Genomic DNA, 57671 nt, shown 5'->3' on the forward strand with positions numbered 1-57671 from the left:
AACTTTACACTGTTCAAATATTAAAAACAAAATAATAAAAAGATAAAACAATGGACAAAAAAACCCTTTACATCGACATGGATGGCGTGCTGGTTGACTTCCAGAGCGGAATTGATCAGTTATCACTTGAAACACAAAAAGAATTCGAAAACAGACTTGATGAAGTACCAGGGATTTTTGATCTGATGAAACCCATGCCAGGTGCCATCGAAGCTTATGAGCGGTTATGTGAAAAATTCGACACCTACATCCTGAGCACTGCGCCCTGGGAAAACCCATCGGCATGGAGCGACAAACTGCTGTGGGTACAAAAACATCTCGGGAAAGTTGCTTACAAGCGGTTGATCCTGTCGCACCACAAAAACCTGCTCAAAGGCCATTTCATCATTGATGATAACACCAGACGGGGAGTAGACAAATTTCAGGGCGAGCATATTTGCTTCGCCACCGCTAAGTTCCCCGACTGGAAAACGGTGGTAGATTATCTGGAAACAAAGCTTGAAAAGGAGGAAAAACTCAAAGCAGTACCTGTTGGGCCGGATACGGCAATCCTGTTTTCGATCCTGCATTCCATCAATGGCATCGAAGCGCTGTATCAAATCTGGCAGCAGGACATCTACCGCGCCAACAGCGTCATTTTTCTGAACGAGGATGTTGACGGCATGAGCCAGGAAGCAATTGAAGAGATGGTGAAAAAGGATACCGTTTATGTAAAAGGATCGGGCACCAGTTTCGCAAAAAGCGATAGCGGCTATACATTCTTTAATTTCAATTTTCAGGATGTTGAGGATGATTTCTCCTTTGACAATGAAGCAGCCCGAAAAGAATCTGACAAAGCTCATAAAAGAGCTGATAGATGGAGAGAAGAGATTGCAAAAAGAGATGAAGGATATAAAAAGCAGCGTCCGGTATAGGCACAATCAAAGTAACTATTTAGATGGTAAAATCTAACTCCACATCACCATGACCCCATCCCCAACCCTTCTCCGCCAGTTGGCGGAAATGGAGGCCCGCCGCACAAGCCGCATCAGCGGCCAGTGCGTTGGCATTCTCTCCGTCGGCTGACGGAGGAGTTAGAGGGGGTCTCAGGAAGCTACCCTTTTGGTAAGAGCCAATAAGAAGCACCCGAAATAGAAACAATCAAAACAACATTTTCATTTAAAAAAACTTTAACAAAATGGCAGTTCACGCAAAAGACCTGATCAATATCATTGTTAGTCCTACCTCTGACATCATTACCATCATCATCGACTATGGTAAATTGAAGCAGAAACTACAAAATCCCGAAAGCCATACGTGGTATTTCAATCAGGGCCTCGAATCTCACCAGGCAAAACTAAGTGACCTAAAAAAGAAATTTGAAAGCTTTCGGAGTGATTTTAACGACTTCGATTTAGACGAATTAATCAGCAAGTTAAACGAAGTCAAAACCGAAAAAAGCGAGATTCCGAGAAGAATGGGTCTGATTCAACAAATTCATCTGGCATCAGTGCTATCAAGAATGAAATATCTGGAATCCCTGATAGAGATGAAAAGCAGGATAAGTGAGATGATGCCCATCGATTATTACATCGAAAACGGTGACGCTCTTTTGACAATAACCGGCTGGGAAGCTGAGAAATGAAAACGAGCAAACCCATAATTTCAGTAGCTTTGTGGAAAACATGCGCCATGCAAGCATTTCGATAAAAAGGAAGTGATAAAATCAGTGTAGAACCTGTTGGCAATAATTGTAAATCATCAAATAAAACTCCAAAAAAATGCTCAAAACAAAAGAATTCAAACAGATGCTGGACAAAACCTCAGCCCTGATTCCCGATCTTTTAGCAGCCTCAACCACGCAACAGGAAGAGGTGGCCGCCTTGGTCGCTTTGCTTACCATTCGGCTGGGCTTGCTCGAAGACCTCGCCGAAGAAATTACCCATCCCGATTTTGAAGAAAATTTCCGTGTAATGCGGGAGAGCATCTTTGAAGTCGTGCAGCTGATAAATGAGCGGGTTTGATATCCGGCACACCGGAGCGCCTGCTAAACCGGGAGATTGTAATTGATAAATGAAAACCTGTGGTATTTTAAGATAAAAAAAACGCTATGAAAAACCCCCGCTATCTCACCAAGTCCCGTTTTAAGCTGGCGCTGGATTGTGAAACCAAACTTTTTTATACCAACAAAAAGGAATATCCCGACGAGCGCATCGACGACGCTTTTCTTGAAGCATTGGCCGAGGGCGGATTCCAGGTTGGCGAACTGGCAAAGATGTATCATCCCGGAGGCATCGAAATCCCTTATGGCTCGTACGATGATATGGTAAACGAAACCCTCCGGCTGCTCAACCAGGAGAAAGTGATCATTTACGAAGCCACCATAAAGTTTCAAAACCTGCTCATACGCGTGGATGTGCTGGTGAAAGATGGAAATACCATCGACCTGATCGAAGTAAAAGCCAAGTCGTTTGAAGGCAATGATTCGTTTGACCTATTAGGTAAAAACGGAGCCTTGGCCTCAGGATGGAAACCCTACGTATATGATGTTGCGTTTCAGAAGCTCGTGATGACGAAGGCTTTTCCACATTTTAAAATACGTTCGTACTTGTGCCTGGCCAATAAGAAAAGCGAGGCTACGGTGGAAGGATTAAATCAAAATTTCCTGTTGGTAAAAAATAATGGACGGACAGGCTGCGTGTGCAAAGCCGGGCTTACAAAAGCCGATTTGGGTGCGGAAATATTGATCAATGTGGACGTGGATGAAATTCTTGCCAGCATTTATAACCAAAACGATTTCTCGCCAACCCGCGTGCGCTCTTTTGAAGAATGGGTGTTTTACCTGGCTGATCACTATGCACGGGATGAAAAGATAAAACCAATCATAGCCGGGAAATGTAAGGGCTGCGAATTCAGATGCAGCGCTGAGGAGGAAAAATCTGGATCAAAGAATGGATTTAAAGAGTGCTGGAAAGAAAGTTTTCGACTTGCCGACAGCGATTTCGATAAACCCGCCATGCTCGATATTTGGAACTTCCGGCGGAAAGACAAAATGATTGCTGGAGGTAAAATTTTCATGAAAGACGTTACCGAAGACGATCTCAGTGACCGTCCTTATTCCGGCAATGGAATGTCGCCCAAAGAGCGCCAGTGGCAGCAGATACAAAAGGCTGTGAACAACGATCAGGCGCCTGAAATAGATGCCGCGGGATTAAAAGCTGAAATGAAAACCTGGAAATATCCGCTTCATTTTATCGACTTCGAAACCACCGCTGTGGCCATTCCCTTCCACAAAGGCATGCGGCCTTACGAGGGTGTCGCCTTTCAGTATTCGCATCATATAGCCTATGCGGATGGAAGGATAGATCATGCCGGCGAGTACCTGAACACCAAAAAAGGTACGTTCCCGAATTTTGAATTTGTGCGGCATCTGAAGGCCGAACTTGAGCAGGACGAAGGCACCATCTTCAGATACCACAACCACGAAAACACCTACCTCAACATGATTCACCGGCAACTGTCCGACGCGGATATCGATGAAGTAAAAGATAAGGTTGAGCTTATGGAGTGGATCAAAACCATCACGCATAGCACCAAATCTTCGGCAGAAAGCTGGACGGGAGCGCGGGATATGGTGGATTTGTTTCAGATGGTGAAGCGATATTATTACGACCCGCGGATGGGTGGCTCCATCTCACTTAAGGCGGTTCTGCCCGCTGTGTTGAATTCGAGCAACTATCTAAAAAATAAATATTCACAGCCCATTTATGGTGCCGTTGGCGGGATGAAGAGCCTGAATTTCACTGATCAGATTTGGATAAAAATGGATGATGACGGCAAGGCAATCAGCCCGTACAAACAATTACCACCCATTTACGAAGCGGTGGATATGGAAGATATTGAGCGTTTAATAAATGGCGATCACCTGGCTGATGGTGGCGCTGCCATGACCGCTTATTCCCGCATGCAGTTTACCGAAATGAGCGACCTCGAAAGCCAGGAAGTCCAAAAGGCTTTGCTAAAATATTGCGAGCTCGACACCCTGGCGATGGTAATGATTTGGGAGTATTGGAAGAAGGAGATCACTGCTTTAGCTCGGAATTAATCTGTTTCTATTTTTGCAGGCTAAGCCTGCTTTTCTAGTTATCAGAACAGGCTAAGCTTGTTAAAAAAATGCGGACGAGGTTGTGCCTCGTCCAAACTCCGAAAGCATTAAATTCAAGCCACTTTAATAAAGGTGGCGTACATTTTCTTTATTTTTGTCAAAAATATTTAGCTATGCAAACAATTCGTTTAAAAGTAAGTGATAAAATCGTCGGTAATCTCATGTGGTTTTTGCGTCGGTTCAGTAGCGATGAAATTGAGATACTAAGCGAGAACAACCAATTCCTCTCAGTTCAAGAATATCTGGAAAACGAATTGTTGGCAATGGAAAGCGGGCAGCCTGATTACATCAATATTGATGAATTGGAAAAGCATCTTGAAAAATCCATTCGAAAGTATGAAGATTAAAATCACACCCATTTTCAGAGATCGGTTGAGTGCGCAGGTTGAATTTATTGCTAAAGATAAACCCACTGCTGCTAGAAACTTCAAAACCGATATTCTTAATTGCATTAAAGAAATCCCAAAAAGTCCTTATGCATACCGCCGATCCATCTTTTTTAATCGAGCTGATGTAAGAGATATGATTTTTAAAGGATATATCGTGGTTTTTAAAGTTGATGAAAGTAATCAGATAATTGAGATTTTTGGTTTTTGTAAGTGGCAGGAGAACCCCTCTAAATAATAAGTTTGAGTAAGAATGAGGACGAGGCACAGCCTCCTCCAGTCACCATGATGTTTCTTAACAATCCAGTTACACAAACGCATTTCTCTAACCAACCGGACGGAATTACATATTTTCAGTAGTTTTGTATTTAAATTTATTCGAGATGACACAAGAAGCAATTAAGTTGGAATTGATTGAGTGGCTGACAAAACTCCAAAGCAACGAAACCATCCATTATTTAAAAATTATCAAAGATTCGATGAAAGAGGAAAATGATTGGTGGAGCAGCCTGAGCAGCGAACAAATATCCGGGATTGAGCGTGGATTAAAAGATATAGATGAAGGCAGAACGATTGCGCATGAAACAGTAAAACAACGTTATGAACTATAGCTTTCCTGTTATCTGGTCGGAGGAGGCAGTAAGAAATTTGGAAGAAACCCTTGATTATCTTGTGAACCGATGGACACAGAGGGAGGTAAATAATTTTAAAACAAAACTTTCCCGGCAACTGAATTTAATCTCTCAAAACCCTAAACTATTTCCTGTTTCAGGCATTCAGCCTCGTTTAAGAAAAGCCGTTTTAAGCAGTCAAACCACCATCTTTTACGAGTTTAAAAACGATTCGGTTTATATCGTTTATCTTTTCAATAATGCTAAAAACCCGGATAAAATCAAATAGCTTCTTTATCACCTTCTACTAATTTTATCAGAATCAGTCCCTCTAAAAAAGTACGAAGTCCAAAAGGCTTTGCTAAAATATTGCGAACTCGACACCCTGGCGATGGTAATGATTTGGGAGTATTGGGAGAAGGAAATGTAAATTTCTCACCGCTCACCGTTCACCCGCTCATCTCTCACCGCTCACCGCTCACTTCCCCATGCACATAATACATCCCAAACATCCCGATCATGGCATCGAAGCGTCGCAGGTTGTCTTCGCCGTATTTGGAAAGGTTTTCATAAATCTTGTTGAGCTTCTTGGGCTTTGTCAGGTTGCTGCCCGACTTCGAGAAAAACTTATCGGCATAGCACAGTATTTTTTCTTCCACCGTAACGGGCATCATGTCGCGGTGGGGCAGCGGCAGATTGAGACGTATGATCTCTTCGCGCGGGATGCCCGTGCCGGTGTGGCGTTCGGCAAAAAGCGCAACTTCTTCGGGCAATCCTTCTCGTTCCAGAATTTCCCGCCCCAGATAGCCGTGGCAGATGTAGGGATGATCGCCAAAGCAGCCGATGTCGGGCGCCGATGTTTGGATGATGCCAATGTCGTGCAGCATTGCCGCCAGCGCCAGAAGTTCGGTGTCGGGCGCGAGGTGTTTATTTTTAGCTGCGATCTTCAGCGCCAGATCACGCACAGCCGTGGAGTGTGCAATCAGAATATTATAAACCAACGTGTCGGGCGGAGCATATTTTTGAAGGATCTTTATGGGATCGAAATCTTGATACATTTTTAAAAAATTGTTTTTAAAACAAGTCAAAAATCAGTCGCAGGTAAACGTAAGCATCGGGGGCAAAATCGCTGTAGCCTTCCAGGTTCACATTTTTCCAGGCCACCTGCACACCTGGGTCAATCGACACCGACTCGTTGAGGATAAACTTCACGCCGCCATTGAGGAAAATGCCAAAGCCGATGCCGCCCTGGTAAATGTCGTACTCGTAGGCGTTGCCGCCCGGGCCTGGGATGAAGCCGCTACTACCGTAGCGGTTGATGAGCGAGTATTGCTGTTTGCCAATCTCAATCCGGCTTTCGAGCACGCGTGTGCTGTTCATCTGCAAACCCGTTTCGATGAAAATACTGGTGTATCCGCCTACCCGGTAAAACTTGCTGATGCCCACATCGATGGTTACCTGCTCCTGCTTGCCGCGGATGTAACCGGTGCGCAGAGCCGGCTCGCTGAAATAAGTTACCGAATCGATCACCATCTGAAAAACTCCGCTGGCGACCAGTTTTACATAGTTCGACTGCAGGAAAATTCCCGTGGTGTTATTAAAATTATACTTCACGTAAAAGCCCGGCATGATGGTGGCGTTGTATTTCATGTTGAGCGGATAATAAATCCACCAGGCTTTTTCCCCATCGGAAATGCCATACTCCCGCTTCCACTCTTCCAGTGACGAAGACCATTCCGGCGGGATATTATCATCGGTGGTTCTGTAAATATTATTGCTGTTGAGTTCCTGAAAAATCTCCTCGTACCAATATTTGTTGCTCAGCACATACTCGATGTTGTTTTCGTTGAAACGCTCACCGCTAAAGTATTGTGCCGAATAATTATTAGAAAAATACAAGCCCATGTTGATGGCAAAGCGCCAGCCCGTCAGGTCGTATTCCGACCAGTTGCGTTCCTCGGGGGTAAATCGCGGCATGCGCGCCTGGGCATTGATGTTGGCTGTAGCCAAAAAGGTGATCAACACGAGCATGCCTGCAACGATTATGGCGGGTTTAAGATTTTTCATAATAGCTTTTATAAAATTCTGAAAAGCAAAAATAGATAAAAACCTTTCGGTAGGAAACCGGAAATAACAAATGGCTAACGACAAATCGCAAATAGTTAATGACTACTAAAGATGGATTTGGGATTTGTCACCCGGGATTTATTTGTCTTTTCATTTTCGTCTTTTATCTTTCATCTTGCCCCACCATAATCCTCCCTTATTCAAATGCAGGTGCAATGGCGTAGGTTTTCACTGCAGTGGAAAAAGCCTTGTCGAAAGCCGCTCTGTCTATTGTTACCGGAATCTGGTTCTGGTCGCAATACTCGAGGAGGTGGCGCGTGTTGAGATTTCCCACCAGCTCGTAGCCAGACATCGGGCAGCCGCCCAGTCCGCTCATCACACCATCAAAACGACGGCATCCTGACCGGTAAGCAGCGTCCACCTTTTCGAACCAGTTGTGCTCGTGGGTATGCAGATGCAGCCCCACATCGGCACAAAGCAATTCGCTTTTGATACGACTGAAAACCTCGCCAACCATTTTACCATCGGCCACGCCAATAATATCCGACAGCGCCACCACGTCGATGTCGCGACGGCAAAGCCAATCCATCCATTCTATAATCATGTCGATGCTCCATTTGTCGCCGTAAGGATTTCCAAAAGCCATTGAAAGATAAACAAGTAGCTTTTTATTTTTCTGCTGACATAAATTCTGCAGCGCCTCCACAGTGGCCTGCGCCTGTAGTAAGGTTGAATTGATATTTAATTTGAGAAAGGTCTCAGAAAACGAAAACGGGAATCCCAGATAGGTCACCTCGTCGAATGATGCCGCCATGCGGGCGCCTTTCAGATTGCCAATAATGGCCATCAGCTTCGATTCTGTGTGGCTCATGTCCAGCATGCCAATTACTTCGGCGGTGTCACGCAACTGCGGAATTGCTTTCGGCGACACAAAACTCCCAAAATCGACAATATCGAAACCCACCTGCAGGATGTCGTTGATCAGCTGCGCCTTTTGGCGGGTAGGAATAAATCGTTTGATGCCCTGCATGGCATCACGGGGCGCTTCAGTGATTCTGATAGGTGTAGCTAATTTTTGAGTTTTCTCTGACATCCGCTTTACATTTTTCTCTTTAACAACAAATAGGAGTGGGAGGTTTAAATTTTAAAACCGAAAATAGAAACCCGGTGGGAAATTCCAAAAAACAATAAGACAAGCTCCAAATGAACTTCAATTATCAAAAATCAAAAAGCTACGTTCTGGGGTATTTGTGATTTGGTTTTTGGAGCTTATTTATGATTTGTCCTTTGATTTTTGGAGCTTAATTGCAAGCTATTAAATAAACCGAATAGCCGCTATCAGGCTGCGGGCTGCAATATTGAGGTAATTGTTGAAACGGATAAACGTCTTCATTTGATTTAATGTAATCCACATGTAATCGTCGGGCACTTCCATGGGGAAATCATCGGCAGCCTCGATGATCATGTTGCGGTTTTGTTCCTGATAGAAACGCCCTCCTTCTTCGCTTTGGTGGGTGTTGTACCAAATTTGATCTGGCTTAGCGGTGAGCACTTCTTCGAGAAACTGAACGTCGTATTCGTTATAACCTTTGCGGTAATTGCCGGTGAGACATTGCACCGTGGGCGCCAACTCTACAATGTCGAAGTTGCCGGCTTCGAGCTTGGCCTGCACCAAAAAATGATACACGCCATTTATTTTTTTAATAATAAAAGCAATGATACCTTCCTGCGAAGCCTGTATCAGCGGCTGATCCCACGACTGCACCTCGCGGTTCCCGATTTCGACATTCACACCTATCACCGAAAAATATTTCCTGTCCTGATGGTAGATATCTTCTTTATCGATAATCCATTTTTTGACCTCCTTAAGCGGGATGCGTTCCACCTCCAGATCGTAGAGCGCTTTTTTGCGGGTAATCCACGATATCACCTGTTCGATGTTGTGCAGATGCCGGTCGCGTTCGAGCATCGAAAGCAACAGCCCGGTTTGCCGCGGCTTGCTGCCGGCGCTAAAGTTGAGCGTTTCGTAAAAGTCGAGCACATCGGGCGGATATTCCCCGAAAGGGATTCCCGAAATTACGGTGCGCGTATCCATGTTGATCAGGTTGTCGTGCTGCAGCAGGCTCTTGATCTGACCCAGAGTGAGCCAGCAAAAGTTGTCGTGCATCTCCAGGCTTTCCGTTTCCGGAATTTCTACGATAACGTTGCGGTTGCGCTTTTTCAGAAAACGCGCTCCCTGCTCCGACTGCAACTGGTCGAGCAAAACCGTGACGGGTTTTTCGCCATTAAAATATTCGAGATACAACGGGCGTCTACCGCCGTGCACCTGGCTGTAGTTGCTCCGGGTAGCCTGCAGCGTAGGCGAAAGCTGCACAATGTTGAGGTTGCCCGGCTCTATCTTGGCCTGCATCAGAAAATACAAAATGCCGTTGACCTTTCGGGTGATGATTCCCAAAAAACCAACCTCCGGCTGATTGATGATGGGCTGCTCCCACTCGGGAACCTTGCCCCAGTTGGTGCGCACGCGTATGCCTTCTATCGAGAAAAACCGGCCAGTGTCGTGCACCAGATTTCCAGTGGATTCATCAAAATGCCAGTTGCGCATCTCCGTAAAGGGAATCTTATGGATTTTTACATGCACAGCTTCATTTTTCTCTTTCATCCAATGGATAAACTTTCCCGAAGGCATGAGGTCGTTCTCGGTGGTAAGTGCAGATTTGAGAAAAGCGATATTTTTTTGAGCGGTATCCATAATACTTTTTTTTAAAACTCGTCGGAGTTGATAAAGATATCCTTCGGCGAGGTTTCTTTTTCCTGATTCTGGCAGTCGAGCGAAACGGTTATGGGTATCGATGGCACCTTGAATGGTGTGGGCAGAATATGTAAAGAAGTATCGGCGTAAACTTTTTTCATGTAAATACCCCATACCGGCAACGCCAGTCGCGCCCCCTGCCCCATATCGATGGTGCGAAAATGCACGCTGCGTTCTTCGGCACCCACCCAAACGCCAGTGCTGAGCTGCGGAGTAAGTCCCATAAACCAGCCGTCAGATTGATTTTGGGTAGTTCCTGTTTTGCCGGCTATCTCGTTGTTGAGACCATAGTGATAGCGCAAACGGCGTCCGGTGCCGGTTTCTACCACGCCCTGCATCAGGTTGAGCATCAGGTAAGCCGTTTGCTCGTCCATCGCTTCGTTGCTTTCGGGATGAAACATCTCGACGATGTTGCCATATTTATCTTCGATGTGTGTCATAAAATATGGTGTAATATGGATGCCGTCGTTTACGAAAGTATTCATGGCGCCCACCATTTCGAAGAGGGAGATGTCAGGAGTTCCCAAAGCGATGGCCGGTACGGCCGGGATGTCGGAAGTGATGCCCATTTTGCGCGTCATCTGAATTACCGCCTGTGGCGAGAAGCGCTTCATCAGATAAGCCGACACCCAGTTGATGGAATGCGCCAACGCATATTTCAGGGTCACCATCTCGCCTTCGCTTTCGCTGGAAGAGTTGCGCGGCGACCAATAGGTGCCGTCGGGCAGCTCGATGCTCACCTGAATGTTGGGCACTTCGGTGCAAGGCGAAAACTCGCCACTGGTAGCGCCCTCCTGCATGGCCAGTGTGTAAAGGAAAGGCTTGAAGGTAGAACCCACCTGCCGCTTACTTTGCACCACATGGTCATATTTAAAATAACGATAATCGATGCCGCCCACATAGGCGCGCACCTGTCCGGTAGGCGGGTCGACGGACATGAGGCCGGAGTTGAGAAAAAACTTAAAATAACGGATGCTGTCCATGGGCGAAAGCACTGTATCGATATCGCCCTTCCACGAGAAGACAGTCATGGGAATGGGCGTGGAAAAAGATTCCCGGATAGAATCATCGCTGGCACCCGAGCGTTTTAGTCCGCGGTAACGCTCGCTGCGCCGCATGCTTTGCTGCATTATTTTATCGATCTCGTCGGCTATGTTGTTATCAAAAACAAAGGGTGCATTATTGCGGCCTTTCCAATGGCTGAAAAACTTAGGCTGCACCTCGCCGCCAATGTGTTCTGTTACGGCTTCTTCGGCATATTTTTGCATGCGCGAGTCGATGGTGGTATAGATACGAAGCCCGTCGCGATACAGGTCATAAGGTGCTCCATCAGCTTTGAAATGTGTGGCACACCAGCGCGAAAGCTCGCCACGCAGGTATTCTTTGAAATAGGTAGCAGTACCAATATTATGATCTGCGCGCTGGAGCTGCAACTCCAAAGGTTTGTCGAACAAGGTGTCGGCCTGTGCCTGCTCCAGGTAGCCGTATTTTACCATTTGCCTCAGCACAGTGTTGCGGCGCTTCAGCGTTAGGTCGGGACGGCGCACCGGGTTGTAAAGTGATGGGTTTTTGACCATCCCTACCAACGTGGCGCTCTGTAGCAAATCGAGGTTGGCAGGAGTGGTGCTGAAATAAATACGTGAAGCCGATTTGATGCCCACAGCCAGATTCAGAAAATCAAATTTGTCGAGATACATGGTGATGATCTCGTCCTTGCTGTAGTATCGTTCGAGCTTTACAGCAATGACCCATTCTTTGAATTTGCGAAAAGCAAGCTGAATGATGTTTTGATTGTCGTCGCGCGGAAAGAGATTTTTGGCGAGCTGCTGGGTGATTGTGCTGCCGCCTCCTTTGTCCTGCGCTGTGATGGCTCCAAAAAATACACGCCCCAGCGCCTTTACGTCGATGCCGGAATGTTTGAGGAAACGCACATCCTCGGTAACGATAAGCGCGTCGATGAGCTCAGGTGAGATGTCGCGATAATTCACACGCGACCGATTTTCGATGTAATAAGTCCCCAACAGCACCGAGTCGACGGAATAAATTTCGGAGGCAAGGAAAGTCTGTGGGTTTTCCAGTTCATCGAAAGAAGGCATAAAACCAAACCAGCCCCACGAGAAACCGGCAAACATCAGGATGACAAATAGAATAATCGCTGCCAGAATCCCCCACAATATTTTTACATATTTCCTGATTTTTTGATGTTCCTGCGGATCGTCCCCCGCGCGGGTGGACGAGTTGTAGTGGGAATTGCTGTCACCGGAGCCGGCTGTCATCGATGGGTCGTTGTGTTTGTTGTTATTCATTTATTTTTTGCAGATTTCGAGCGCCATGGTAGAAATTGTCAAACGATAAAATCATCGTTTTAATATGATGTCAGTGGGATTATTCGATACGTATTCCTACATCGGCGACACCTTCGAGCACATCCTGCCGCATAGCCTGCTGTAGCGAGAAGGTGTACCTGCCCGCCAGCGGAAAGCTAAGATTGCGCCGCACCAGAATCTGATTGTCGTGCAACGCTCCAAAACCTTTGCCCAGCCAGTTGCCCTGCGGGTCGGCCAGAATCAGCTCCAGGGTGTCGCGCGTGCGGTTGTTGTTGGGCAGGCGTGTGGTAAGAAAAAGGTAAAGGTTGCGATAGGCGTAGTCGTCGTTGTTTCGCACGTTGATGTAGAAATTGTAAAAAGTGTTGGTGTCGGTAACATCTACTTCAAAAACAGCTGCCGAATCTTTGTGCCAGCCATCTGCATGGATGGCCGCCGATTGATCGTAGAGATGATCAGTATCGCAGGCCATCAGCGCAAGCAAAATGACGAATAGCAAACCGGTGTAACAGCAGAGAGTTGTCAGTTTTTTAAAGTTCATCCTCGTGCAAGTTTTATTTTTGATCATTTAAAGGTGGCAAAATTAGCCATAATGTTTATTGCTGTTTGGATAACAATGGCAATTGTTTTTGTTTTTCGGAATTGCCCACCTAACGGTTAAACACCTATTCCTTTCCCGACCTCCGGAGCTTTATCATTGAGGATTTTTATTTGCCCTGATTCAGCATGTAGAATCATGTTCGAAATGTCATTACCTCCTTACAAATACCAACTTACGGCCTTCGCCGGAGACAATGCCAACTTTTAAAAACAATGATGTGTACCTTTGCCTGCAAAGTTTTGATTATTTAAAACAATCAGAAATCAATCTATTTATTAATAAAAAAGTAAAATTTATGTCAGAAAAAATCACTGCTCAGATGGCGATGGATTTGGAAGATAAGTATGGTGCACACAATTATCATCCGCTACCAGTAGTATTAAATCGTGGCGAAGGCGCCTATGTATGGGACGTTGATGGGAAGCGCTATTTCGATTTTCTGTCGGCTTATTCTGCCGTCAACCAGGGTCACTGCCATCCGCACATCATCAAGGCACTCACCGATCAGGCAAAAACCCTTACGCTCACTTCACGTGCATTTTACAACGATGCATTGGGTCCTTACGAAAAATATGTGACCGAATATTTTGGGTACGACAAAGTGTTGCCGATGAACACCGGCGCTGAAGCCGACGAAACAGCCATCAAACTGTGCCGCAAATGGGCTTATGAAAAGAAAGGCGTAGAAGCCAACAAAGCCAAGATCATCGTTTGCGAAGGAAACTTCCACGGCCGTACCGTGACCATCATCTCCATGTCGACCGATCCGGATGCCAGAGGCGGCTTTGGCCCCTACACTCCCGGCTTTGAAGTAATCCCCTACAACGATCTGGAAGCTTTGCGCAAAGCACTGGAAGATGACAACGTAGCTGGTTTTCTGGTTGAGCCTATTCAGGGCGAAGCAGGAGTGTATGTTCCGGAAGATGGCTATCTGAAAAAAGCTTACGACATGTGCAAAGAGCGCAACGTGCTTTTTATTGCTGACGAGGTACAAACCGGCCTCGCCCGCACAGGACGCATGCTGGCTTGCGATCACGAAGGTGTTCGCCCCGACATTCTTATCCTGGGCAAAGCCCTTTCGGGTGGTACATTCCCCGTTTCGGCAGTACTTTGCGACGACGAAATTATGATGGTGATAAAACCCGGACAGCATGGCTCTACTTTCGGCGGAAACCCCATAGCTGCTAAGGTAGCAATGGCAGCCCTGGAAGTGATTAAAAACGAAAAACTCTGCGAACGCGCTGAGAAGCTTGGCAAGATTTTCCGCCAGGAGCTGAAAAATATGAAATCGGACATGATAAGTGTAGTGCGCGGCAAAGGCCTGCTCAACGCTATCATCATAGAACCTAAGAATGGCAAGGAAGCCTGGGACGTATGTGTGAAGATGGCAGAAAATGGCCTGCTCGCCAAGCCAACACATCAGCACATCATCCGTTTTGCTCCGCCGCTCATCATCACCGAAGAGCAACTGCACGAAGCACTCGCTATCATCCGCAAATCGATAGAAAGCTTCGCATAAAGTTTTGTAAGCAGGTGTATGGCGTACTAATTTCCGAGGCCCATCGACGTAACGGCTACATTATCAGCATTAAAAGAATATTAATACAGATATTGTAAGGGAATGGAAAAAAGAACCACTGCAAAACAATGCTACTTTTGGCAACAGTTTAAATGGACCTCAAAAACATAATTACGATGGCTTTAGAATTCACAGACGCTAATTTTAACGAACAAGTATTACAATCCAACCAACCTGTTATTGTTGATTTTTGGGCCGAATGGTGTGGCCCCTGCCGTATGGTAGGCCCCGTAGTGGAAGAAATCGGCAAAGAATACGAAGGTAAAGTAAAAGTTGGAAAAGTAGATGTCGACAATAACCCGGGTACCGCAGCAAAATTTGGTATCCGCAATATCCCCACCATTTTGTTTTTCAAAGGAGGGCAAATCGTCGATAAACAAGTGGGTGCCGTAGCCAAACAAGTTTTGATTAAGAAGCTCGAAGCACACATGTAAAATTGTTCTACACCTGCAAGAACGGGTGTCTCAAAGAAAACAGCATGACCTAATATTATGGCCATGCTGTTTTTTTTTACTTTATGCTGTAGAAAGTCACGCCGTGAATAACTCCAGGCAGAAGTACGAATGTTTGGAATTTCCGTTTCAGGCTTAACAGAATTCACGGTGTGACTGGTTCGTGCTTTTGATAGTCATGCCGTGAATAACTCCAGGCAGAAGTACGAATGTTTGGAACTTCTGGTTCTACCCTAAAAGGATTTACCGTGTGACTGCTCAACGGGAACTAAACTGCCCCGCCCATCGTTTATAGTGAAAGCCGTATGTTTGCTGACAATTATTTATTAAAATAACCTCATCCTACAACGTGGAAAACACAATAGACATCAACAAGCTGCAGGAGTTTGCCTCGCTCGAGCTGATAGCAAAACAAGTAGTGGAAGGATTTATCACGGGTCTTCACAAAAGCCCGTTTCATGGCTTCTCGGTAGAGTTTGCCGAACACCGGCTCTACAACACCGGCGAAAGCACCAAGCACATCGACTGGAAACTATACGGGCGTACCGACCGCTACTATGTGAAACGATACGAAGAAGAAACCAACCTGCGCTGCCAGATTATCATCGACAACTCCTCATCGATGTATTTTCCGCTGGTAGATAATCCCAGCCTGAATAATCCCAATAAAATCGTTTTTTCGATTTATGCCGCCGCTGCCCTGATGAACCTACTCAGAAAACAACGCGATGCTGTGGGACTTTCGCTGTTTTCCGACACTGTGGAACAACATACTGCTGCACGCTCCACATCTACTCATATCAAATTTTTGTATGCGGAGCTGGAACGACTGCTGCATCCTGCTGCTGGAAGCAAACAGAAAAAAACAATGGCCGCCGACGCCATACATCAAATCTCTGAAAATATCCACAAACGCTCGCTGGTAATCATTTTTTCTGACATGTTTGAGAGCACTGCCCGCAACGAGGAGCTTTTCTCGGCGCTGCAACACTTGCGGCACAACATGCACGAAGTGGTTCTATTTCATGTTACGGATTATCAAAAAGAAATCGAATTCGACTACGACAACCGCCCCTACAAGTTTATTGATATGGAAGATGGCCGTGAGATAAAAATCCATCCCCATGAAGTGCGCGCCCAATATGTGAAATCAACCGGTGAGTTTAGAAAAGAGCTGGAGCTTCGCTGTGGCCAGTATCAGATCGATTTTATTGATGCTGATATTCACAAAGGCTTTCGCCAGATACTGATGCCATATCTGCTGAAGCGCGTAAGGATGCACTAAATATTTGGAAGAAATTTTAAAAGGCAATAATTCAAAATCCAAAGTGTCTCCTTGATTTTGAAAACACTTTTGTGACTAGTGTTAAAACTCAATTTTTCAAAAAAGTACTATTGACCTGTACTGCGGAGCTGATTCCCTTCTATCGTCTCAACTTAATTTTTCCCGTTTTAAAAGTAAAATACCGCTGAAAAAGATAGCTGTAAATGACCACAACAACAGCGGTAAAGGTCTTGGCAATGGTAGGCCAAAAATGCAAAACCTCCACAAAAAGTTTTAATAAAACATAGTTGAGCAACACCGAACCGCCCACCGACAAAGCGTATCGTACCAGCTGCACGCGGCCGCGCAGCGTGGAAGCCGTGAAGGTAATGTAGCGAGCAAGCAAAAACCCGGTAACAAAAGTGATAGGGAAAACGATGAGAAAAGCAGCAATGTACGGGCTGATGGCTACAAAACCTAAATGAACCACCTGCTGATCAAGAACGAAGTTGTAGATAACGAAATAAAGAAAAATATCGAGCACCAGATTGGCGCCACCTGTTACCGCATAGCGAAATGTTTCAGGCGGGATTAGCCGTCGGAAAGGCACGTAAAACCAATCGATCAGTGAACGTATTGCATCCCATAGCGTCGCAGGTTTTTTGTTTATCAAATTATCGGCTTGTTGCTTTTTCATATTCAATTTGCAAAAATAACAGCTTTGTGACAGCCTGGCAAAGATAAATGGAAAACAAACCACAGCTCCGACCCCAACACTCATTCGCCAATTGAAGATAACGAACAAAAAAAGCCTGCTCCACGAATGGAACAGGCCTTTTACTTAGATAGATTTTACCGGAATTGTTATTGAACAATCACCATAAAATCAGAATTGGAGTAGTATTTTATGAATTCCCTGTCGCCTTTGGCCACTGACTTCATTGCTGGATCAGCTTTGATGGCTTTTTTCAGGTTGGTATTCATCATGCTGGAATCACCAGTACGTGCACCTACGATGGCCATCAGATAATAGGTCTTGGCATTTTTGCGGGCACATTCCAAATTGGTAGCTGCTGCAGAGTTGTTGCCCGACAGCACCTGAGCCAGCGCCAGGTTGTAGTTGCATTTGGTGTTGCCGAATTTGGTGATAGCAGTTTTGTAGCTTCCTTTATGCATATCAATGAGTGCCAGGTTGTAGTTGTTGTCGACACCCATTTTGTTGGCATTCATAAAATGCGTTTCAGCTTCGTTCCAGTTGTTGTTGTAAGCATACACAACTCCCAGGTTATTCATTACCATCCCATTGTTGGCATTGAGCTGATTGGCTTTATTGAAGAAAGTCATGGCCTCATCGGTTTTTCCCATTTTCAGAGCTACCACACCGGCGTTGTTGTTAGCTGCCCAGCTTTGTGGATAGTTTTGAACGGTGGATTTATAGATAGCGTATTGTGTATTCCAGTCGTCGGTTAGTGTAGCGGCATAAAGCAACTCTTCGTTGCTGAGTTCATTAGGTTCGGAGGTGCTCATGCGGGCGATTTGGTCGTCGGTTTTCTTAGGTTCAAAAGCATTTATCTTAATCTCTGCGTGACGCAGCGGAGGCAAAATATGATCTTCGAGTTCAGGATAAATCATGATCATGTTGCGTATTTCCTGTTCGCGTTTTTCAGGATCTGACGATTTTACAACGTTAAGAATAGGCCGCTTGTCCTGGATGGTTGACGCTTCAACTTCTTGCAAAAATCCGTTCCAATCTGGCCCATGTCCCATACGTTTAAGATTGATGTCGGTTTTTGGATTTTTAAAGCTTAACTGCGAATCTTTTTTACGCAACAGCTTCTGGAAGTTATCGAAAACTACGTTGGTAGCGGTGATAGCACGACGCTCCGAAAGTCCTTCGTTATAGGTTTCCTCGCCTTCGGGTGATGCCCAGCCATCAATTTCCATGTCGCGGATGTCCCAGCCTTGAGCAACAAAATTATTCAGGTTTTCGAGTTGTTGCATCACATCTTTTTTCTTGTTCCAGTTGTGATTAGGCAGCCATTTGTCGATGTTTTTCGGGAAGTAGATGTTAGCCATTTCGGTGATAATGGTTACTTTTTCGTAGCCGTGAGGAGCCAGATAAAGCATATCCACATCATATTCGGGAGTTACCTGATAGGCATCCATGCGGATATTCCCACTGGCATCTTTCTGCGGATTTTCATCACCAATCTGAATGGTTCCGCGTACTTCGTTCTGCACGTCGATGCGGGTGCTGGTGGCAATAACGCCATCGGCAAGTTTCGCTTCTCCCAGGTTAATAGCTTTGGGCATTTTCATGGCATCAGCCATTGTCAACCCACTGCTAACATCGCCTTTGGGTTGAAAGGCCATTGCACTTACCATCAGCTCCGACTGATTCATAGCTGGGCTGTATGGAAACTCCTGCGAATAGGTAAAAGTGCCGCCATTGGCGTAGCTAACCGTTGTTCCGTCGCCGTTCACTTTCTCGCCTTTGAGTATTACCGGAGCGAACTGTAGTTCGCCGTCTTCGTAGGTAAGTACCGGCTGGACAAGAACCGCTGCTTTTTTATTGAAATACTTTGATGGGATAGTTCCTTTAACCGTAAAATTTACTTTCCCACCATTGGCCTCGAGAACCTCCGGTGTAACTTCGTAGTTTACGTTGTTGTAATTTTTGGCCATCTTTTTAAGCCCGTTACAGCTTACCAGAGTGACAGCCAAAATCAGCATCCCTGCAAATTTAAAGAATGTAGCTTTTTTCATCATTTTATCATTTAGTTAATATTAATTCTTCAGTAAACAAATTTGAGTGCAAATATAAAAACAAACAGACGTACGAACACTTTTTTTTAACATCTCATAATCTTTTAAAATCAACACCCAAAGCAAAAAAAATTCCCGGCTTACCGGGAATTTTTATGATTTTTTATACTTAAGCTGATTTATTGAACGATTCTTACAAACTCAGCATCCTCATAATACTTCATAAATTCGCGGTCTTTTGCCGCTGTGGCGCGGTATGTAGGATTATCGTCGATAGCTTTCTGCAGGTTGTTGTACATCATCGTCTGGTTTTTGGTGCGTGCACCAACTACTGCGAGCAGATAGAAAGTAGCGGCAGTTTTGGGAGCACACTCCAGATTTTTAGCAGCATCGCTTTCTTTGCCGGCCATCAATTGTGCCAGCGCCAAGTTGTAGTCGCAGGTTTTGCCACGCATCATGTCGATGCTCTTGTTGTATTCGCCTTTAGGAATCATCAGCACGCCCATGTTATAATCCTGTGAGATACCCAAATCCTGCGATTTTTTGAAATAACCTTCAGCCTGTTCATAGTCGCGGTTGAGGGCAGCCATTACGCCAAGGTTATTCAAAATAATACCGTTTGCCGGATCGATGCCTTTGGCTTCTTCAAGGTAAGAGGAGGCTTCCTCTACGTTGCCAAGTTTGAGCTCAGCATAGGCGGCATTGTTATATCCGCGCCAGTCGTTGGGATAAATGCGTGTAGCCGACTTGTAGATGTTGAGCTGTGTTTTGAGGTTGTTAGTGAGCGTAGCTGAATAAAGCAGCTCTTTGTCGTTTAGCTCGTTGGGTGTGGTTGTGGAAAGACGGGCGATATCTTCGTCAGAAAGCTTGGGCTCGAAAGCGGTAACTTTTATCTCGCTGCGGCGCAATGTAGGAAGAATATCTTCTTCCATGGTTTCGTAAATCAAAATCATGTTGCGGATCTCGGTCTCACGTTTATCTTGTCCCGACGATTTTATCACGTTCATAATGGCGCGTTTGTCGTCGAGGTTAGAGTTATCAACTTTATCCACAAACCCGTTCCAGTCTGGACCATGAGCTGTAGTTTTCCAATCCACATCATTTTTTGGCTCTTTAAATTTCACCTTAGTGGGATTTTTCTTTGCCATCGTCTTCATCTCGTCCAGCAGGTATTGCTTGGCAGCATTGGCGCGGCGTTCGCTAAGGCCTTCGTTAAAAGATTCTTCGCCTTCGGGTGAAGCCCAGCCATCGACGGTAATATCTTTAATCTCCCAGCCCTGCAGGATAAAATCATTGAGGCTGTTGAGTTGCTGCTTAACATTATTAGCCTTATTTTCTGGCAGATTCCAGTTGAGGGCATGAAGGTTTTTGGCAAAATAAATAGAAGCTTCTTTGGCGATGAGAGTTTGTTTTTCGTAGCCTGATTTTGCCAGCAAAAGCTCACCCAAACCATAGCGGTTGCCCATGTCGTTGGAATACATCATGCGATTGGCTTCGAGGCCGCTTCGTGTAGAAGTGCTCCAGGAATTGATGTCGCGGGGCATTCCGTTTTCGTCAAGATTCCAGCGGAAGTTGGTCAGGTTGTCAGCAGCTTCCAAGCGCATGCCGGTGTAAATAACACCGTCGGCAATTTTCACCGACCCCAGCGGAAGCTGTGATTTGCTATCGACCATCGTAAGTTCCTGGTCTTGTTTCACGACTTTATTTTTGCCCGAAACATTACCAGCCATCATCAGCTCCGATTCGTTGTAATCGTGAATGTAGTCGAGTGTAGAAGAATAGGTGAATGAGCCACCTGATTTGAAAGGAATGGTGCGATCAAGCACATCTTTCGTAGGAACCACCTTATTGTCGCCGGTCAGGTCTTTAAAATTAAACTCTACGTTTTTAGATTCGGCGCGGCGAATTTTTTTGGCTACTTTTTCACCCACGTGCATCACCGGCTCCAGCTCCAGACGTTCGGTACCATCGTTATAAACAAGCACCGGGCGTAGCTCAACAACAGCCTTTTTCTTGAAGTATTTGGGCGGATAAGTGCCTTTGATAGTGAAATCTATCTCTCCCGCATCAGTGCGAAGCACCTCAGGGGTAACTTCAAATTTGACCTTCTCGTAATTGGTAATCATCTTTTTTACACCACAGCTTCCAAGCATCATGCTCATGGCCAAAGCAATGGATAAAAATTTAAAGTTGATTTTCATTTTCATAGTTCAGTTATTAATGTCAGTAAAAAAATTCAAAGTGTAAGAATTGCATGAGTTTAACCCTCAACAAAACTGTTGGCAAATATACTGTAATTTTAGGAAAATTAGCAGCTTGCAAAGCCATTGAAAGATTTTTTTAAGAAATGTTATCATATCTCCCAAAAACCTCCCAAATCACAATGCCGGCACAGACAGAAATATTGAGTGAATGCTTGGTGCCGTATTGTTCTATCTCGATGCAGCCATGGCAGGCATCCACTACTTCCTGGCTTACCCCATGCACCTCGTGACCAAATACCAGCGCAATCTTTTCCCCTTTCGCAATTTTTAATTCCTTTAGCGGAATACTATCGGTGGTTTGTTCGATGCCATAAATTCTGTACCCCTCGGCTTTCAATATTCGGAGCGCTTCCAGCGTGTCATCAAAATATTTCCACTCTACCGACTCGGTGGCACCCAGTGCGGTTTTATGAATTTCACGATGTGGCGGCGTGGCAGTGATTCCACACAGATAAATGGCCTGCATCCTAAAAGCATCGGCAGTGCGAAACACCGACCCGATGTTGTGCTGACTCCTGATATTGTCGAGCACCACAATGCAAGACAATTTTTCTAATTGTTTGTAAGATTCGGTATCCGGGCGATTAAGTTCGCTGTTGAGTAGTTTGCGCATGACGGCATTATTATTATTAAAAAAACAAAAGTACACTCTCGCGGCAAACCAGGATCACTCAGATTTCAATGTATCTGAGATGGCGAAGATGAAGATAAGAATGGAAATTGGAATAACATTGAATGTTGCGTTTGGGCGACAAAAGGGATTAAATCCTATTTTTGCACATATCAAAACCCAAAAAGCATTGGCCGACAAAACTCCCATCGAAAAAGTAGAAACCCCGCTGATGAAGCAATACAATGCCATCAAGGCGAAATATCCTGATGCACTGCTGCTTTTTAGAGTGGGCGATTTCTACGAGACGTTCGGCAGCGATGCTATCAAAACCTCCAATATTCTGGGCATCGTGCTTACTCGTCGTGCCAACGGAGCGGCTTCGTATGTGGAACTGGCGGGTTTTCCGCACCACGCCCTCGACACCTACCTGCCCAAGCTGGTGCGTGCCGGTCAGCGCGTAGCCATCTGCGACCAACTGGAAGATCCAAAGCTTACCAAGAAAATTGTAAAGCGAGGCGTAACCGAGCTGGTGACGCCCGGAGTTTCTTACAACGACAAAGTACTCGAACACCGCGAAAACAACTTCCTGGCAAGCGTGCATCTGCTTCCGCGCTACTCAGGCATCGCCTTTCTGGATGTTTCTACCGGCGAATTTTATGCTACCCAGGGCAGCACGGAGTATATCGACAAGCTGTTGCAAAGTTTTAAGCCCAGCGAAATCATCATCCAAAAAACCAAACGCCGCCAATTTACCGATCTCTTTGGCGAAAAGCATTACATGAATACCTTCGACGACTGGGTGTTTACCGAAGATTTCTCTAAAGAATTATTGCTGCGTCATTTCAATACAACCTCGCTCAAAGGGTTTGGTGTGGAGGATATCCCCAATGGCGTGATAGCTGCCGGGGCAGCCATGCACTATCTGGCCGAAACACACCACGACAAGGTGAGCCACATTTGCAAAATTTCGCGCATCGAGGAAGAAAAACACGTGTGGCTCGACAAATTCACTATCCGCAACCTGGAGCTGCTGCAAACGCCCAACGAAAATGCCGCCACGCTGCTCGACATCATCGATCGTACCACCACACCCATGGGCTCACGCATGATTCGGAAATGGATTTCGCTTCCGCTAAAAATAAAAAAACCTATCGAGGAACGCCTCGACATCACGGGTTTCCTAATCGACGGCACGCAAATTTCCGGTCAGCTTCAGCAGCATCTCAAAGTAACCGGCGATCTGGAACGGCTCATCACCAAAGCAGCCACCGGGCGCATCAACCCGCGCGAGCTCGTGCAGGTTATGCGCTCCTTGTATGCTGTGGATAACATCCGGGGCATTTGCGCCGCTGCCTCCTGCGAACCCCTGCAAAAAATTGCCGACCAGATTAATCCCTGCCATTTAATCCGCAACAAGATTGAGCAGGAACTCCACGAAGAGCCGCCGGCCATGATCAACAAAGGGCATGTAATAAAACCCGGCGTATCGGAAGAACTCGACAGCCTCCGCGAATTGCTCTATTCGGGCAAGGATTATCTTGAAAAAATACGCTTACGCGAAATCGGAATAACCGGCATCAGCAGTTTGAAAATCAGCTTCAACAATGTTTTTGGCTACTATCTCGAAGTTACCAATGCGCACAAAGACAAAGTCCCCGAAACCTGGGAACGGCGACAGACGCTGGTAAATTCAGAGCGCTACATCACCGCCGAGCTTAAAATCTACGAAGAAAAAATCCTGGGCGCCGAAGAAAAAATCCTCGACATTGAAACAAGGCTTTTCAACGATCTGGTGCTTAGCCTGGCCGATTACATCGAACCCGTGCAACTCGACGCCAGCCTCATCGCCCGACTCGATTGCCTGTTGTCGTTTGCAACTATCGCCATCCAAAATAAATACGTGCGTCCGCAAATCAACGACGGCTACAAACTCGACATCCGGCAGGGACGCCATCCGGTTATCGAAAGCCAGATGCCCCCTGGCGAAAGCTACATTCCCAACGATGTTTTTCTGGATACCAAAAAGCAGCAGATCGTCATCATTACCGGCCCTAATATGTCGGGCAAGTCGGCGCTGCTGCGACAAACAGCGCTCATCGTACTGATGGCACAAATGGGCTGCTACGTCCCTGCCGCTTCTGCTGAGATAGGATTGGTTGATAAGATTTTTACGCGGGTGGGTGCCTCCGACAACATCTCTTCAGGCGAATCCACGTTTATGGTGGAGATGAACGAAACGGCCAGCATCCTCAACAATATTTCCAACCGCAGCCTGATCATCCTCGACGAGATAGGCCGCGGCACCTCCACCTACGACGGCATTTCTATCGCCTGGTCGATAGCCGAATACCTGCACGAGCACCCGATGTTTCGACCCAAAGTACTTTTTGCCACGCATTATCACGAGCTCAACGAAATGGCCTCCTCGATGAAACGCATTAAAAATTATCACGTTTCCGTAAAGGAGATCAAAAACAAAGTGATCTTTCTGCGCAAGCTTGTGCCCGGCGGCACTGAACACAGTTTTGGAATTCATGTGGCAAGAATGGCGGGCATGCCTGCACAGGTAGTTGCCAAAGCTGAAAACCTGCTCAAGACACTCGAGAAAACGCATAGCCATGAAGAGATCAACAAAAATCTGAAGAGTGCCAGCAGAGGCAAGGACGATTTTCAGCTAAGTTTTATCCAACTCGACGACCCGCTGCTCCTGCAAATCAAAGAAGATATCGTCAACACCGACATCAATACACTCACGCCCGTGGAGGCGCTGATGAAACTAAATCAGATTAAGAACTTGCTGCGCAAAGGGTAGAAAACGTTCGGCAGTCCCCAGTCGGCAAGCAAAAGGCATTTTTAAAATATTGGTTTTGACTTTATCAAGATTTAATAAAGACCTTTTTATTAACAAAGAAAAACAATGACGGATCACCAAAACATAGTACCTCCGTCTTCCCGGCGGTCTGCACTACGCACAGCAGTATATTTTTTTATTTTCGGATTTCTCTGGGTAACGCTTTCCGATACGCTGGTAAATCGTTTCGCGCCAGGTTTCGACCAGATGCGCCATCTACAGGCCATCAAGGGTTGGTTTTTTATCGTAGCAACCGCCGTGTTGATTTATCTGCTGGTGAAGCAACAGATGGACAAAATAAAGGAACTGGCCAAAAAGTACGAGCAATCGCGACTACAGTACAAACAAATCTTGGATGTAAGCCACGATTTGATATGGGCTACCGACATAGACGGCAAAATCATTTACATCAACAATGCCAGCACAGAAGTTTATGGCTACAAGCCGCACGAAATGACCGGCAAGAATTTTAATGAATTTGTTGACAAAGAACAGTTTGATAAAAATCAAAAGATATTTTTCGAAGCAATAGAACAAGGTAGGAAAACTGTGGATTTCGACACCGAAATTTCCGACCGCAATGGCCTGCGCAAAATGTTGCGCGACCGGGTCACCTTATCCTACGACAACGACGGCAAACCAAACATGCTCGTGGGTGCTTCGATGGACATTACCGGCTACAAAATTTTTGAAAAAAAACTACTCAACAACAACGAGCGCCTGGAATTGGCGATGCATGGCGGAGGCATAGGGTTGTGGGATTACTGGTATCAATCACAGAAACTCATCGTCAACGAACACTTTAAAAAGATCAGCGGAACGGACGTGCAGGGCGACGTAATCAGCATCAAAAAATTAACTCCTGTCATCCATCCCGACGATCGCGCTGCATTTATTCAGTCCTTCACTCCACAGAATGTATCCGAAGAATTTATGGATGCTGAGTTCAGAATCAAAAACCCTGAAGGAAAATATCGTTGGGTGAGCAGCCGCGGCAAAATTACCGAGCGCGACAGCAATGGCTTGCCAACGCGCATGATAGGCGCCGTTACCGACGTTACACAAACCAAAGAACTGGAGTTACAGCTAAAAGATCTTGTAGAAATTTACAGCAGCTTTATCAGCTATTCGAGCGAAGGCATCTATTTGTATGAAATGACCCAGCCCATGTCTGTCGACCTTCCGGTAGATGAGCAAATCCAACTGATGTATCATTCCGGCTACCTGCGCACCTGCAACGATGCCTATGCCCAAATGTACGGGCATAAAAGTGCCTCCGCCATGGAAGGCCTCGACCTGGCCTCCATTCACGGCAGCGACGACAACCCCGACAACATCGCCTTTTTACGGGACTTTATCACGAGCGGCTATCGCATTTTGAACATGGTTACCAAAGAAATCGACAAAAACGGAAACGCCCTCTACATCAGCAACAATGTGGTGGGCATTACCGAAAACGGAAAACTGTTGCGCAGCTGGGGAAGTCAAAGCAACATCACCCGCCAGGTGCTTGTGCAGGAGCGTATCGAAGAATCAGAAAAGAGATATCGAATGATTTTTAAAACCAACCCGGTGCCTTTGCTCATTTTCAAAATCGACGATCTCACAATCCTTGATATTAATCAGGCTGCCTGCAAGCTGTTTGGCTACACGCAACAAGAACTCACAAGTTTAAATGTTGGCAGCTTACGCGATAGCAACACTACCACCACCGACCATGAACGCATTGTTATGCTGATGGAAGAGCCGACGCATACCATGGAAATGATGCTGAAAGCGAAATCGGGCGCACTTATTCCCGCTGATGTAAAAATCGACAAAATTGAATATCGCGACACACCGGCATTCCTGGTGGCTATCACCGATCTGACTGCCGTGAAAAATGCCGAAAAAATGGTGATCCAGTCGCTGATAGAAGGCGGCGACACAGAACGCATTCGCGTAGCAAAAGAAATTCACGACAGCCTGGGGCAAAACCTAACGGCTGTGAGCCTCAACCTTAACTCCATAGAAAATCCACCGCAGGTAATGGGCGAGAAAAATGCTGAAAGATTTGCCCGCGGACTCCGGTTTCTGAAAGTTGCCATCGAAGAAAGCCGTAACATAGCACACAACCTCATGCCTAAAGCCATCGAGGATTTTGGCCTGGTGCTTTCGCTCCACTCCTTATTTAATCAAATAGAAAAAACCTCTGGCCTGAAAATCGATTTTTACCAAAATATGGACAACGAGACAAGGCTGGATAAACAAATTGAGCTCAACCTTTACCGAATTACTCAGGAAGCCCTCAACAACGTATTGAAACATGCCGATGCCACCGAAGTTTTTGTTCAACTGATCCTGCATTCCGCCGAGATCATATTTACCTTTGAAGACAATGGAAAAGGTTTTGATTCAAAAGATACCAACACCGGCAGAAAGGGCATCGGACTCAAAAGCATCGCCAACAGAGCCATCGCTATGTCAGGATATGCCGACATCGATAGCAACCCGGGGCACGGCACCATCATCACCATCGTAATACCCAAAACAGCCGGCAGTCCTCAGTAGGAAGTTCTCATTAGTTAGTCGCAGGCTGGCATAATAATGCTGAGGATGGCATTATTTCGATTATTAAAACAGTATCTTTGACAGATCATTCATAAACCTATGAATACCCAGGGAAAAAAAATTAGGCTGCTCATCGCCGACGATCATCAGATTGTGCGCGATGGTATTGTGGCGCTGCTGCAAAGCGACCAACACTTTGTAATAGCAGGCAAAGCCTGCAACGGGAAAATGGCGCTGGAGCTTGCCGGAGAACTACACCCCGATTTGGTAATTATGGATGTGAGCATGCCGGTGATGGACGGCATCACCAGTACCCGGCTGATCCGCGAAAAATATCCTGAAATTAAAGTGCTGGCCCTTACCATGACCAACGAGCTGGAACATATCAAAAACATGGTAGATGCCGGCGCCGGTGGATATCTGTTGAAAAATTCAGGCAAGGAAGAGCTTATCACCGCCATAAACGAAGTCCTGGCCGGACACGAATATTTTAGCGGAGAGGTAAAAGATGCAATCGTGCGCGAGATGATGAAGAAAAAGACAACCAACGACCGGCTGGCCGGAGAACCCATTCCACTCACACGACGCGAAAAGGACGTGCTCTTGTTAATTGTTCAGGAATTTACCAATTCCGAAATAGCCGAAAAGCTATTTATCAGCGTGCGCACGGTCGACGCTCATCGCCGCAACCTGCTCGAAAAAACAGGCGCCCGCAACACCGCCGGCCTTGTAAAATATGCCATCGACAATCAGCTCGATGAATAGAATTCGATGACGTACGGAATACAGAGGCATACGGCCATATTTCTCTCAATTCCAAAATTGCTAATAGGCGTTTCTACCTATTAAAATTAGGCCTTTCCCCCATAGGCATCGCCACTTGTTGCAGCTACTTTTGTACTCTATATTACGGAACAATGAATGCCCTGATAATTGGTAAGAATGAGATAGTAAAACAAGCCATTGGCGGCTTACTCGAGAATGAGTTCGATTTTAATATCGACTACATCGATGTTACCAATCCACAGCTTACCTATTATGAATACCAGTTGCAAAATGTCAACTTTATCATACTCGATCTCACCACATTAGACGATCAGGGGCGAAATATCATCAAAGAAATTAAGCTCCTGGCTCCCGATGCGCGCATCATTGCCATGCATTACTACACGCAGAAAAATCTGGTGGATGCTTATATCGAAGCGGGTGCCAAAGGGTATCTGCTGATCGACACCAACCGCGCCGAACTTATCAAAGCCATGCAGTATTTACTGGACGGAGAGGTGTACATCAGCCCGGGCATTAACTGATGCCTAATAAGTAATTTTAGCGCGGATAGGCATAAACACCTATTTATTAAAATAAGCCTTTTATGGGAGTATCAGAATGCTGGGCGCTCTTACTTTTGTAATTGTTTTAGAAAGTGATCGGAATGGTTGAGATAACATTTTAGAATCCGATACTTAAAAAACAATAGTTCTTTACCGAGGAAAATATCTAAAATAAACACTGATAAATCACTCGAATTTCTTGACAATCAAATCTTAAAAGATCCTGCGATGGTTCCCAACCTGATTCTGCTTAAGGGGAAAATTGAACAATTTAACAGCTGGGATTTTATTGCACATCTCGATAAGACGACTGACCAAAACTGCTAACATTACTACACGATAACTACTCGTAACATCATCGCAGTTCTTTTAAGATTTACTATTTAGTTCTTTGAATTTTGATTTTGAATTTTTTTCATGAGGTTTTCATAATGACTGGGTTTTTAGGTTAATAGATGCCGGAGTGAGTCTGTTTTTGAAGAAAGGTGATTTTTTTAACTGACTTGTAATTTTTTAATTGACTTGTAATTCTCCATACAGACACACGCGAAAGCAATTCCTAAACGAAATCTTTTTATCAAAAAGGGCGAAAAGGATTTTCGGTATTTATAAAGGCTGTCAATTAGTTTTGGCAGCCTTTTTTTATTGACATTTGCACCGTGATACTTATTCATCAAAACAAAAATTTATAAAACATGCGCACATTACAAACTTTAGTACTGGCAGGTTTACTGCTTGTGTTGATGCCGGGAACCTATGCCCAGCAAAGCGTCGAGAAAACGACGGGTTACAAATTTACAGATCAGATCAGGCTCAAAACTACGCCTGTGAAGAATCAATACCGCTCGGGCACATGCTGGAGCTACGGCGGATTGTCATTTTTGGAGTCGGAGCTGCTAAACAACGGCAAAGGCGAATACGATCTTTCGGAGGCTTTCGTGATTCGCAACACATACAAACGCAAAGCTGACCAATACGTCCGCTGGCAGGGAAACATTAACTTTTCCGGTGGGGGTGCCTTCCACGATGTTACGGAAGTAGTGGCCAATGAAGGCATCGTACCCGAGCAGGCTTATTCAGGCCTGGTAACTGATGACGAGTTTTTTGTACATGGCGAAATGGACAACAATTTTGCTGCCTACGTAGAAGCCGTTACCAAAAACAAAAACGGGCGTCTTTCTCCCGCATGGAGGAACGGTTTCAACGGATTGCTCGACGCTTACCTTGGCGAAGTTCCTGAACAATTCACCTACAAAGGTCGCAGCTACACACCCAAAACTTTTGCTGAATCCCTCGGCCTTAACTTCAGCGACTACGTGGAGATTGGCTCTTTCACACACCATCCGTTTTACGAGAATTTTATTATCGAAATCCCCGACAACTGGATGCTTCACGGCATATACAATGTGCCGCTGGATGAGATGATTGAAATTATCGATCGTTCGCTCGAACAAGGACATACCGTGGCTTGGGGAACCGACGTGAGCGAAAAAGGCTTCTCGTGGAGCAATGGCCTGGCCGTAGTGCCCGACGAAGACAAAACCGACCTCTCAGGAACCGAAAAAGAAAAATGGGAAAAACTTACCCCCGTCGAGAGAAAGAAGATGCTTTACAGCTTTGACGAACCGGTAAAAGAAAAAATCATCACGCAGGAGATGCGCCAGGAGGCATTCGACAATTATTCAACCACCGACGACCACGGGATGGAAATAGTGGGTAGCGCTACCGACCAAAATGGAAATAAATATTACATCGTAAAAAACTCCTGGGGTACCGAAGGCCACATCTACGACGGTTACTTTTATGCTTCGGAGGCTTTTGTTCGTTACAAAACCATCGATGTGATGGTAAACAAAAAGGTAATCCCCCAGCCCATACGTAAAAAGTTGGGAATTTAGAAATTGATAACATTTAAGGATGAAATAATAAGATACGGGCTCCGTTCATAGGTGCACCAGCGCTATGACGCTTTACGGCTGCCACAGCAAATAAAAATCATTGTCTGAAATACGTTATCAGTTCTTTTATTTTTTAAATCATTGATTAAATCTAAACATTAAACCGGATTACTATGAAAAGGATTATCGGAACAACTATTACCTCCCGGCTGCTAATGCTGCTGCTGGTAGTTGCCGTTGTCGGCGGTTTTTCGAGTTGTAAAAGCTCGAAGAAACTTGCCGCACAGAAAGCTGCCGCCGAGCGTGCCGCCCTAATTGAACAAGCCAAGCAAGACCTGCTGTTGATTATCAACGACCAGGGAAATATGACCGTTGGCCAAAAAGAAGATAAAGTAGCCACCATCGTGGCTATGGATCTGCACGACAGCGAGGTGGATGCTTTGATAGAGCGTGCACAGCAAGCCATCGAGCAGCAAAAAGCCGAACTGAAAAGGCAGGAAGAAGAGCGCTTAAGAAAAGAACGCGAGGCGCTGCAACAACAGGAAGAGCAAAAATTTGACAAACTCGAAGACATCTTCGACCGCGTGGCCGCCTCCAAATCAGTAGAGATGAGCAACCGCAGCATCGAAGAAGCGCTTCGTTTCTTCTCATCGCCCGACGTGCCCGTGCTGATCATCGTATACATCGACAGTGAGATCACCGACTACGACAAGCCTACCACCATCCGCAAATACCTCGAGTATCTAAAGGATCAGGGCAAAAATCCCAACGACATCCACAATGTGAAGTTTGATGCTAATGGTAAAATAAATGAGTTGGAACTTATCAAAAAGTAATAGATCATGAAAACATTCAAAAATATTATTCTCGTAGCGATGATGCTTGCCATGAGCATCAACACCTTTGCGCAGGACAATGTAAGCCCCGAACGCAAACATGCCATCGACAGCCTGGCACTCGAAAAAGTGCGCGACCTGAGCAAATACATAAGCATCATTGGCGACAAGCAAACACCGTGGTCGGAAGCTAATCGTGTGATCGAACGCACCCTGGAGCTCTTTATAGAAGGAGCACAAATGGGTGTATCCTCGCTGGCCACTCAGGAAGTGGAATATTACGGCATACGCACGTATCTGGAGCGACTGATGGCTTTGAATTATGACAAAGTAAAAATCGAGTGGTTCAACATCGAATACATCAGCGACCTTGAACGCCAGCCTGACGGACGCTACGTGGGCGTCATCACCATCTATCAGCGCTTCGAGGGCAGCTCCGGCGACAATATGAAATATGTTGACACAACCAAAAAAGACATTACGGTTTACGTAGAACGCAAGCAGACCCAAATCGGTGGCCGTCTCATCGGCTTCTGGGACGTGTTGCTCGGTGATGTGCGCGTAGCTGAAACAATGCCTTAATTTTTATTATGCTAAAAAAAAATCCGCCGCCGGTAGAAAGCCTTCTTTTGCGGCGGATTTTTTAAAATTTCCTTCCTGCATCAATTAATTTTTAATGATTTAGTAATTATTGACCCTGTCAAAAATAAATTCACCTCCCAAAATTTTCCATCCGCCGCGACAATCTCTACTTAGTTTTGTTTTAAATCTGAATATTAAAATCTGATGATGCAACAAAAGATTATTGTTTTTGTGTGGCTGATGATGGCGGCAACAGAAATATTTGCCCAAAGCAGTGAATTAACCCCAAACAATCGCGGACGCTATCAATACGAAGAGGCATCGTTTTTTGCCGAAACCAAGCAAGTAAATCAATTTTTCAGGCGCTTCAATGGCGATGAAGATATGCGTGGTGCCCGAATGGCCGCCGACGACCCGCAATATCGCGATACCGATCTGCGCCGTCGGTATATCAATGGATTGTTTGACGAACAAAGCGACAACATACCATCGATGCTCAAGCGCGCTTTTGTGGCGGATGTTACGGGCGATGAAGCCAAATATCTCGACTTTCATGGCGGTGAATGGTTTGGCGAAACAACGGTGCGCTTTACGCGCAATGGCAAAGAGGTGTTTCTCACTTTGTTTATGCAGCTTGTTCCCGACAACCTCGGCTCTAAATGGGTAATCGACGAGGTGAAACATTATCCCTACGATAACCTTTATCACCGCGACGATCAGTCGTCCTCCCGTTTTTTGCACCCGCTGAGCCACGAGCTCGACTTCATGAACCTCGACCGGGTGTTTGCCTCCGACGAACACATAGGCGATTATTTCAAAAAAGGGTTTGCGCCCGACAAACTCTCCATTTTTCTTTACGAACTTCGCAACGGCACCCTGAAGTTCAATTACGTTTCCGGAGTCAAGTTTCACTTCTTCCAGGTAGACGGATGGTATTTTGAGATCAGCGAATTCAACCGCCCGGGCAACAACCGTGGCTGGCTCATTTCCAACCTTATCAGGCTGGAAAAAGGACAGGAGAATAGTCTTAAAAATTTTATTTATAATCTCGATTAGCAACCAAAACATTAATGAAAACCCTATCGATAAAGTTGGCGGTTCTTTTTACTGCACTTATCATTTACACAGTTCCGGCAACAGCTCAAACGAAGCTCACTCCAGAGGAAGTTGAGCGCTACAGCGAGGATGCCCGCAAAATGGTTTCCTATCTCGAAACAACTTTTAATACACTCGGCAATCCCAAGGTGTCGGTGAAGGAAAAAGATATCATCATCAACCAAAGTTGGGCAAAGATTTTTGTAAATAGCAAAGTGCAAATAGAAGACGACCTGGACGAAAACCGTGAGATACCCATCCATAAAGACGTTCAGGCTTATCTCAAAGACATCGATTTCTTTTTTAAAAAAGTAGCCTTTAAGTTTGATGTCGAAAAAATAGAGCATCAGATCAACGAGAAAAACGAACTCTTTTTCAAAATTACGCTCAACCGAAACCTGAGCGGCACCACCATCGAAGGCGACAGCGTGAGCAGCAACCAGCTGCGCTTTATCGAGATAAATCTTACCGACACAGATAAAGACCTGAAGGTAGCAAGCATTTACACCACCCTTCTCAACGAAAAAGAAGAGCTGCGCAACTGGTGGAATGAGCTGCCCCTGGCCTGGAAAGATTTTTTCGGCTGCCACATCACCCTGGCCGAAAATCTGCTTCTGAAAGAAATCTTTTACTACGACGATAGCCTGGCGCAGCTCCGAACGAAAGTAGAACGCCGCATGAGCCGCGACACACTGAGCCTCGCTGTGAACGACGATACTCTTACCATGCCGCTCAGCAACGGCGCCCCTGTTACTGCGGCTTTTATCGACCGGCAGATCAAGAAAATTTTAAATCTCGACACCATTAACATTTCGGGCAATACGCACATCCTTTCGCTGGAGCCACTCTCCAAGCTCACTTCGCTGCGGCGCATCGACTGCAGCCGCACCTTTGTAGAAGACCTGATGCCGTTGCGCAATAATATTCAACTCGAATATCTCAACTGTGGCAGCACTTCGGTGAATAGCCTGGACCCATTAAAATATACAACCCGCCTCGAAATACTTCTGCTCAACAATACCCTTGTAGATAACCTGGAGGCGGTAAAGAATTTTAAACAACTGCGTCAGCTCAATTTCAGCAACACGCCGGTAGCCGACATGTCGGTTATTTCCGGGTTGCCAAAACTTAATGAGCTGGAGCTGATAGCCACCCAGGTAAATACGCTCGCACCGCTTCAGACTGTTACTTCGCTTGAACGCCTCGATTTCTCTGAGACCTCCATCACCGATCTTTCTCCCCTAAAAGGTTTGAATAATCTTCGTTTCCTAAAGTTCGACCGCACACAGGTGAGGGATTTGTCGCCATTGAAAACAACGGAAAGCTTGCAAATTCTTTTTGCCGACCAGACTGCTGTTAGCGAGCTTGAGTCACTTGCAGATCTACCACGTCTCAGCCGCATTTATTGCGACCAATCAGGCGTGACGCGCGCTGATGCAATAGCATTTATGAAAAATAAACCGGAAGTGCTGGTGATATATGAGTCGGCAAATCTTGAAAACTGGTGGAAAACGATGGCCCCTGCCTGGAAGCGCATTTTTAAAGATGCTATCGGACTGCAACAGGAACCTGCCAAAGAAGAGCTGCATCAAATGTCGCGCATAAAAAAACTTTCTATTGCCAACAATGCATCGATCCATTCGCTGGAACCACTCTCTGCCCTGCCAATGCTTTACTGCCTCAATGCTCAGGGAACCGGCATCTCTTCGCTGGAACCGCTAGCCAACCTCGGAGATTTACATGAACTAAACTTTTCGGATACACCTGTAGAGGATATACTGCCGCTCCAAAATCTGACAAAACTTGAGAAGCTCTCGTTCGACCGCACCCCGGTGAAAAGCATCGTTCCGCTGATGCCGCTTGAGCTACTCACCTTGGTATATGCCGACAACACGAGCGTACTCGACGAAGAAATGGTCGAATTCACTTACCGGCATCCCAAAGCGCTGGTGGTGTACCAAACATCTGAGCTGATGCTGTGGTGGGAAAAGCTTCCTGACGTTTGGAAACTGCTGGCCGAGAAGTTTATCCATAGCGACGAAACTCTCACGCGTGAACAGTTGCAAACGCTGGTCAACCTGCGTCGCATCCGCCTGAGCGACGTACCCGCACTCGAAAGTAAAAGCATCGAAATCCGTAGTCTCGAGTTTATTGATAAGCTATTGTTTTTGGAAGAGCTAAGTTTCAGCAACACCAGCATCACCAGCCTGGAACCGTTGCGTGGCATGGTATCGCTGCGAATCCTGATATGTCCCAACAACCCCATCGGTAGCCTGGAACCACTCTCGGAAGTTCCTAATCTGGAAGTGCTGGACGTGCAAAATACGCCTGTCGAAAGCCTCGAATATCTTGCACCGCTTGCGCAAATGAAAAAAATCAACTGTTCGGGAACCATGATTAAAAAACTAAAAGGTTTACAGAATTTACAAAACCTTGAGCAGCTCGACTGCTTTAATACAAGCATTCGTAAATTAAACGAGGTAGAAGGTTTGCCGGAGTTGAAGTTGGTGCGTTGCTACAACACGCGCATCAACCAGCGTAGTATCGATAAATTCAAAGATAAAAACCCGCAGGTGGAAGTGGTTTATTATTAAGGGGGCATCGTAGCGTCGATACGTTGCCGGTGGTGGTGTTTTCGGAAGTGGCTCTATCGCTGCGAACTTCTGACGCCTCAGGTATTTCCATTCTAAACTTTTCGTGTGCCTGACTGATAATAAATAATTCGATTGAAATTATTCCTATTTTTGGCTTCCAATCGCTGATGAAGAAGTTGCGTTGATAAATTAATCGCCTTCAGCTTTCGCGATGAGTTTTAGTTTTAATAACTCAAATTATGATCCTATGAAAAAGGTTCTTTGGGTATTGTTTTTTACAGTCCTTTCTTCCATCGCAATTGGTCAGGTGGAAAATATCGAAAGTCTGATGACGCGTAAGTATATTTCGTGCGAGGATATTCGGATCAACGCCACCAATCTCATTCCCGAATATTACCAGAAAGGCGCAAAGGATACCGCCTACGCAATTCTGGATTATTGGGATAAACAATGTATGGGTGTCGAAATGATTGCCTGCTGCAGGATTTTATTTGCCATCGATAGCGGCAACTTTACTGAAAGAACGTATAGCAGCAACATCACCCAGCAGTTGTTTGCTAATGGAAACCATCTCTATTTTAAATATGATTATGAAGGTGATTTTTACTATTCTCGCTGGGATAACTTCAGGATCCAACCCGACGCACTGGATAAATTTACCACCGACCTTGCCGGGGAACTCTTGAAACGAGACAACTTAACGCCCACTGAAATATTTTTCCTGAAATTCTACTCAAAGGATTATGAGCATGTGTTTGCAATGCTGCAGACAGATGCATTTAATGGAACCCTTATCCAAAAACTCTATTATGCTGAAGTGCAACGTTACATCAAGCAAGTGATATTTCATGGCGATTTTCTCTATGGCGTCTGGATTCCGCAGGACAACCTACAAACAATCGGCACGCACCTATCGCTGGGTTTTCGCGGAGGCATACAATTCAAGCGACTGACTGCAGATGCTTCCATGATATTTCGCGTCGGAAAGGCGCCCGAAGTTTATCAGGTGTATAAAAATGATTCCATCTGGAACACCGACCACCATATTGGAGGCTACCTGGGATTGGATGCAGGATTTGAAATGTTCAGATTAAAAAGGAGCAGCTTCAACCTCATTGGTGGAGTTGCGGTGGATTTAATTGACGTTTTGAACATTAAAGACGCAAATTGCACCAATGAAATTACCAAGACCCTAACCTCTTTAAATTTGAATTTTGGATTGGGTTACAGATATTATCTGAATCAATTCAGCTATCTGGGTTTGGATTTTAAATATAATGCAGTCGATTTCAAAAATCCTTCCGGAACTAATTTGGATGGAAATGTCTGGACCATCAATTTTCTTTACGGCTTTACCGGAAATCGCTACAATGCGGCCAGATTAAAAGAACTGGATTACAAGCAATAATATAACAAGGATTCGTTCCGATACCCGGCTTCCAATTAATGTATTTCGGTAACCAATCATCATTTTGAATTTTTCAAAAAACCTTAAATGGTTCCATTATTACAAGACCCTCACTTCTTAGTTACGGGAATTTTTCTATTTTAGCCCCATCTAACATTTAAAAACTTAACGTAATGGAAAACACAAACGCAACAACAAATTATCAAAACAGCTATGCACCGCCGGTACAGCCTGCGGTAACCGTCGGCGACTGGGTGCTAACCCTTCTTATCACGGCTATTCCAATCGTGGGGATAATTATGCTTTTTGTATGGGCATTTTCGGGCGGCAATAACGTAAGCAAAGCCAACTGGGCCAAGGCCGCGTTGATATGGATGCTGGTGGGTCTGGTGCTTGGAGTACTGTTTTGGGGAGCTATCGGCTCGATGCTTATGGGTGCTTTTTATTAAAACGCATCGTTAGTTATCTTCGGCAAACCATTCGGTATAGGAGGTAACGGTTTCCCAAAGTTTCAGGTGGTGGAGTTTCACATTGGCGGGCAAAGCGGCCTGGATGCGGGCTGCAAAATCGATAATCAGATTTTCGCTCGTCGGCTGATACTCCACCACTACTATTCGATCGTAATGCTGTTTCATCATTTGCAGAAGCTGAGCCGGCGTGTCCTTACGCAATATCAGCGAATGATCCAGAGCATCAGTAATCAATCCTTTGATGATCCTTTTTAAATCTTTAAAGTCGATAACCATACCATATTTGGGTGAGGAAGGGTCGTCAACCGGCTCGCCGATAAGCGTTACCAACAATTCGTAGGAATGTCCGTGAATGTTGCTGCACAACCCGTCGTGACCGGGCAATGCGTGCGCCATATCGAATTTATAGGCTTTGGTAATTCTAATCTTTGCCATGTGTTAATTGGTTTTTGTATTAATGGAATATCTTATAATTAATACTTTTTCGCGAAGCCTGATCCGTAATGTGCAGCAGATAAAAGCCGTGGGGCAATTCCGTCAGGCTAATGCTGTTCAGCTTTTGGCCGTCGGCTTGTACTGTGGTAATGATGCGGCCGGTTGCATCCGAGAGCGAATATATGAGCGGTTGCTGCGTCACCTCCAGCGTACTGTTGATGTAAAGAATATCTGCGGTGGGATTTGGATAAACCGAAAAGTCGGAAGCACTAAAATACGGCTCGTCGATACCGCTGGGATCAAACCAAACGATTTCCACAAATTCAGGATGATCGATGTAGGGATTGCGATTGTTCTGAATGGCGTATACCGCGTTGTTGCGAGCTATCTCTTTGGCGCTCACCGGATCATCCTGGTGCCAGGAGTGCAGAAGCTGCAATGCCCAGCTTTTGGGCTGCGAACCATTTACCATCGGGCTGCCCGGCCAGTTGCTGTCTTCGCCTAAGTAACGGGTCGCCATATAAAAATAGGTGCGGGCAAAATCGCCTTTATAAGCATCGATAGGTTCAAACACCACGCTGGAGTATCCGGGTGTGATGCTGGTTCCGAGCTTGCTGCCGTTGAGCGACGTCCAGCTGGCAGTTCCCACTTCTCCGTAAGGATAATTGTCGCGTTTACCGTTTACGTAGCCATCGGTAGGATAGATATGAAAAAGATCGGTGTTCATAGGTGCCACAGTGCCGCCAAACCAGCTTCGCGGAAACGAATGTTCACGGTTGTAGCAGTCGCCTTCGCTGTTGTAGTTGCCACACTGATCAGAGAAAAAGGTGTACTGATATGGAGGCGTTCCACCAGGAACATCCGAATACATATCCCAAACTTTGCCATTGGCTTTTTTGTCGGTATTCTCAAAAGAATTCCAAAGGGCGCTGTAACTGATGGCGTTGTGACCTTTGATGATAGTATGAAGCGCCTGCTGCATGGCGGTGCCTTCCAGCCCTATGGCACTGTTGTAATAACCGGCAGGCTCCTGCGCTGCAGCAGTAAGGAATACAAAAAGAAAGTACGAAAAATAGAGTTTCTTCATCCTAAGATTTATAAAATATTAAAATATTTAAGGATTAAAAATATGCCAATACCCATCACCAATGCGCCACCCGCAAGCAATATGCGCATCGCCAGCAGAAATCGGTGGCTCATGCGGCCAAAGAAAAAAGCAACCGTTACCACAATCGCAAAAACAACAGCAACAGCGATAAGCGTTTCGTTAAAAGAGGCGGAAAGGAAAGGCAAAATGACTCCGAGCATGAAAATATTGATACCCACCGCCGCAGCATAGCCAAGCATCACCGGTGTGCTTGTGAGTTCCCAGACCATCTCATTAAACTTAGGGTTGAAAGATTTGATTACAATTTTTAGCCCCAGCAAAAGCAAAATAGCCGGAGCTACCACTTGCATGCTGTCGCTGATGAGTGAGCGTAGCCAAAGTCCACCCGAAAAACCGAGCCAGACATAGGCCATATTTATTAATACAATGCTAATCGCGATTTTAAAAACAAAACGCTTGCGTGCTTCTTTGAGAAAGCCATTTAGATAAATGGTGGCAAAAGTGTCGGTGGCCATGCCCACAAAGATCAAAATCAGCAATATGCTATTCAAAATCAGACGAGTATTAGTATGAAAATAAAGAGACCAAAAGTATCAAAAAAACTGCTTTCACTCGCTTTCGATACCTTACATGGCACGAGGCTGCTTGTTAGTTGCATGTTTTGGCTCTGCTATAAATTCCAAAAAGCAGTAAAACAAATCATAATATTCAAGACTTTTTCAGCCCATCTCTACCAAACTTCTATCCTCTTTCAAACAAGCGCCACAATTTTTTCGAGCCACTGCGCATCGGTGTCGTCGAAGGAGGCAAGGTCGGCGCAATCCACATCGAGCACGCCATAAATATGTCCGCCCTCATCGCGCAGTGGAACTACTATTTCGGAGCGCGAGCGCGAGTCGCAGGCAATGTGTCCGGGAAATTGATGCACGTCAGCAACCACAATAGTTTCGCCGTGGTTGATAGCTTTCCAACAAACGCCAATATTTTTCTTTAGCACCTGGCAGGCCACAGGCCCCTGGTAGCTGCGCACGATAAGCTCACCCTGATCGAGGCAATAGAATCCCGTCCAAAAGAAATAATCCATCTTATGGTGCAGCACAGCGACAATGGTTGCCATGCGTGCTTCGCGGTTGCGGGTGGCGGTTAGCAGCTCTTTCAGTTGTGTGTAGAGCCGTTGGTAACGCCCCGCCTTTTTCTTTTCGTCCATCATAAATTTATTTTAAATGGCTTAACGCAATGTGCCGGCGAATGTTTTGGCCGGACGACACCACTTGTCTTCATGGAATATTTCGGAATAAAAAACTGTCCGCGGACTTTTAAACTTTACTCTCCTACCTCCCATTGCCTGAACCGGAATGGGTCGGGCTGGCCGTTGCGCACCGGGCGCATGCGAAAGGTAAACTGATAATCTGCTGCCGGCAGCAAGTATTGCGGATGAGTTCGTGATCCCCAGCTATCATCACCGCCAACGCCCATCTGCTTCAAATCGACAGTCACGAAAACAGTGTCGCGCAAAGTGATATCGTTGGTATGACGGTAATTGCTCTTGGTACCCTGGTCGAAATCTTCGATGCTATTGTGCAACGTCGAGCCTGAAAACATGGGCAATCCATCAATTAGCAATCCGTTGCCGGCATCATCCGTCAGCATCATCCAGCGGATGTCAGTTTTATTACCATTCTCCTGCGGGCGGACATAGGGGAAATATTGTTCGGCAGCAGTACTGTTGTATTTGCCGACGAAAGCTCCTGTGTTTCGGTCGATATAATTTTCGTGCGGCCCACGGCCAAACCACTGTAGGTTGTCGTAACGTCCGGGCATTGCCCAGCGCATCCCAAAACGCGGCAGCTCCGGACGGAGCGTGCGCAGGTCGATGTAGGTTGCCAGCACTTTGTTTCTGGTCATGGTTTTCATTTGTGACATGTTTTCAAAATCCAGATAAAGAATCAGATTTTTCTCGTCTCCGCTAGGTGGCTTCGCAGCATTTGCTTTGATTTCTTCGGCAGTACGGGCAACATCCCAAAGCCTGAATTCGTCAATCTTACCCCGAAATAACCGCTCGCCCTGCCGGTAGCCGCCTAAATAGCTCTCTCCGGAAAAGTCGGCTGCCACACCGTCGGTGATCGTATTTTCTGAAATCAAATCTCCATCCAAATAAAATTTCACTATTCCTTTGGTGCTGCTGTAAACCGCCGAAATCAGATACCATTGGGCATCGGCAAAAGGAAAATCCAGCGTTATCTGCTCATTGCCGGCCAGACAGAAACACAATTTTCCGTTGTCACGAAATTCGTAATGCAGACGGTTTTTTGCCCATTCGGCATTATCCCAGATGGTATTGTTGCTGCCGAAAGCCGAAGGATAGACTAGTGTTTCGATTGTAAAATCCATCAATTTATCTGAATATTCATAATCGAGCTGCAGCTTGGAGGGCAATGCATCGAGGTCGAGTGCGCGGCCAAAACCTGCGCGTGAAGTCGAAAGCACTTCCACATCAGGATCGGGTGGCGGCAGCATTGTCAGCCGCTCGTCCACCATCACTTCGCCGCGCCCGTTAATCGTGTATTCTACAACCAGATCCGCCATTACTTCGGGCAGATAATAAGCGGCCGTGAAAATCGCCTGGCTGCCATCGATGGCTGTAAAAGTTGCTTTGCGCAAAACTCTGGTTTCGGGAGCTGTCTTCCAGATCTTACACCGTTTATCCAGCCCGTTGCCAAAATCATTATCGGTTGGTGCACGCCAAAAGTTAAAATCCATCGGCTTCTCCAGCAACTCCTTTCCGTCGGCTGTCCATCGCACCATTTCACCACTATTTTTATTAAAATCTATTTTAAAATCTTTTCCGCTAAAGCGTAATAAGCCCTCCAGTTCAATTACTTGCAGCTCACCGGCAGCCGGCGGAACAACTTTTACAGGCGGCATATAGTTAGGGATGGGAAACTGAGCTGTTGCCACGGGATAACCTGCCGGCAGCAACCCATCGGCACCATTGGTTTGCAGGCTGAAATTGATAAAATACTCCTCACCCGCCTGCTGATGCAATGTGTCGTAAGCCAGATCGAAGGTGCGGCTGGTTTGCGCTGCCACTGCAGGGCGCTTGATAACTCCTTCCAGCAATATGCGTCCTTGCGACATTATTTCCCACCGCAGGTTGAAATGTGAAAGGTTCAAAAAGTCGTGTTGGTTAATGATATGAAAGCGTCCGCCCAGTGGATTCACCGGCACAATTTCCAAAGGCTGATATACCTTTTTCACCTCTGCCATCGCAGGGTGCGGCGTGCGGTCGGGCGAAACCAGTCCGTTGATGCAGAAGTTTCCATCGCTCGGAACATCCTTGCCGCCAAAGTCGCCACCATAAGCATAATATTGCGTGCCGGATTCTTCGGAAACCAAAATCCCCTGATCCACCCAGTCCCAGATAAAGCCGCCCTGCAGATGGTCGTATTTTTTTATCACATCCCAATAATCCTGCAGGTTGCCGGTGCTGTTACCCATCGCGTGCGCATATTCACACAAAATGAGCGGCCGCGTTTGTGGCTGCTGCGCATATTTTTCGATGTATTCGATGGAAGCGTACATCGGACAGAAAATATCGGTGTTGGGTCCCAGCAGGGCACGCTCGTACTGAACCGGTCGGGACGGGTCGCGCTGCTTGAGCCATTCGTAACATGCTGTGAAGTTAACACCGTCGCCGGCCTCGTTGCCCATCGACCAGATAATAATCGACGGGTAGTTTTTGTCGCGCTCCATCATATTTTGCACCCTCTCGAGATGCGCTTTGCGCCACAGCGTATCTTTGGCCAGACTGCGCTCGCCATAGCCCATGCCGTGCGATTCGATGTTGGCTTCGTCGATCACATAAAGGCCATACTTATCGCACAGGCTGTACCAGCGCGGGTCGTCGGGATAGTGACAGGTGCGCACGGCGTTCACGTTGTGGAGCTTCATCAGCCGGACATCGTCGAGCATGGAAGCCTCGCTGATAACATGTCCGGTCAGTGGGTCATGTTCGTGGCGGTTGACGCCCCGCAGCATTACTGCCTCTCCATTAACTAACAATTGACCATTTTTAATTTCGATATTTCTAAATCCGGTTTTTGCCGAAACTACTTCCTGCACACCGATTTTTGGTTCTGTCAAAGTAAGCACCACCGTATAAAGCTCCGGTGTTTCGGCCGTCCAGCGGCGTGGCGATTTTATTTTTGTATTAAAAGTAATAGTAGTTGCATCGTGCCCGCCGAGTTTTATTTCCCGGGTTTGCTCGTCAATCAGGCTTCCGGTGGATTTGCCGAAGAGCTGAAGTTTGAGAGTAGCTTTCTGTGTTTTTTGTGGGTCGTAATTATGCAGCAACACCTTTGTTTTCATAACGCCATCTATGTAATTTGCCGTAAGGCCGGCATGCACAAAGAAGTCGTCAATGGAAAGATTTGGTTTTGAATACAAAAACACATCGCGTTCGATGCCGCTGATGCGCCAGAAATCCTGACATTCGAGGTAAGTGCCGTCGCTCCAGCGCACCACCTGCATGGCCAATTTGTTTTTACCTTCTTTTATAAAACTTGTAATATCAAACTCCGCCGGCGTTTTGCTGTCCTGGCTGTAGCCGGCCTGCTGTCCGTTTATCCACAGGTGCATCGACGATTTTACGCCGCCCACATGCAATATCACGCGCCGCTCCTGCCAGTTGTCGGGCACTTCAAACCAGGTGACGTAGGCGCCCACCGGATTATCGATGTTGGGGATTTGCGGAGGTTGCGGATCCCACGTCCATTCGTACGACTGATTTACATAAATAGGGATTCCGTATCCCGACAGCTCCCAGTTGGCCGGCACAGTGATGCTGTCCCAACTGCTGTGATCATAGTTCGGAAGATAAAAACCAGCTGGCCGGTCGGGCAGCCGTGGCTCCCAGTGGAAAAGCCATTGCCCGTTAAGACTTTTAAAATACGGCGACTGCTCCCATTCATTGGCGAAAGCCTGCTCAGTGTTTGCATAAGGAATGGCAAAAGCATGCGGTGCCATCTTGCCACGTCCGGTCATCTGTGGGTTTTGGATATCCCGAAAGATGGTATCCTGCTGCCCGTTTAAAATCCCGCAAAAAAGCAAGGCTATTATTAATATGGTGTAACGAATTTTGCTCATAACATTTTTTTATCAGAGTTTATTTTACGCTAATAGGTACTGCTGATGCCAAAAACCGGTTTGCGTTTTATCCAGCGTCCGCGGGTAAAGTCGGGGAAATCCTGTGGCTCGCTGCCATTGGCGATGGAGCGTTCCGAGAGCGGCGTGATGACGCTCCAGGCTGCCGCATCATACACATCGAGTGGCGGAGTAATGCCGCGTTTGATTGATTCGACAAAAGCGTTCATCACAAAAAAATCCATGCCACCGTGGCCTGATCCTTCGGCCAGACTTTCGTAAGTTTTCCATAGGGGGTGATCGTACTTATCGATGTAAGGCTTCGAATCCTCCCAGCGATGCGATTGACTGGTCCCTTCGATATAAATCTGGTTGCCGTCATTCATCCACAAGCCTTTGGTTCCCTGCACGCGGAAGCCCAGCGAGTAAGGTCGTGGCAGCGTGGTGTCGTGAAGCACGATAATCGATTCGCCGTTGGTAGTTGTAATGGTGGTGGTGATAATGTCACCCATTTTCCATTCCAGGCGCGCATTGGGATGGTCGGCGCCTCCCTTTTCGACGATATAATTGTTGATGCCACGTGCTTTGGTAGCAGTGGATGTGAGCGACAAAAAGCGGTTGCCGCGGTTTATGTCAAGCATGTTGGCAATGGGGCCGACACCATGTGTGGGATAGACGTCGCCGTTGCGTTTCAGGTAATGTTCGGTACGCCAGCGTGCTTCCGAATAACCTGCTTCGCCAAATTCCACTCCGCCGCCATAGGCCTGCGTACCGTCGTTGAACAAAACGTCGCGCAGGTCGTGCTGGTAGCCGCAATGGCAGTGTAGCAATTCGCCAAAAATTCCTTGTTTCACCATGTTGTGGATGGCCATGATATCGCGGCGGTAGCACACATTTTCGAGAATCATGCAATGGCTGCCACTGCTTTCGGAAGCATTCACCATGTCCCAGCAATCTTCGATGGTGTTGGCTGCCGACACTTCCAAACCCGTATATTTACCGGCTTTCATGGTATCCACCGCCATGACGGGATGCCAAAGCCACGGCGTAGAAATGACCACGCCCTGAACTTCGGGCAACCGCAACATATCGCGGTAAGCGTATTCGCTGCCGGTAAAAGTGGTCGGCTCGCGATGGCCTGCCTCGCGGATCATTTTCAAAGCTTTGTTGAGCATCTGTCCATCCACATCGCAGATAGCGCTAATTTCTATGTCGTCGCGCTGAAGCAAGTTGAAAAGATGATTTTGCCCACGCAGCCCGGTGCCTATTAGGGCAATATTAACTTTGGAGGGTTTCAGCGGATTACCAAAAACCAGAGTGGGGGCAGCAGCTATTGCCAGTCCTGCAATTGACGCTGTTTTTAAAAAAGCCCGTCGTGAGAAATCGTTTTTCATGGAATTTTTCATTCGTCAGATTGAGAAATATTATTTTGAAAAAATCAATTATAGTTTAAATCTTCAAAAACATGTTCCATCACCAGCGCCAGGGCGCCCATCACGGCAGCTTTTTCACCCAGCGTGGAAGTAACCAAACGGGTTGCGTTCTTTATCTGGCCAATGGTGTATTTGTTAAGCGTTTGATGCACCGGGTCGAGCAAAAACTGCTGCGCACGCGACATGTGACCTCCCAGGATAATGGTCTCCGGATTGAAAAGATGGATGAGTGTAGAGAGTCCCTTGCCAAGGAAATTACCTATCTGGGCAATAAGGCCGATGGCTTCCTGATCGCCTTGAAGTGCTGCATCAATAATGGTATTGCAGTCCATATCGAATGTATGCTGGGATAATATGGTAGCTTTTCCGGCAGCCACCGTTGCCAGAGCCATGCGCGTAAGGGCGTCGCCCGAAGCCACCGTTTCCAGACAGCCATGTTTTCCGCACATGCACAACAGGCCATCTTCCTGAATCTTGATATGCCCAAATTCCCCGGCAAAGCCGGAATGTCCCTGGTAAAGCCTTCCGTTGAGGATCATGCCCATCCCAATGCCGGAACCAATGTTGATGCACAACACATTCTCCTGGCCGGCAGCACTCCCAAACACATATTCGCCCAGCGCCATCAGACGGGCATCATTGTCGGTAAATACAGGCTTGCCAAATTTTTCTTCAAATAAAACTCTCACCGATTTCTCGGAAAAATTAAGATGTGAATAGCTCGAACCCGAGCGGGGATCGTTCAGTCCGGTGATGGCGATGCCAATCCCAAGCACATGATCAAGCTCAACATTTGCTGTAGCTAAAACCCGCATTACCTCCTGATGAACTTCATCGACGAAAGTCTGCGTATTCTCAAGCTGCCGTTTGAATATTTGAATTTTACCAAGCAACTGATTGCTAAGATTAAAAACGCCAATTTCGGTGGAGCTCAGGCTGATGTTGATGCCCACTACGAACCGTGCCGGAGCATTGATACCAAACATCAGCGGACGGCGTCCCCCGATACTTTGGCCGATGCCTTCTTCGCGTACCAGACTTTCTCCGATAAGTTCTTTGAGGAGTTTTTGTATGGATGGCGAGCTCATGTTGGTGAGTTTACAGATTTCAGGATTCGACAACTTTCCTTTGTTGTAGAGGTGGTACAGAATGCGCTTTTTCTGCAGATAACGCTTTCGTGAGAGGTTGGTAAAAGTGGCCAGATTCCCGTTTTGCATAAACACCGGGTCGTGGCTTACATGGGTAGAGATAATTTCGTTCATTGTCCGTTCTTTTTTTGGAAGCCGCTAAATTAAAGATAGTTAACGAACTATTTACTAATGTTTCGTGAATTTTTAAAGGTGGAGGTGTAGAAGGTTGTAAATGTGGTGATTATAATATGAAAAATTTCTGGTCCCATGGTGTAGAAATTACAAATCACTCCATTTTGAACCCATCATTTTGATAATAACATGACCCAACGCAGCGAATTTCAGAAATTAATTGGGAAACGTCATACACGAATTACAATTTGTCTTGAACGTCAGAAATCTAAGGGAAATCAAATAATACGTTTTCACAAAATCTGCAGACATCTCGCAGATGCTTGCACAACATCACCTTCTTTTGAAAACCGACTGGAACGACAGCTACCTCAACGCTTCGGCGCCACTTACGATCTCCAATATTTCGTTGGTGATGGCTGCCTGACGGGCTTTGTTGTAGGATAGCCTGAGGCTTTTGATGAGCTCGTCGGCGTTGTCGGTGGCTTTGTGCATGGCAGTCATGCGGGCACCGTGTTCAGAAGCGGCCGAGTCGAGCAGCGCCTTGTATAATTGTATGGTCAAGGCTTTTGGGATGAGTTGGAGGAGAATTTCTTCCTTGGATGGCTCGAAGAGGTAATAGATATTGCTTTTCTCTTTGGCGGAATCCGATATTGATTCCTGCGGCGCTATGGGCAGAAGTTGCTCAATGGTTAGCAACTGGACAGCAGCATTTTTAAACTGATTGTAAACGATATCGATGCGATCGTACTTTCCATCGGCAAATTCTTTCTGCAGCATTTGAGCCAAAGCTTCCACGTTTTCGAACGACAGATCGTCGAGCAGTTGATCGTTTCGACGTGCCACATCAATTTTTCTTGATTTGAGAAATTCGAATACTCTTTTGCCAATGGTAAAGATATCTACCTGTCCGGCTTCAAATTGTGGTCTGTAATTTTGGAGTAGGTGTTCCATTGCCTCTTTGGCCACGTTAGCATTAAAGGGGCCTGATAGTCCCCGATTGGAGGCAATTGCCACGATTAATACTTTTTCGGGTGCCCGCTGCTCCGTGTAAATGCTCCCAATGTTCTCGCCCAGGCTGGCACTGATGTGATCCACAATCTCAGTCAATTTTAAAGCATAAGGACGCATGTTGTGCAAGGCTCTTTGCGCTTTGCGCAACTTGGCCGCCGATACCATCTTCATGGCGCTGGTAATTTGCTTGGTAGAATTTACCGAATCAATGCGTGAACGTACTTCCTTTAAATTGGCCATTGTATTATTAAAATATCAAAACTAAAAATGCTGATGCAATAATCATTTACCCGACAACCTTTTTCTTTGTTACTGTTTCGCGTATTTACCAGCAACTTCACGTGCTACTTTTTCGAGTGTCTCGGCATCATCGTCCAGCAGCTTGCCGTCACGCAAATTTTTAAGAAGATTACTGTGTTGAACTTCGAGCTGGTGCAGAAATTCTATTTCAAAGTCGCGAATGCTGTTCAATGGCACTCTGCGCAGAAGTCCGCGGACGCCGCAAAAGATGATGGCAACCTGTTGCTCTACCGACATAGGAGAATATTGTGGCTGCTTAAGTATCTCCACATTACGGCGACCTTTTTCGAGCACATTCATGGTAGCAGCATCCAGGTCGGAGCCAAATTTGGCGAAAGCTTCCAGTTCGCGAAACTGTGCCTGGTCAAGCTTTAGCGTGCCTGCTACTTTCTTCATCGATTTGATCTGGGCATTACCACCCACCCTCGACACCGAGATACCCACATTGATAGCCGGACGGATACCTGCGTTGAACAGGTTCGACTCGAGGAATATTTGTCCGTCGGTAATAGAAATAACGTTGGTAGGAATGTAGGCAGAAACGTCGCCGGCCTGTGTTTCGATGATGGGTAAAGCTGTGAGTGAACCACCGCCTTTTACCATGTGCCGGATGGAATCGGGCAGGTCGTTCATCTGACGAGCTATGTCGTCGTTGTCGATAATTTTGGCAGCGCGTTCGAGCAGGCGAGAGTGCAGATAAAAAACGTCGCCGGGATAAGCTTCGCGGCCAGGCGGACGGCGCAACAGCAACGACACTTCGCGGTAAGCTACTGCCTGCTTCGACAAGTCGTCGAAAATGACGAGTGCCGGACGACCGGTGTCGCGGAAAAATTCGCCGATAGCGGCGCCGGCAAAGGGCGCATAAAATTGCATGGCAGCCGGATCGCTGGCGGTGGCTGTAACGATGACGGTGTATGGCAGCGCACCTTTGTCTTCGAGTATTTTTACAATGTTGGCCACCGTGGATCCTTTTTGTCCGGAAGCCACATAGATGCAATACACAGGTTCGCCTTTGTCGAAAAATTCTTTTTGGTTAATGATGGTGTCAATAGCAATGGCTGTTTTCCCCGTCTGGCGGTCGCCGATAATTAGCTCGCGCTGGCCCCGGCCAATAGGAATCATGGCATCCACAGCTTTAAGTCCTGTCTGCAGCGGCTCGTTTACCGGCTGCCGGTAGATTACTCCCGGTGCTTTGCGCTCCAGGGGCAGCTCCCACGTCTCGCCTTGTATCTCGCCTTTGCCGTCGATGGGCTGACCCAGCGTGTTGATGACACGCCCCAGCAATCCCATTCCTACATTAATGGACGCGATACGTCCGGTACGTTTCACTGTGTCGCCCTCTTTCACATCACGCACCTCGCCCAGCAACACAATTCCTACGTTGTCCTGTTCCAGATTGAGAACGATACCTTTTAAATTTCCTTTTTCAAATTCTACCAGCTCGCCCGACTCAGCATTGCTCAATCCATACACACGGGCAATGCCGTCGCCTATCGTAAGCACCGAACCGGTTTCTTCGAGCTCGCTCTCGGTCTTGAAACCGGCAAGTTCCTGACGTAATATTTCCGATACTTCGGCGGGTCTTATCTGTGACATATCTCGTGTTGTTGTTAATTCATTTTTTTTAATAAAAATCTAAAATCCTTTGACGTATGGGTTCTCCTCGAATGTCTTATGAAGTCTGTCGAGTTTGCGCCGTATGCTGGCGTCGTATTTCTTGTTGTCGAAATTGAGCACAAAACCACCGATCACCTCAGGGTCAATGTGCTCGATGAGTTCTATTTTATGATCCAAATCCTTGTGGAGCATCTCCAATAGGTTTTTGCGTGTCTCTTCGTCAAGTGGCGCCGAGGTGGTAAGCTTCACGGGGAGGATGCGGTGGTGTTTTTTGTAAATAACAACAAAAGCATCTGCGATCTCCTTCAGGAACACCTCACGTTCTTTGCGGGTTATTAGCTGCAGAAAGCGCATGGTAAGCTCGTCGAGATGCCGGCCGAAAACACCATTAATAATACGGGTTTTTTTACCATCAGACACAACAGGGCTGCTCAACAACCTGCGGAAATGTGGATTTTCAGCAACCACTTCCTGTATCAGTTTCACATCATCATTGATACGCTCCAGCCGGTTCATCTCCAGTGACAGATTGAAAAGTGCCTGCGCATATCGTTTTGAAATGATGGCTAAATCCATGGTTGCAGCGGTTTAGTTAAGGCTTGTTTTACGAATGAGTTCTCCGGCATATTCGTTCTGCTTTTCTTTGTTGTCGAGTTCGCGTTTCAAAACCTTCTCAGCAATCTCTATGGAAAGCAGGGCAATCTGATTTCTCAAATCCACCATGGCGGCTTTCTTATCGTTTTCGATGGTCTCGCGGGCACTCTCGATGATGCGGTTAGCTTCATCAGTACCTTTTTGGCGTGCCTCTTCGATGATTTTTTCTTTTATCACCCTTGCCTGTTGCAGCAAAGCATCCCGCTCTTCTTTGGCTTCGGCCAGCATTTGCTCGTTGCTAAACTTCATATCCAGCATTTCCTGACGTGCCTTGTCGGCCTGATGCAAAGCATCATCAATAGAGTCTTCTCGTTCTGACAAAGACTTCATGATAGGCTTCCAGGCAAAGCGTCCCAGGATGTAAAGTAAGACACCAAAAGCCAGCGTCATCCAGAAGATTAGCCCTAATCCGGGGGTAACTAATTCCATAACTTATCAAGCATTATTTTGATTCGGAATCATAAAATTCATTTAATAAAAATCCTGCCTCCCGGTCATACACCGGGTTGCAGGATCTGTTTTGCTACAGTATCACAATGAGCAGGCACACTACACCAGCAAAGAAGGTAACACCTTCGATGAGTGCCGCAGACACAATCATGCTGGAGCGAATGTCGCCGGCAGCTTCCGGTTGACGGGCAATGGCTTCGACGGCAGCACGGCCTATCCCTCCGATGCCGAAGGCGGCTGCAATTGCTGCTACTCCAGCACCGAAAGCGGCGCCTATTTTTGCGTAAGGTGCAAAATCAGTTGCTACCTGTAATAAGATGGTTAAAAATTCCATAATGTTTGTAATATTAAAATGTGATTACTTAAAATGCTTTTATTCGATCATTTATTAATAAAAAATTGCAATTCAAAACTCAATGTCCGTCGTCGACAGCCATACCAAAATATATTGCCGAGAGGAGCGTGAATACATACGCCTGGATAAAGGCTACCAACAACTCAAGCATATTCATAAATATTGAGAACATTACCGAAACCACCGAGATACTGTAGCCTGCGGCAGCACCCATCTCACCAAAAATAAATATCAGACTGAAAAAGCCCATCACGATGATGTGGCCGGCAGTCATATTGGCAAAAAGTCGCACCATCAGTACCAAAGGCTTGGTGAACACACCGAGAAGTTCCACGACGGGCATAAGCGGTATGGGTATCTTGAGCCACCATGGCACGCTGGGCGTGTTAAAAATATGCACCCAATAACTGCGTTCAGCGCCCAAATTAGTGACGAAAAAGGTAAATAAAGCAAGCACCCCTGTCACAGCAATATTTCCGGTTACATTGGCGCCACCCGGAAAAATGGGCACCAGACCCAGCAGGTTGTTAAAAAAAATGAAAAAGAACAAGGTCAGCAAAAACGGCATGAAACGGTCATATTTTTTTTCGCCAATAGATGCTTTCGCGATGTCGTCGCGAACAAAAAGGATGAGTGGCTCCAGTATCGACTGTATTCCTTTGGGAGCCTTACCGCTTCGACGGCGGTAGGTACGTGCTATCGAAACGAAAAGCCAGGTCAATAATATGCCGCTGATGAAAATGGCAAGGACATTTTTGGTAATGGAGAAATCAAGTGGCAGCTCCTCGTTTTCAACGGTGGTGATGAGTCCATCGTCCTGATTACGCGAAGTAATCATCTCTACAATTTTGCCTTTGTTATCCCCTTCCCGGGGAATAGCGAAACCTTTGTATTGCGAATGTCCGTGGTTGAAGCGGCCCGACATAAAAACATGCAACGCACCCTTGTGCCACAAAATGATGGGCAATGGCAGGGTAAGATCAAAATTACCCAGAGTCAGGATGTGCCACTCGTGGGCATCGATGATGTGATCTATAATAAAATCGCCGGCTTTGAAAGGCTCTTTAGGAGCCGAATCCTGCAGGTTTTTCTGGTGTACATCAACCTGTGGATTCTCTGTTTGTCCGCCCAGCGACATCACCTGAAAAACTGCAAACAGCAACAAACCGCCAAAGATCAACAGTTTGCGCCGGAAGCCTGATTTTATATGGAAACGTTTATTCATGCTTTTCACAATTCATTTTTTACCCTACCAACACCAGCACATTATTATCCATCACTTCCACTACGCCACCGGTAATTTCGTAATAAGAAACAACATCGGAAGCATCTTTTATTCTAACTTTTCCAGCCTCCAGCATTGCGATGAGTGGAGCGTGGTTGTGCAAAATCGCGAACAAACCACAGACTCCCGGCAACTGCACCAGCTTGCCTTCTCCGGAGAATATTGTTTTTTCGGGTGTTATGATTTCAATTTTCATGGTTAAAAAAATGCTTATTCCTGATCTTCAGCCAAAAGTTTGTTGCCTTTGGCAATGGCTTCCTCTATCGTTCCAACCATGTTGAAGGAAGCTTCAGGATATTGGTCTACCTCGCCATTCATAATCATATTAAAACCTTTGATGGTATCTTCGATAGGAACTACGGTGCCGGGGATTCCTGTAAACTGCTCGGCTACGTGGAAAGGCTGCGAGAGGAAACGCTGCACCCGCCGGGCACGATGCACCACCATTTTGTCTTCTTCCGAAAGCTCGTCCATCCCCAGGATGGCGATAATATCCTGCAGGTCTTTGTTGCGTTGCAAAAGATTTTTTACGCGTTGCGTAGTGTTGTAATGCTCTTCGCCAACCACCTCGGCGGTAAGGATGCGCGAAGTGCTGTCGAGCGGATCCACGGCGGGATAGATGCCAAGCTCCGAAATTTTACGGCTGAGAACGGTAGTAGCATCCAGATGGGCAAAAGCCGTGGCAGGTGCCGGGTCGGTAAGGTCGTCGGCAGGTACGTAAATAGCCTGTACCGAAGTGATGGAACCGCGCTTGGTAGAGGTGATGCGCTCTTGCAAAAACCCCATCTCGGTAGCCAGTGTGGGCTGGTAGCCTACTGCCGAGGGCATACGCCCGAGCAAAGCTGAAACCTCGCTGCCTGCCTGGGTAAAACGGAAAATATTATCGATAAAAAACAGGATGTCACGCCCACCGGTTTTCTGGTCACCGTCGCGGAAATATTCGGCCATGGTAAGCCCCGATAAAGCGACCCGCAAACGGGCCCCAGGAGGTTCGTTCATTTGACCGAATACCAGCGTGGCCTGAGACTTGGCAAGTTCTTCGTAGTCAACTTTCGACAAGTCCCAACCGCCCTTTGCCATATCTTCTTTAAAAGCGTCGCCATATCTTATCACGTCCGATTCGATCATCTCGCGCAGCAGGTCGTTGCCTTCGCGCGTACGCTCGCCCACTCCTCCAAAAACAGATAAGCCGGCATACGACTTTGCAATGTTGTTAATAAGCTCCATGATGATTACCGTCTTGCCAACGCCGGCGCCACCAAAGAGTCCGACCTTGCCGCCTTTGGCGTAGGGTTCGATGAGATCGATAACTTTGATGCCAGTATAGAGCACCTCTTTTTGGGTGGTAAGGTTTTCGAATAAGGGAGGGTCGCGATGGATCGAATAACGATCTTCTTCTTTTATCGGCCGCAGCCCGTCGATGGGATTGCCAATTACATTAAAAAGACGGCCTTTGATATCTTCGCCCACAGGCATAGAAATGGGAATTCCTGTATTCGTCACTTTCATCCCACGGCGCAAGCCATCGGTAGAATCCATGGCGATGCTGCGAACGGTATTTTCGCCAATGTCTTGTTGCGACTCGAGAACTACCACCTGGCCATCGGGCCGAACGACTTCGAGCGCATCGAAAATATTGGGCAACGTCTGCCCCTGCTCGAATGAAACGTCGATAACAGGTCCGATAACCTGCGATATCATACCTTCGCTTTTTATACTCATTGATAACAACTTAAAAGAATGTAGCTAAAAATAGAGGGCAAAGATAGCCCTATCTTTTTTTGAATTGTTGCATGTTAGCAATTATTAAAAAAACCACCAGCGTTTAAAAAGCCAATATGATTGACTTGGTAAACTAATAGTTTAAAAGATGACTTGCCCAGCTGACAGCGTTTCTGACGCTATTGGCCTCTTACAAAACTCACGTTGCTCCGGATTTTGCAGAGATTTTGAAAACAGAATTCAAGAAATCCATGCTTGGTATTGTAAGCATTGATGCAATTGTTGGGTTGAGGAAGAGGTTGTCGGGTTTTCGGATTGACAAGCCAATAATTTGAAATTTTACCATCAAATTGAAGGATGAAAAACCTTATTTGAACTTCTATCCTGGTTTTAATTCCATCCTCTCCTAAATCCTATTGTTAGAACTGTGTTGTTCATCACCCGTTTATCTTTTTGCGATCTTTGCCAGCAATTAATATCCCGTAAAATGAAAAACGAAAATGAGAAGATCTGGCAAGACACTTTTTATATCAACTGGCACGAGACTGACTTGAGTGGTGCTGTGTCGCCTGAAACCATTTGTAACTTTTTGGGGGAGTCGGCCGGACGCCATGCCGACGCATTGGGTTTTGGTTTCGACGATGCGCTGCCCCTCAACCAGCTATGGGTGGTGCTGCGCTGGTATGTGCGTATGATTCGTTATCCGCAATGGAAGCAAACCCTCGCAGTGCAAACCTGGCCACGGAAGCCCGAACGCTATTATGCTTACCGCGACTACATGCTCAAAAGCACCGAGGGTGAACTTCTGGGATCCGTTACCTCAACCTGGATGGTGCTTGATGCAATCACGCGTCGTCCTCAAAGCCTGGAGCTGGTAAAAGAACTGCAAATTCGTGCACTCGACAAGCACGCTCTGGGCGAAAATGCCGCCAGGGTGGAGATACCGGAACATTCCAATAAATCAGAAATGCAAAGCGTAAAGTTCAGCGACCTCGACCAAAACGGACACGTTACCAATGCGCGCTACATGCAGTGGGCGCTCGACATGTACACCGAAGATTTCCATCGACATCATCTTCTCGAGGCCTGGCAAATTAATTTCCTCTACGAATGTACCTTCGGCGATCGCATGCAGATGAGTATTTATAAACCAGAACCCATGCGGCACATCATAGCTGCCATACACCAGGAATCCGGAAAAAATATTTTCGCTGTTGAATTGTTTTGGAAGAAGAAATAACACGCAGGGCGCTTGGCGCAAAACAAGGAGTTGTTTTTCTGCTACTTTCTATTTACTACCAACTTTTTCTCATCGCTCATCTCTACCTACTAATTACTACCTACTTCCTGGTCATCTCTCACTACTTTCCTGCTCCCGCGGTACATCTGGTATTGCACGTAGCGGCATTCGAGTGGCCCGTTGAAGAGGATGATTTTACGTGAGGTTCGCAGCCCGACTGATTTCAAAGCCCCAAAGTCGCTGGTGATGAGCCAGGCAGTATATCCTGCAAAGTTTTTTTTGAGCACGTCACCAATCATGCGATAAAAGTCGTTGAGATCGGATTTTTGGATGCGTTCGCCGTAAGGCGGATTGGTGATAATCATGCCGGGTTTGTCGGACGGTGGTGAGCTGTCTTCGAAAGCAACCTGCTTGAGAACAATTATTTTGTCGAAGCCGGTGTTTTTAAACACTTCGTCGGCCTGCGCCAGCACACGCTGATTGACGTCGGCACCAAAGAGGCGGCACTGGGCGGGTTGTATGCGGGCATTTTCGACTTCAACAATCTGCGCCCAAAGTTCGGGCTGATAATCGGGCCACGACATAAAACCGAATTTCTTTCTAAAATATCCTGAAGGCATTTTTTGCGCAATCATAGCTGCCTCGCTAAGTATAGTGCCGGTGCCGCACATCGGGTCGAGCAGATCGGTGGCAGCGTCCCAGCCCGAGAGCAGCACCATGCCGGCGGCCAGCACCTCGTTGATGGGCGCCAAACCCTGCCCGCGCCGATAGCCGCGCTTGTGCAGCGAGTCGCCGGAGCTATCGAGCAGCACTGTTCCCTGGCTACCACTAATGTGAATATGAATGCGCATGTCGGGATCGTCGGTATCTACATTGGGACGACTGCCCTTCACTTCGCGGAACTTATCCACCACGGCATCTTTTACCTTGAGCGCCACATATTGCGCATGGGTCATTTCGCTGCGGCTCACATTGGCGTTTACCGCAAAAGTGCCCTCCACAGGAAAAATATCGGGCCAGTCGAGTTTGTAAATCTCACGATAAAGCTCATTTTCATCATTTGCCTGAAATTCTGTAATGAGCCGAAGCACACGCAACGCTGTGCGACACGTGTAATTGATACGATACATCGTGGCGGTGTCGGCCTGGCAGCGTACTGCCCGCACCAGCAACTGCACTTCACGGCCACCGGCTGCCGTTACTTCGTCGGCCAGAAGCTGCTCCAGTCCGGCATGCGTTTTTATTATCAGAGAAAAATCGTTTTTATTATTCAAAATTAGTTGGAGATTATTGGTTTACTCTTTTGTGATTTGCTTGTTTCTTTTGTAAATTATTTATGATTTCTCTTTTTGTCAATTGTTACTTCTAAGTTTTGATCCGTATTTTTAAAACCCAAAAACTTCTTGATGGTGTCGATACGTTTTTGCAATGAGCCACCTTCGGGCTGAGCCAGCAGAAAAGCAATGGGTTTGGTTGATTCGTAGTTCTCGAAGATAATTTTAAGACTTGCAATTAAAGGGATGGCCAGCAACATACCTGCCACGCCCCACACCATGCTACCTGCGACGAGGCTGAGGATGGTGATAAATGGATTTAATTTTACATAGCCGCCCGTAATGTTGGGCGTGAGTATGTTGTTTTCGGTAAACTGTATCAGCACAAAAAGTGCCAGCACCCACAGGGCAAGATTGGCAGAGTCGCCGGTGAGCAGCGCAAACATAAGCGGAAAGAAGGCCCCGATCCAGGTACCAAAATACGGAATGATATTGAAAAATGCTGAGATTACACCAAACAGAATTGCATATTTTAGCCCAATGATCCATAGCCCAAGCGAATTGATAACCGAGAGGATGATCACCACGACGAAAGCGCCTCCTAGGTAACGCTGCGATACAAAGGAAATCTCCTTAAGAATTTTGTCGGCACGGCCTTTTTCTTTTGCAGGCACAATGCGGCGCACAAATTCATTAAAGCGCTCGCGGTAGTAAAGGAGAAAAAAAACATACACCGGCATGATAAACAGTTTGAAAAGTGTTCCGGTGGTAGCCTGGAACACATTGTTAAGCAAATCACTACCTGAAGTGAAGAGCTGACTAACCTGATCGTCGATAATTTCCTTCTGACGGGACATTTTTAAACCAAAGTTATCTTCTATA

General features: G+C 46.4%; 50 protein-coding genes (1 of these 50 running past the window's edge). 23 read left to right on the plus strand and 27 right to left on the minus strand.

Annotated elements, in window-relative coordinates:
- Window positions 1–50 precede the first annotated feature (50 nt).
- The 8 genes from VFC92_05300 to VFC92_05335 all read left to right on the plus strand — a co-directional run bounded on the left by VFC92_05300 (window position 51) and on the right by VFC92_05335 (window position 5430).
- On the plus strand, window positions 51–914 hold the full coding sequence (locus VFC92_05300) for a hypothetical protein (protein HZK07596.1): 864 nt from the start codon (window positions 51–53) through the stop codon (window positions 912–914).
- A 263-nt stretch (window positions 915–1177) separates the two neighbouring features.
- Entirely contained in the window at window positions 1178–1624 is a 447-nt protein-coding gene (locus VFC92_05305; protein ID HZK07597.1) for a hypothetical protein, read from the plus strand.
- A gap of 136 nt (window positions 1625–1760) precedes the next feature.
- Window positions 1761–2003, plus strand: a complete 243-nt coding sequence (locus VFC92_05310) for a hypothetical protein (protein ID HZK07598.1) — start codon at window positions 1761–1763, stop codon at window positions 2001–2003.
- Window positions 2004–2089: 86 nt separating this feature from the next.
- Window positions 2090–4084 carry a DUF2779 domain-containing protein gene (locus VFC92_05315; protein ID HZK07599.1) on the plus strand — a complete coding sequence of 665 codons (1995 nt, stop codon included), beginning with the start codon at window positions 2090–2092 and terminating at the stop codon, window positions 4082–4084.
- A gap of 173 nt (window positions 4085–4257) precedes the next feature.
- Window positions 4258–4491, plus strand: coding sequence for a hypothetical protein (locus VFC92_05320; GenBank protein HZK07600.1), 234 nt, complete (start codon window positions 4258–4260; stop codon window positions 4489–4491).
- Window positions 4481–4768: a type II toxin-antitoxin system RelE/ParE family toxin gene (locus tag VFC92_05325; protein ID HZK07601.1), complete on the plus strand. Its 288-nt coding sequence runs from the start codon at window positions 4481–4483 to the stop codon at window positions 4766–4768. The genes VFC92_05320 and VFC92_05325 overlap by 11 nt, the downstream gene beginning before the upstream one ends.
- Window positions 4769–4913: 145 nt before the next feature.
- On the plus strand, window positions 4914–5141 hold the full coding sequence (locus VFC92_05330; protein HZK07602.1) for a hypothetical protein: 228 nt from the start codon (window positions 4914–4916) through the stop codon (window positions 5139–5141).
- Entirely contained in the window at window positions 5131–5430 is a 300-nt protein-coding gene (locus VFC92_05335) for a type II toxin-antitoxin system RelE/ParE family toxin (GenBank protein ID HZK07603.1), read from the plus strand. The genes VFC92_05330 and VFC92_05335 overlap by 11 nt, the downstream gene beginning before the upstream one ends.
- Window positions 5431–5605: 175 nt before the next feature.
- On the opposite strand, the gene VFC92_05340 is transcribed toward VFC92_05335, so the two are convergent.
- The 6 genes from VFC92_05340 to VFC92_05365 form a co-directional block, all read right to left on the minus strand.
- Window positions 5606–6199, minus strand: a complete 594-nt coding sequence (locus VFC92_05340) for an HD domain-containing protein (GenBank protein ID HZK07604.1) — start codon at window positions 6197–6199, stop codon at window positions 5606–5608.
- 16 nt (window positions 6200–6215) lie between these two features.
- A complete protein-coding gene (locus tag VFC92_05345; GenBank protein ID HZK07605.1) occupies window positions 6216–7208 on the minus strand; it encodes a hypothetical protein in 993 nt (330 codons plus the stop codon).
- A gap of 196 nt (window positions 7209–7404) precedes the next feature.
- Window positions 7405–8301, minus strand: a complete 897-nt coding sequence (locus VFC92_05350; GenBank protein ID HZK07606.1) for a hypothetical protein — start codon at window positions 8299–8301, stop codon at window positions 7405–7407.
- A gap of 222 nt (window positions 8302–8523) precedes the next feature.
- On the minus strand, window positions 8524–9960 hold the full coding sequence (locus VFC92_05355) for an NDP-hexose 2,3-dehydratase family protein (GenBank protein ID HZK07607.1): 1437 nt from the start codon (window positions 9958–9960) through the stop codon (window positions 8524–8526).
- A gap of 11 nt (window positions 9961–9971) precedes the next feature.
- The gene (locus tag VFC92_05360) at window positions 9972–12326 is read right to left on the minus strand and encodes a transglycosylase domain-containing protein (protein ID HZK07608.1); all 2355 of its coding nucleotides are present in this window, start codon (window positions 12324–12326) and stop codon (window positions 9972–9974) included.
- Window positions 12327–12405: 79 nt separating this feature from the next.
- On the minus strand, window positions 12406–12885 hold the full coding sequence (locus VFC92_05365; protein ID HZK07609.1) for a gliding motility lipoprotein GldH: 480 nt from the start codon (window positions 12883–12885) through the stop codon (window positions 12406–12408).
- Between the two features lie 355 nt (window positions 12886–13240).
- Here VFC92_05365 and rocD point away from each other — a divergent pair, with 355 nt between their 5' ends.
- The 3 genes from rocD (at window position 13241) to VFC92_05380 (ending at window position 16261) form a co-directional block, all read left to right on the plus strand.
- A complete protein-coding gene (gene rocD / locus VFC92_05370) occupies window positions 13241–14464 on the plus strand; it encodes an ornithine--oxo-acid transaminase (GenBank protein ID HZK07610.1) in 1224 nt (407 codons plus the stop codon).
- Window positions 14465–14640: 176 nt separating this feature from the next.
- Window positions 14641–14958, plus strand: coding sequence for a thioredoxin (gene trxA, locus VFC92_05375; protein ID HZK07611.1), 318 nt, complete (start codon window positions 14641–14643; stop codon window positions 14956–14958).
- A gap of 367 nt (window positions 14959–15325) precedes the next feature.
- Complete coding sequence (locus VFC92_05380) at window positions 15326–16261, plus strand: DUF58 domain-containing protein (GenBank protein ID HZK07612.1); 936 nt, start codon at window positions 15326–15328, stop codon at window positions 16259–16261.
- A gap of 139 nt (window positions 16262–16400) precedes the next feature.
- Here VFC92_05380 and VFC92_05385 read toward each other — a convergent pair whose 3' ends face one another.
- From VFC92_05385 to VFC92_05400, 4 genes are all read right to left on the minus strand, one after another.
- Window positions 16401–16937: a GtrA family protein gene (locus VFC92_05385; protein HZK07613.1), complete on the minus strand. Its 537-nt coding sequence runs from the start codon at window positions 16935–16937 to the stop codon at window positions 16401–16403.
- A 167-nt stretch (window positions 16938–17104) separates the two neighbouring features.
- Window positions 17105–19009: a hypothetical protein gene (locus VFC92_05390; protein HZK07614.1), complete on the minus strand. Its 1905-nt coding sequence runs from the start codon at window positions 19007–19009 to the stop codon at window positions 17105–17107.
- Window positions 19010–19185: 176 nt separating this feature from the next.
- The gene (locus tag VFC92_05395; GenBank protein ID HZK07615.1) at window positions 19186–21213 is read right to left on the minus strand and encodes a hypothetical protein; all 2028 of its coding nucleotides are present in this window, start codon (window positions 21211–21213) and stop codon (window positions 19186–19188) included.
- 133 nt (window positions 21214–21346) lie between these two features.
- Window positions 21347–21883, minus strand: coding sequence for an RNA methyltransferase (locus VFC92_05400; protein ID HZK07616.1), 537 nt, complete (start codon window positions 21881–21883; stop codon window positions 21347–21349).
- Between the two features lie 229 nt (window positions 21884–22112).
- Between VFC92_05400 and mutS the strand changes: the two genes are divergently transcribed.
- The 11 genes from mutS to VFC92_05455 all read left to right on the plus strand — a co-directional run bounded on the left by mutS (window position 22113) and on the right by VFC92_05455 (window position 37477).
- Window positions 22113–24695, plus strand: coding sequence for a DNA mismatch repair protein MutS (gene mutS, locus VFC92_05405; GenBank protein ID HZK07617.1), 2583 nt, complete (start codon window positions 22113–22115; stop codon window positions 24693–24695).
- A gap of 105 nt (window positions 24696–24800) precedes the next feature.
- A complete protein-coding gene (locus VFC92_05410; protein HZK07618.1) occupies window positions 24801–27284 on the plus strand; it encodes a PAS domain S-box protein in 2484 nt (827 codons plus the stop codon).
- Window positions 27285–27383: 99 nt separating this feature from the next.
- Window positions 27384–28049: a response regulator transcription factor gene (locus tag VFC92_05415; GenBank protein ID HZK07619.1), complete on the plus strand. Its 666-nt coding sequence runs from the start codon at window positions 27384–27386 to the stop codon at window positions 28047–28049.
- A 152-nt stretch (window positions 28050–28201) separates the two neighbouring features.
- On the plus strand, window positions 28202–28594 hold the full coding sequence (locus tag VFC92_05420; protein ID HZK07620.1) for a response regulator: 393 nt from the start codon (window positions 28202–28204) through the stop codon (window positions 28592–28594).
- Window positions 28595–29310: 716 nt separating this feature from the next.
- Window positions 29311–30513, plus strand: a complete 1203-nt coding sequence (locus VFC92_05425; protein ID HZK07621.1) for a C1 family peptidase — start codon at window positions 29311–29313, stop codon at window positions 30511–30513.
- A 173-nt stretch (window positions 30514–30686) separates the two neighbouring features.
- Complete coding sequence (locus VFC92_05430; GenBank protein HZK07622.1) at window positions 30687–31349, plus strand: hypothetical protein; 663 nt, start codon at window positions 30687–30689, stop codon at window positions 31347–31349.
- A 6-nt stretch (window positions 31350–31355) separates the two neighbouring features.
- A complete protein-coding gene (locus VFC92_05435) occupies window positions 31356–31931 on the plus strand; it encodes a hypothetical protein (GenBank protein ID HZK07623.1) in 576 nt (191 codons plus the stop codon).
- A 204-nt stretch (window positions 31932–32135) separates the two neighbouring features.
- Window positions 32136–32987: a hypothetical protein gene (locus VFC92_05440; GenBank protein ID HZK07624.1), complete on the plus strand. Its 852-nt coding sequence runs from the start codon at window positions 32136–32138 to the stop codon at window positions 32985–32987.
- Window positions 32988–33001: 14 nt separating this feature from the next.
- Window positions 33002–35620, plus strand: coding sequence for a leucine-rich repeat domain-containing protein (locus VFC92_05445; protein ID HZK07625.1), 2619 nt, complete (start codon window positions 33002–33004; stop codon window positions 35618–35620).
- 247 nt (window positions 35621–35867) lie between these two features.
- Complete coding sequence (locus VFC92_05450; protein ID HZK07626.1) at window positions 35868–37028, plus strand: hypothetical protein; 1161 nt, start codon at window positions 35868–35870, stop codon at window positions 37026–37028.
- 173 nt (window positions 37029–37201) lie between these two features.
- Window positions 37202–37477: a hypothetical protein gene (locus VFC92_05455; GenBank protein ID HZK07627.1), complete on the plus strand. Its 276-nt coding sequence runs from the start codon at window positions 37202–37204 to the stop codon at window positions 37475–37477.
- Window positions 37478–37486: 9 nt separating this feature from the next.
- Here VFC92_05455 and VFC92_05460 read toward each other — a convergent pair whose 3' ends face one another.
- From VFC92_05460 to atpD, 15 genes are all read right to left on the minus strand, one after another.
- Complete coding sequence (locus VFC92_05460) at window positions 37487–37933, minus strand: 6-carboxytetrahydropterin synthase (GenBank protein ID HZK07628.1); 447 nt, start codon at window positions 37931–37933, stop codon at window positions 37487–37489.
- Window positions 37934–37952: 19 nt separating this feature from the next.
- Window positions 37953–39020, minus strand: a complete 1068-nt coding sequence (locus VFC92_05465; GenBank protein HZK07629.1) for an endonuclease — start codon at window positions 39018–39020, stop codon at window positions 37953–37955.
- Window positions 39021–39028: 8 nt separating this feature from the next.
- A complete protein-coding gene (locus tag VFC92_05470; GenBank protein ID HZK07630.1) occupies window positions 39029–39592 on the minus strand; it encodes a manganese efflux pump in 564 nt (187 codons plus the stop codon).
- A 200-nt stretch (window positions 39593–39792) separates the two neighbouring features.
- Window positions 39793–40251, minus strand: coding sequence for a GAF domain-containing protein (locus VFC92_05475; protein ID HZK07631.1), 459 nt, complete (start codon window positions 40249–40251; stop codon window positions 39793–39795).
- Between the two features lie 113 nt (window positions 40252–40364).
- Window positions 40365–44186 (minus strand): glycoside hydrolase family 2 TIM barrel-domain containing protein, encoded by a 3822-nt coding sequence (locus VFC92_05480; protein ID HZK07632.1) that lies wholly within the window; start codon window positions 44184–44186, stop codon window positions 40365–40367.
- 29 nt (window positions 44187–44215) lie between these two features.
- Window positions 44216–45577 carry a Gfo/Idh/MocA family oxidoreductase gene (locus VFC92_05485; protein ID HZK07633.1) on the minus strand — a complete coding sequence of 454 codons (1362 nt, stop codon included), beginning with the start codon at window positions 45575–45577 and terminating at the stop codon, window positions 44216–44218.
- A gap of 44 nt (window positions 45578–45621) precedes the next feature.
- A complete protein-coding gene (locus VFC92_05490) occupies window positions 45622–46878 on the minus strand; it encodes an ROK family transcriptional regulator (protein HZK07634.1) in 1257 nt (418 codons plus the stop codon).
- Window positions 46879–47244: 366 nt separating this feature from the next.
- Window positions 47245–48132 carry an ATP synthase F1 subunit gamma gene (atpG, locus tag VFC92_05495; protein HZK07635.1) on the minus strand — a complete coding sequence of 296 codons (888 nt, stop codon included), beginning with the start codon at window positions 48130–48132 and terminating at the stop codon, window positions 47245–47247.
- A gap of 69 nt (window positions 48133–48201) precedes the next feature.
- Complete coding sequence (gene atpA / locus VFC92_05500; GenBank protein HZK07636.1) at window positions 48202–49788, minus strand: F0F1 ATP synthase subunit alpha; 1587 nt, start codon at window positions 49786–49788, stop codon at window positions 48202–48204.
- A gap of 39 nt (window positions 49789–49827) precedes the next feature.
- A complete protein-coding gene (atpH, locus tag VFC92_05505) occupies window positions 49828–50385 on the minus strand; it encodes an ATP synthase F1 subunit delta (GenBank protein ID HZK07637.1) in 558 nt (185 codons plus the stop codon).
- 12 nt (window positions 50386–50397) lie between these two features.
- A complete protein-coding gene (gene atpF / locus VFC92_05510; protein ID HZK07638.1) occupies window positions 50398–50892 on the minus strand; it encodes a F0F1 ATP synthase subunit B in 495 nt (164 codons plus the stop codon).
- A gap of 94 nt (window positions 50893–50986) precedes the next feature.
- Window positions 50987–51247: an ATP synthase F0 subunit C gene (gene atpE, locus VFC92_05515; GenBank protein ID HZK07639.1), complete on the minus strand. Its 261-nt coding sequence runs from the start codon at window positions 51245–51247 to the stop codon at window positions 50987–50989.
- Between the two features lie 79 nt (window positions 51248–51326).
- On the minus strand, window positions 51327–52493 hold the full coding sequence (atpB, locus tag VFC92_05520; GenBank protein ID HZK07640.1) for a F0F1 ATP synthase subunit A: 1167 nt from the start codon (window positions 52491–52493) through the stop codon (window positions 51327–51329).
- A gap of 19 nt (window positions 52494–52512) precedes the next feature.
- The gene (gene atpC, locus VFC92_05525; protein ID HZK07641.1) at window positions 52513–52749 is read right to left on the minus strand and encodes an ATP synthase F1 subunit epsilon; all 237 of its coding nucleotides are present in this window, start codon (window positions 52747–52749) and stop codon (window positions 52513–52515) included.
- Between the two features lie 14 nt (window positions 52750–52763).
- Window positions 52764–54275 (minus strand): F0F1 ATP synthase subunit beta, encoded by a 1512-nt coding sequence (gene atpD, locus VFC92_05530; GenBank protein ID HZK07642.1) that lies wholly within the window; start codon window positions 54273–54275, stop codon window positions 52764–52766.
- Between the two features lie 487 nt (window positions 54276–54762).
- Here atpD and VFC92_05535 point away from each other — a divergent pair, with 487 nt between their 5' ends.
- A complete protein-coding gene (locus tag VFC92_05535) occupies window positions 54763–55515 on the plus strand; it encodes an acyl-ACP thioesterase domain-containing protein (protein ID HZK07643.1) in 753 nt (250 codons plus the stop codon).
- 89 nt (window positions 55516–55604) lie between these two features.
- Here the strand turns inward: VFC92_05535 and VFC92_05540 are convergent, their stop codons facing one another.
- Both VFC92_05540 and VFC92_05545 read right to left on the minus strand, forming a co-directional pair.
- Window positions 55605–56789 (minus strand): THUMP domain-containing protein, encoded by a 1185-nt coding sequence (locus VFC92_05540; protein ID HZK07644.1) that lies wholly within the window; start codon window positions 56787–56789, stop codon window positions 55605–55607.
- A 56-nt stretch (window positions 56790–56845) separates the two neighbouring features.
- Window positions 56846–57671, minus strand: the 3' portion of a protein-coding gene (locus tag VFC92_05545; protein ID HZK07645.1) for an AI-2E family transporter. 326 nt of this gene lie beyond the right edge of the window; the window shows 826 of its 1152 coding nt (coding positions 327–1152); the start codon falls outside the window, past its right edge — the gene reads right to left on this strand; the stop codon is at window positions 56846–56848.

The organism is Bacteroidales bacterium, from assembly GCA_035647615.1.
In the GTDB taxonomy this organism is placed as follows: domain Bacteria; phylum Bacteroidota; class Bacteroidia; order Bacteroidales; family 4484-276; genus SABY01.

Excerpts from the sequence above, each read along its gene's own strand:
- VFC92_05300 (HZK07596.1), top strand. The coding sequence starts at position 51 with ATGGACAAAAAAACCCTTTACATCGACATGGATGGCGTGCTGGTTGAC.
- VFC92_05305 (HZK07597.1), top strand. The coding sequence starts at position 1,178 with ATGGCAGTTCACGCAAAAGACCTGATCAATATCATTGTTAGTCCTACC.
- VFC92_05310 (HZK07598.1), top strand. The coding sequence starts at position 1,761 with ATGCTCAAAACAAAAGAATTCAAACAGATGCTGGACAAAACCTCAGCC.
- VFC92_05315 (HZK07599.1), top strand. The coding sequence starts at position 2,090 with ATGAAAAACCCCCGCTATCTCACCAAGTCCCGTTTTAAGCTGGCGCTG.
- VFC92_05320 (HZK07600.1), top strand. The coding sequence starts at position 4,258 with ATGCAAACAATTCGTTTAAAAGTAAGTGATAAAATCGTCGGTAATCTC.
- VFC92_05325 (HZK07601.1), top strand. The coding sequence starts at position 4,481 with ATGAAGATTAAAATCACACCCATTTTCAGAGATCGGTTGAGTGCGCAG.
- VFC92_05330 (HZK07602.1), top strand. The coding sequence starts at position 4,914 with ATGACACAAGAAGCAATTAAGTTGGAATTGATTGAGTGGCTGACAAAA.
- VFC92_05335 (HZK07603.1), top strand. The coding sequence starts at position 5,131 with ATGAACTATAGCTTTCCTGTTATCTGGTCGGAGGAGGCAGTAAGAAAT.
- VFC92_05340 (HZK07604.1), bottom strand. The coding sequence starts at position 6,199 with ATGTATCAAGATTTCGATCCCATAAAGATCCTTCAAAAATATGCTCCG.
- VFC92_05345 (HZK07605.1), bottom strand. The coding sequence starts at position 7,208 with ATGAAAAATCTTAAACCCGCCATAATCGTTGCAGGCATGCTCGTGTTG.
- VFC92_05350 (HZK07606.1), bottom strand. The coding sequence starts at position 8,301 with ATGTCAGAGAAAACTCAAAAATTAGCTACACCTATCAGAATCACTGAA.
- VFC92_05355 (HZK07607.1), bottom strand. The coding sequence starts at position 9,960 with ATGGATACCGCTCAAAAAAATATCGCTTTTCTCAAATCTGCACTTACC.
- VFC92_05360 (HZK07608.1), bottom strand. The coding sequence starts at position 12,326 with ATGAATAACAACAAACACAACGACCCATCGATGACAGCCGGCTCCGGT.
- VFC92_05365 (HZK07609.1), bottom strand. The coding sequence starts at position 12,885 with ATGAACTTTAAAAAACTGACAACTCTCTGCTGTTACACCGGTTTGCTA.
- rocD (HZK07610.1), top strand. The coding sequence starts at position 13,241 with ATGTCAGAAAAAATCACTGCTCAGATGGCGATGGATTTGGAAGATAAG.
- trxA (HZK07611.1), top strand. The coding sequence starts at position 14,641 with ATGGCTTTAGAATTCACAGACGCTAATTTTAACGAACAAGTATTACAA.
- VFC92_05385 (HZK07613.1), bottom strand. The coding sequence starts at position 16,937 with ATGAAAAAGCAACAAGCCGATAATTTGATAAACAAAAAACCTGCGACG.
- VFC92_05390 (HZK07614.1), bottom strand. The coding sequence starts at position 19,009 with ATGATGAAAAAAGCTACATTCTTTAAATTTGCAGGGATGCTGATTTTG.
- VFC92_05395 (HZK07615.1), bottom strand. The coding sequence starts at position 21,213 with ATGAAAATGAAAATCAACTTTAAATTTTTATCCATTGCTTTGGCCATG.
- VFC92_05400 (HZK07616.1), bottom strand. The coding sequence starts at position 21,883 with ATGCGCAAACTACTCAACAGCGAACTTAATCGCCCGGATACCGAATCT.
- mutS (HZK07617.1), top strand. The coding sequence starts at position 22,113 with ATGAAGCAATACAATGCCATCAAGGCGAAATATCCTGATGCACTGCTG.
- VFC92_05410 (HZK07618.1), top strand. The coding sequence starts at position 24,801 with ATGACGGATCACCAAAACATAGTACCTCCGTCTTCCCGGCGGTCTGCA.
- VFC92_05415 (HZK07619.1), top strand. The coding sequence starts at position 27,384 with ATGAATACCCAGGGAAAAAAAATTAGGCTGCTCATCGCCGACGATCAT.
- VFC92_05420 (HZK07620.1), top strand. The coding sequence starts at position 28,202 with ATGAATGCCCTGATAATTGGTAAGAATGAGATAGTAAAACAAGCCATT.
- VFC92_05425 (HZK07621.1), top strand. The coding sequence starts at position 29,311 with ATGCGCACATTACAAACTTTAGTACTGGCAGGTTTACTGCTTGTGTTG.
- VFC92_05430 (HZK07622.1), top strand. The coding sequence starts at position 30,687 with ATGAAAAGGATTATCGGAACAACTATTACCTCCCGGCTGCTAATGCTG.
- VFC92_05435 (HZK07623.1), top strand. The coding sequence starts at position 31,356 with ATGAAAACATTCAAAAATATTATTCTCGTAGCGATGATGCTTGCCATG.
- VFC92_05440 (HZK07624.1), top strand. The coding sequence starts at position 32,136 with ATGATGCAACAAAAGATTATTGTTTTTGTGTGGCTGATGATGGCGGCA.
- VFC92_05445 (HZK07625.1), top strand. The coding sequence starts at position 33,002 with ATGAAAACCCTATCGATAAAGTTGGCGGTTCTTTTTACTGCACTTATC.
- VFC92_05450 (HZK07626.1), top strand. The coding sequence starts at position 35,868 with ATGAAAAAGGTTCTTTGGGTATTGTTTTTTACAGTCCTTTCTTCCATC.
- VFC92_05455 (HZK07627.1), top strand. The coding sequence starts at position 37,202 with ATGGAAAACACAAACGCAACAACAAATTATCAAAACAGCTATGCACCG.
- VFC92_05460 (HZK07628.1), bottom strand. The coding sequence starts at position 37,933 with ATGGCAAAGATTAGAATTACCAAAGCCTATAAATTCGATATGGCGCAC.
- VFC92_05465 (HZK07629.1), bottom strand. The coding sequence starts at position 39,020 with ATGAAGAAACTCTATTTTTCGTACTTTCTTTTTGTATTCCTTACTGCT.
- VFC92_05475 (HZK07631.1), bottom strand. The coding sequence starts at position 40,251 with ATGATGGACGAAAAGAAAAAGGCGGGGCGTTACCAACGGCTCTACACA.
- VFC92_05480 (HZK07632.1), bottom strand. The coding sequence starts at position 44,186 with ATGAGCAAAATTCGTTACACCATATTAATAATAGCCTTGCTTTTTTGC.
- VFC92_05485 (HZK07633.1), bottom strand. The coding sequence starts at position 45,577 with ATGAAAAACGATTTCTCACGACGGGCTTTTTTAAAAACAGCGTCAATT.
- VFC92_05490 (HZK07634.1), bottom strand. The coding sequence starts at position 46,878 with ATGAACGAAATTATCTCTACCCATGTAAGCCACGACCCGGTGTTTATG.
- atpG (HZK07635.1), bottom strand. The coding sequence starts at position 48,132 with ATGGCCAATTTAAAGGAAGTACGTTCACGCATTGATTCGGTAAATTCT.
- atpA (HZK07636.1), bottom strand. The coding sequence starts at position 49,788 with ATGTCACAGATAAGACCCGCCGAAGTATCGGAAATATTACGTCAGGAA.
- atpH (HZK07637.1), bottom strand. The coding sequence starts at position 50,385 with ATGGATTTAGCCATCATTTCAAAACGATATGCGCAGGCACTTTTCAAT.
- atpF (HZK07638.1), bottom strand. The coding sequence starts at position 50,892 with ATGGAATTAGTTACCCCCGGATTAGGGCTAATCTTCTGGATGACGCTG.
- atpE (HZK07639.1), bottom strand. The coding sequence starts at position 51,247 with ATGGAATTTTTAACCATCTTATTACAGGTAGCAACTGATTTTGCACCT.
- atpB (HZK07640.1), bottom strand. The coding sequence starts at position 52,493 with ATGAATAAACGTTTCCATATAAAATCAGGCTTCCGGCGCAAACTGTTG.
- atpC (HZK07641.1), bottom strand. The coding sequence starts at position 52,749 with ATGAAAATTGAAATCATAACACCCGAAAAAACAATATTCTCCGGAGAA.
- atpD (HZK07642.1), bottom strand. The coding sequence starts at position 54,275 with ATGAGTATAAAAAGCGAAGGTATGATATCGCAGGTTATCGGACCTGTT.
- VFC92_05535 (HZK07643.1), top strand. The coding sequence starts at position 54,763 with ATGAAAAACGAAAATGAGAAGATCTGGCAAGACACTTTTTATATCAAC.